Consider the following 42,046-nt stretch of genomic DNA (forward strand, 5'->3'; position numbering starts at 1 on the left):
AACCTGATGACTGGTTTGAACGGCCAACGCATCATAGCAGGCTTTATGTCCCATCAATCTTGCCAGCGAAAATCAGGCTACCTGAACATTTTCAGGTAGCCTGATTGACCATTCGTCACAATTGGCTGAAGCGGCTCAGTTTTTGCGGAACGCCGCCACAATCGATGCACTGCGGCCGCGCCAATTGACCGGCACCACAAAAGAGCGCTCTTTATCACGCGGCAACATGGTTTCATTGGGCGGGCCGCGCAAAATCAACGGCACGGAAATTTCAAAGTCTTCGCCGAATTCAACGCGCGCGTTACCGGCAATGGTGTTGGCCACTTCGCCCACCAAATCCACCATCATGGCTTCGCCGGTATCGGGCTCGCCCATCAACACCAGCAAACGCTCCAACAGATCTTTCGGTGCGGTGAAATACACCACGCCGTTGCGGCGGCCACTGATGCTGATCACGCCGGTGTAGTCTTTAGCAGAAGGCACGCGGTTTTCCACCAAGTAAGGAGTGCCAACCACCAGCTCGTCTTCATCCATGATTTGGCTGAAGTATTTTTGTACGCTATTGATAAACACTTGCAGTTTTTTTTCGCTCATTTCAGTCACTCCAAGTCATTTCTTCCAAGGCTTCAGACAGTTCGCTGTCTGTAAAAGGTTTGCAAATAAATCCGCGGGCACCCAATTCCAAAGCCCTGATGCCGGTGGCTTTGTCCGACAGGGCCGAAATCACCAAAATATTGGCATCTTCATCCAACTCGGTAATTGCGGCGATGCAGGCCAAACCATCCATTTTCGGCATGGTCAGATCCATGGTCACCAAGTCCGGTTGATGTTCCTTATAGAGGTCCAACGCTTCCAAACCGTTACTGGCCGTCGCGACCACCTGAAAGTCTGAGCCATTCGAACCCCGGCTGATGCGGTTGCGGATCACATTAGAATCATCCACGATCATGATCTTTTTCATGGCGTTACCAACTCCTTCATCACCCAGGGAATGTCTTTCGGAAACGAGAAACTGAATCGGGTATAGGCATTGGGCAAACTAGCAACATGGATTTTGCCGCCCAAACTGATCACGCGGTCTTTAATGATGTCCAAGCCCACGCCGCGACCGGCATCCGAAGTAGCCTCCTCCGCAGTACTGAATCCGGGATGGAAAATCAAACGCACCAACTGTTTTGAATCTAAGCCGGCCGCTTGCTCGGCATCATAAATCCCCAATTCCACGGCCTTGCGGCGGATGGCTTCATAATCGATGCCTTTGCCGTCGTCTTCCACATTCAATACCAGCATATCGTTTACCGATGTCACTTCCATGCGTACGTGGCCGGTAGCCAACTTACGCTGTGCCGTACGTTGTTCGGGCGTTTCGATACCGTGCACCACGGCATTGCGCAGCAGCTGTACCGAGATTTCACGCACGATATTACGCAAACCTTCGTTTTTCATGTTGTCTACGCCTTTACAGATGAAGTCCACCTGCTTGCGGTTCCGTTTGGCCAAGTCGGCAACCAATTTGCTGTAGTAATTGTCGCTTGAGTTGCCGGCCATATTCAGCTCTGGCGAATTGGAAGTACGTTCCACCAAACCTTCAATCAATTGGATCAAATGCAACATTTCTTCCAACGATACGGTGAGCCCCAAGAAATCCTCACCACTCAGCGAACGGTTGCTGCGGTGCTGCACCAGTTGTGACTCGATGTTTTCGGCCAAGGCGGTAAAGCCGTGCAATTTCAGCGCACCCGCTTCACCTTTCAGGCTGTGCACCGAGCGGAACATGGCATTGACTTTCTCGCGCAACGCTACCGAGCTGGAGCCGTCTTGGCGTTTGAGTACGGCATTGATGTCCCAAGCGTGCTGTCTGGCCCGCGCAATAAAGTCTTTGATGGTCTCGCTGTCGCTGCTCAAAATCGCACCCAGCATCTCCAGCTGCATATCGTTTTGCGCCCGCTCCTGCTCGCTGCGTTGGGCCAACAACACCGCACTGGTGATGTCGCTCACGTTGACCAATACCCGCGCAATTTCCTGATCTTGGTAAATGCGCTTGAAGCGGAAGCTCAAGTAACGGGTTTCGATGCTGCCCCGACGGCCGGCTACCTGCAAGGGCACGCAATCCAAAGGATTGAGGCTGAAAATCAAACGCTCTTTCACGCGAGGGTTGTACAACTGCCCGATGAATGCCTGGGTAGACTGCAAATCCTCTTCACAGACCATATCTTCCAACACATCCATCAAGTTCTGGCCCTGCAGGTCGCGACGTGCCAGCAGGTTTTCCAATTCCACGGAATAGGAATCACCGATGGTCAGGTTTCGGTCAAGCAGGAACAGGCCGATGTCCACGGTTTCCATGATTTCGCTGATCTCGCGGAAAGCCAAATCGATTTGCGCATCGGCTTTGCGCAGACGGCGCACAAAGTAGTAAACGAATACCAGCAAATAGGTAATGAAGGCCGCCAAGGTCGCAGCTTGCAAAATAGCGGCATAACGGGCCAAACGGTTGCTTTCCTCCACATTGCTCAGATAGGCGTCTTCAATATAGGCGCGGGTTTCACCGTGGTTGATCTGCACATATTGGGCCACCGAGCGGTTCAACAGGATATTGTGATAGGAAGACAGCAGGCTGATTTTGTCCTGATAGTCCATCCAGCGTGCACTGAAGCTTTGCAAGGCTTCATACTCCCCACCCGAATCCTTGGCGCTCAAATGGCTCACTTCACCACCCACATTGCCTTTAGGCAGATATTGGCCGCCGGCCTGCAACACGCCGAGCAAACTGTTCACTTCCAGTTGATAGCTTTGGATGCGGCCCAAAGTCTGATGGTAATTGGTGGTTTTGCGGTAAGCATCGCCACTGGCCTCGGAGATCAAAGCCAGCTTCTGCACTTCCGTCAGAATATTCTGCATGTTGTCGTCCAACCGATTGATCACTTCGATCCGGTTGGTATTGTCGGCAATCTGTCTGGTCAGATAGTAGTTGCCTGCCAGCACTCCGAACAGAATAACCAGCAATACCAGAAGCGAAAGTGTGATGCTTCGGTATTTTCCTCTCTGTGCCGAATGTGTCTTCTGCATACCCCTGCACTCCAATGATGAAGATGAAAATGAATCGAATCCGGTTATCACAAGCCACAGCGCCGTTACCTTTGTTCTGCAGTTGCTTGAGAAGGGCAACGGAAACCTAAGCACTGATGATTTATGTTTACCCGGTGCTTTTTACTTGGCCGCTAAAGGAACGAATGCAAGCAGTGTCTCGTAACAGCATCCTACCCGGTAGAGCCATATTACCAACATTAACAAAAATATACAAATGTAATTGTAGGATAATTTGACCGAACTCAATACATTTTTGAAAATAATCATCTTTTAGACTAAAAATACTATCATAAATAAGATATGTTCTCACTTGAAATTTATATCCACATTATGCAATCGATGCAACATAAAATTTTATAAATATATTTTTTAACTTCCTAAATACTCTTTTTTATATCAGAAACCGAGCTATCAATTCAGCTTCTCAACAAGTGGCAACATTTTGATTTCGTAAAATTTGCGCAATATTCAACCACCCCATAAAATTTGCACAAAGCACATATTGGCTCTAAAAACGCTATAAATACATACTTACATTAACACTCCCAAACTTCAACGATCGAGACCTTTCAACAGCAAAGTGATTCTGCAAACAATTTGAGCCAGGCCGCTTCTTAATAGAACAAAAAAACGGCAACTGTATATCAGCCGCCGTTTTGTGAAATTTTCAAAATTTATTTGATTTGAAAACCTTCCAGCAGTTTTTCGCGGAACATGGGAAAATCTTCCAAAGCCGTCAGCACCGCATGTTGGGCATCGTATTCACGTGCCAACTCTTTGATAAACTCTTCCACCTCCACGGTGCGATTGTTGCTCCAGTCGTATTTCTTGCTTACCTTGACTCTTGCCGCCCATTGCTGACGGGCGTTGTCTTCAATGATCATCACAATGCAATGCAATTCAAAATTGCCTTTGTCATCGTTACCGGAGTATTTGTCGGAAAAATTGCGCAGCATAAACAGACTCCCTTATTGTGTTGATTCAACGCAGTATGGGAACCATAGCACAATACCGGCATTTCCACTATCACCCGCAAGGGCCATTCGGCAAACGGCTTTACCGCCTGGCGGGCGGAATCTGACAACTGCCCTTATCACACACTTCGCCGTAGAGCAGGCGGATCAGCGGTTTGGGGATACGGTAGCGATTACGGGCCAAAACGGGATAAAAACGATCGCCCAACCACTTCACCGGGCCCCAACTCAAAAAACCGGCCAACGAATCCAGCCCCGCGCTGCGATAAAGCAGACGTACGGCATCCATATGGGTATGCCAGCCGCCGTTGCTGTCGCACACACAAAGATAAGTCATCGCTTGAACACGTGAAATGCCGGCTGCCGCCAATTCGGCCAAGGCATCATCCACTGCAACAATTCTGACTGTATCAGGCCGCCGCCTGTGCATTTTCAGCGCTTCAGTGTGGCAAAGCGGGCAATCGCTGTCGTAGTACATGGTAATGGACATCTCCCCATCCTTTCATATCATTATTTCTGTATATACAGAAATAATAGTATATATTAAATCATAGAACGCATGCAATGATGAGTGGTTTTAGATTTCATTACCCTCACACCTGATCTGGCATTCGAGCATAGCGCATTCTGAATACGGCGACAGCGAATCTGAGACCTTTGCAAAACCCCATCTGCGGCGCATTTCTGCGTTGTGCGTTTATGCCCTATGGGTACTACTCGCTCACTTGCCTATCCATAGGATATGTCTGTCCCACAGGGATTCCTGGCGTTCACGTTCGCTGCGCTGCTACGCCTTGAGCTGCATCCACATCTGAGGGTTTTGCAAAGGTCTCAGCCTAGGAAAGAGAACATCCCTGCTTAACTCATTCAGTCCTGCCAAAACAACAGTAATACGGTTATCCGCCTTAGAAGCCGTTTTCCATCATGATTTGGCCGGGGATGCGGTTGCGGTGCATGGTGAAGCCGAGATTAAGCAGGGCTTGGAAGGTGTCTTTCACCATGGCGGGGTTGCCGCAGATCATGAAGCGGCTGTGTTCGGCGGAGAAGGGTAGGCCGATGGCGCGGTTGAGCGAGCCGTTGGCGATGAGTTCGGGCAGGCGGCGGTTGAGCGGGGCGGCATCGGCTTCGCGGGTAAGCACGGGGATGAAGCGCAGTTTGTGGGCGTAGTCGCCGACCAAGAGGTGTTGGCTGAGCTTGTGTAAGGTTTCCCGAAAAATCAGTTCGTTTGCATAGGAGACGGAATGAACCAGCACCAGGTGCTCGAAGCGCTGCCAAATTTCGGGCTGTTGCAGGATGGAGAGGAAGGGGGCGATACCGGAACCGGTGCAGAGCATGATGAGGTCGCGGCCGTCGGGGAAGCGTTCGGGCAGGAAAAAGCCGGTGGCGGTTTTGTCGAGCAAGAGGGTGTCGCCGGCTTTCAATTCGGCCAGGCGGGCAGACATGGGCCCGTGTTCGATGAGGACGGCGAAGTATTCGAGGGTGTCGGCGTATTCGGCGGACACCACGGAGTAGGCGCGCCAGATGAAACCGCTGCCTTCAGGTAGCCCGAGGCGGGAGAATTGGCCGGCGCTGAAGCGGTATTCGGCGGGGCGGGTGAGGGCGAAGGTCATCAGTTTGGGGGTGTGGTGTTTGACCCAAAGCACGGTTTCTTCGGTGTATTTGGCGGCTGGAGCGGCAGTCATGGTCAGGGTGGTTGCGGGTTGGTGCGGGAATGTCGGAGTAAATGGGCGGTGCTGCGGTTTTTTCAAGCATTCAGGCCGGAGTTGGGCGCAGGCGGAGACAGCGATGGGATAGCTAGGCGAACGATAAAGTAGGAATACCGAGAAGAGGTGGTATGCGGATATGGTGTTCCGGGGAAAAGAAATGAAGGAGTGAGCGGATGCGTTTTTCAGGTAGCCTGGGAGCGGGTGTGTTCTTTGCCCGGACGGTATATTGGGTTTTCATCCACTTCAATGCTTGAACCAAGCAACAAAAAAGTTGTGATGCCAGGTTTTATCCATGGCAAAGTATTGTGCAATACGGACTCAGGCTGAGCAATGACCGGGGAGTCAACGGCTTTTGAGGTCGTCCAATTCTTTTTGCGCTGCGACAGCAGCGTCTTCTAAGCCTTTGATTCGCTCGAGGTAGCGCGCGTAGTTGCGCTCGTTGCCGTGGCGGACTTTACGGCCTTCTTCCAAATTGCGGCGCGCTTGGTTCAGGCGCTCTTCAGCGGCACGCAGGGCGGCGGCGGAAACGCTGGTGGTGTCGGTAGCCGGGCCGGCAACGGGTTCGGTTGTTTCATTTGGCACCCTGGTTTGAGTGGTGGAAGTGGTGATCGGGGCGGGAGTATAGATGCTGGGCTTTCCCAAGTTGGCGTCTTTGCAGTTGGGGCCGGGCGTGGCGGTGTAGGTGCGGCGGCCTTGGCTGTCGGTGCATTCGTAAGTGGCGGCAGCGGCGGGAACGGCGAGCAGGCAGCAGGCGGCCAACAGGCTGAGGAATTTCATGCAGGGTATCCTTTGCATCGCCGGATAGGCGGTTTGCGGGGTAAAAATGGAGAACAGGCTACCTGAAACGCCGGAAACGGTTTCAGGTAGCCTGAATCTTTATTTCCAATAACGCCACCAGGGGATGTTGTTGGGGCGCCATGCTTGTTCCAAATAAGGGCTTTGCGGGAAGTTTTGCGCCAGTACGCGGCGGGTGTCGTCGCGCAGTTGCGGTTTTTCCAGTTTGTCGTAAGCCTCGATCATCATGGCCAGCGCTTCTTCTACGTAGCGGGTGTTTTGGTATTGGCTGATCACCACTTGGGCGCGGTTGGCTGCTGCTAAGTAGGCGCCGCGTTCCATATAGTAGCGGGCAATGGCCATTTCGTTGCCACCCAAAGCATCGACTAACCGCGCCATTTTCTCGCGCGCGTCGGCGGCGTATTTGCTGTCGGGATAGCGGGTAACCAGCTCGTTGAAGGCGTGGTAGGCATCGCGGTTGGCTTTGGGGTCGCGGTCGGACCAGTCTTGCGAGGCCAGTTTGTTGAGGAAGGATTTGTCTTCGTTAAACAGAATCAGCGCCTTCAGATAGAGGGCGTAATCGGTGTTTTGATGGTGCGGGTGCAGGCGCAGGAAGCGCTCCACGTGGGCCAAGGCCTGAGTCTGCTGTTCGTCTTTGTAGTAGGCGTAGGTGGTATCGAGCTGGGCTTGGGCGGCGTAGCGGGTATTGGGGAAGCGCGATTGCAGGATTTCGTATAACTTGACGGCGCGGTTATAATTGCCGCTGTGCAATTCGTCGTTCGCTTCGGCATACAGACGTTCCACCGGCCAATCTTGTGTGGCCTGCGCCTCTTTGTCTACTGCGGAGGTGCTGGAGCAGGCAGACAGGGCCACGGCCAAACCGGTAACCAAAAGAAATTTTTTCATGCAGAACACTTCTTCCTATGTCAACAATGACGCCGATTATAACGATGATTTCGAGTTTTCGGCAGCCTCCGATACAGAAAATTGTTTAAATTTCACCGTGCCCGTCGCGCTGGCCGGCCTGCGTTTGGACGCGGCTTTGGCCAAGCTGATGCCCGATTATTCGCGCAGCCGCTTGAGCGCGTGGATCAAAGACGGCGCGGTGTTGTTGAACGGCGAAACGGCGCAGCCCAAGGCCAAGCTGATCGGCGGCGAAACGCTTCAGGTAGCCGTGCAGCAGAGCGAGGAGAACCTGGCCTTCACGCCGGAAGCCATGGATTTGGACATTGTTTACGAAGACGACAGCGTGATGGTGCTCAACAAGCCGGCCGGCTTGGTGGTGCATCCGGCGGCGGGCAACTGGAGCGGCACTTTGCTCAACGGCCTGCTGGCCCATTGTCCGGCACTGGCCGCGGTGCCGCGCGCGGGCATTGTGCACCGCTTGGACAAGGACACCAGCGGGCTGATGGTGGTGGCGAAAACGCTGCCGGCACAAACCCATCTGGTGCAGCAATTGCAGGCGCGTACGGTGAAACGGATTTACCGCGCGGTGGCCGACGGCGTGGTGCCGTTCGACGGCAAAATCGACACCCTGATCGGCCGCGACCCGCACAACCGTTTGAAAATGGCGGTGGTGAAATTCGGCGGCAAACCGGCCGTGACCCATGTGAAAGTATTGGAGCGCTATCGGGCGCACAGCTATATCGAATGTGCGCTCGAAACCGGCCGCACCCACCAAATCCGCGTGCACATGCGCGAGGCGCGCCATCCGCTGGCCGGCGATCCGGTGTACGGCAATCCGCGCCATCCGGCTTCCGACGAAGTCAAAGCGGTGGTGAAAGGTTTGGCGCGTCAGGCGCTGCATGCCTACCGCTTGAGTTTTGTCCATCCGCAAAGCGGCGAGGAAATGTCGTTTGAAGCGCCGCTGCCGGAGGATTTCTACCATCTGCTGTCGGTGTTGCGCTTGGAGGCGGGGCTGGACTCTTCTTTGAGTCATGCCGAGGAATGGCAGGCAAAATTTGCCGAAGATGAAGACGACTGGGATGAAGACGATTACGATGTGGAAATCGTGTATGTGAAAGAATAGCAATGACGGAGGCTACCTGAAAGCATGAAGCGGCTTTCAGGTAGCCTGAGACCTTTCAAAACCCCCATCTGCGGCGCATTTCTGCGTTGTGCGCTGCTCGCTCACTTGCCTATCTGTGATATGTCTGCGTTCGCTGCGCTGCTACGCCTTGAACTGCATCCACATCTGGAGGTTTTGCAAAGGTCTCAGCCTGTTTAAGATAGGGATGAGGATTGCTGGCCCTCAGGGCTGTTTGATTGTGTCAGTTTTTTTTTAAGGAAAAAATATGCAGTTTTCTGTTCAAACCGAATGCTTGGAAGCCGGTGCCGCTGCCCGGCTGTATGTGTGCACCGATGCCTGCCCGTGTACCGAACACGCCGCCGATGCCACGGTGGCTTTATTGTGCGGGGAGTTGTCGGACGATGAGCGTTTTGCTTCGGCGCGGGTGCCGGCGGCGGAAGGCTTTTGCGACGTGGCCGTCTTGCGTTTGAAAGACGGCACCCGCGCGGCCATGGAGAAAGCCGCCAAGGAAGCCGCCGCGTGGGCGCAGAAGCAGCCCCAGGTAGCGGTGTGTTTAGATGCCTTGTGCGAACGCGAAGCGCCGTTGGCCGCCGGCGTGCTGGCCTTGGCCTTTGGCGAGGCGGCGTACCGCTTCGATCATTTTAAGTCGGAAGCCAAGCCGGCCAAGCTGACGGCCGTCGTCTTCCGCCACAGCCGTCATGCCGATGCGGTGGAGTCGGCCCTGCGCCAAACCGAAGCCCTGCTTTACGGCATCAATTTGTGCAAAGATTTGGGCAATACCGCGCCGAATGTCTGTACACCCTATTATTTGGCCGAACAGGCGAAAAAAGAAGCCGAGCAGGCCGGCGCACAGGTGAATATTTTGGGCCGCGATTATATTGAAGCCAATATGGGCGCGTTTTGGTCGGTGGCCAAGGGCAGCGTACAGCAGCCGCAGCTGATCGAGTTGGGCTGGTTTGGCGCGGCCGACCGCGAGGCGGCGCCGATTGTGCTGGTGGGCAAGGGCATTACCTTCGATACCGGCGGCATTTCGCTGAAGCCCGGCGAGGCCATGGATGAAATGAAATACGATATGTGCGGCGCCGCCAGCGTGATCGGTGTATTTACTGCCGCCGCCCGCGCCAAACTGCCGATCAACCTGATTGCGGTGGTGCCGACTTGCGAGAATATGCCCGATGCCGGCGCCAGCAAGCCGGGCGACATCGTGACCGCCATGAACGGCACCACCATCGAAATTCTGAACACCGATGCCGAAGGCCGCCTGATTCTGTGCGATGCGCTCACCTATGCCGCCCGCTTCAAGCCGCGCGTGGTGATTGATGTGGCCACGCTCACCGGTGCCTGTATCATCGCCTTGGGCCATGCCGCCAGCGGCCTGTTGGCCAACAATCAGGAGCTGGCCGACACCTTGCTGGCCGCCGCCCGCGAAAGCAACGACAAGGCTTGGCAGTTGCCGCTGTTTGACGAATACAAAGAGCAGTTGAAGTCTAATTTTGCCGACTTGCAAAACATCGGCGGCCGGCCGGCCGGCACCATTACCGCAGCCGCCTTCCTAGCGCATTTTGCCCAAGATTACGCCTGGGCCCATTTGGACATTGCCGGTACGGCGTGGAAATCGGGCAAGGACAAAGGGGCAACCGGCCGGCCGGTGCCGCTGCTGTGGCAGTATTTGTGCGAGGAGGCGGGCATCTAATAGCGAGGCTAAACCGCTAACTGCCCGCCTGCCAAGCCTGGCGCCACATTTCGCGGATATCCTGCTGCAAGGTGGGTGCATAGCGGCCGAAAATCTCAGCGGCGGTGCTGCGGTGGGCTTGGCAATAGGCGCGCACATCGGCTTCGGTGCGCCGTGCCGGGTCGTCCAGGGCAAAGGCCGGATGGCGGCGCCACTGCGGGTGTTGCTCATCCATTTGCCCGCATTGCTGCCGCATCACGTGCATGCGCACCAAGCCCGCCGCCCGATAGGCTTGGGCCAATTCGCCGCTTTCGCACACTTCGCCCGCCGTCATCAGATGGGCGGTTTCATCCAGCCAGCCCAGACATTGCGCCGATACCGGCGCGGGCGCAGATGCCGCAGCCGGGGTTTGCGCGGCGGCGGATGCGGCGGCCAACAAAGCGGCGGTCAACAATACAGAACGCATGATGCTCTCCTTATTTTGAGGTGGATGGATACGCCAAGGGTTTGGCGGCTGCCTTGAAGATATCAAAACTGCCTCTTGCGCCAAACCGTAGGTCGGATACTCGTATCCGACAAGGCATTTGCGGCTACCGGAAAGATTTTTCTTTATGCCGTATGGCTTATGGGTCGGATTCCAGCCGTAGCTTGGGTTAGGCCGCAGGCCGTCACCCAACAACAATCATTCCATACAATCAAGCTTTTGCCCATGTTGGGTTTGCGCTGCGCTCCAACCCAACCTACTCGGTTTGAGCATCCGGCTGACACCATAAAGGCTACCTGAAAAACACGCAATCGGTTTTTCAGGTAGCCTGTTTGCTCTGTGCTTAACGGCGTTCTACCTGTGAAACGTCGCGCACCGCGCCGGTGTCGGCGGAAGTGGTCATGGCGGCGTAGGCACGCAGGGCGGCGGAAACGTGGCGGTCGCGGCTTTCGGGCTTCCATGCTTTGGCACCGCGGCTTTCCATTCCTTCGCGACGGTTGGCCAATTCTTCATCGGTAACGGCCAAGCGGATGCTGCGCTTGGGAATGTCGATTTCGATGGTGTCGCCTTCTTTCACTAAGCCGATGGCACCGCCTTCCGCCGCTTCGGGCGAAACGTGGCCGATGCTCAAGCCGGAAGTGCCGCCTGAAAAACGGCCGTCGGTCAGCAGGGCGCAGGCTTTGCCCAAGCCTTTGGATTTCAGGTAGCTGGTGGGATAGAGCATTTCCTGCATGCCCGGGCCGCCTTTCGGGCCCTCGTAGCGGATGATCACGATGTCGCCCGCAACGATTTGGTTGTCCAAAATGCCTGCCACGGCGGCATCTTGGCTTTCAAACACACGCGCGCGTCCGGTGAATGTGAGAATGCTGTCGTCTACACCGGCGGTTTTCACCACGCAGCCGCGCTCGGCGATGTTGCCGAACAGCACGGCCAAGCCGCCGTCTTGCGAATAAGCGTGTGCCTTGCTGCGGATACAGCCGTTTTCGCGGTCGAGGTCGAGCGAAGGCCATTGTCGGTTTTGCGAAAAGGCTTCGGTGGTGCGCACGCCGCCCGGTGCGGCTTTGTAACGCTGGTGTGCGGCTTCGTTGGCGGGGTTGGTGATGTCCCATTTCGCCAGTGCGTCTTTCAAGGTTTTTTCGTGAACGGTGGAAACGTCGGTTTTCAGGCAGCCGGCGCGGTCGAGTTCGGCCAAAATGCCCATCACGCCGCCGGCGCGGTGCACGTCTTCCATATGGTATTTCTGCGTGGCGGGGGCGACTTTGCACAAACACGGCACTTGGCGGCTGATGCGGTCGATGTCGGCCATTTTGAAATCCACTTGCGCTTCGCTGGCGGCGGCCAACAGATGCAGCACGGTATTGGTGGAACCGCCCATCGCCACGTCCAAACTCATGGCGTTTTCAAACGCGGCTTTGGTGGCGATGCTGCGCGGCAATACGCTCTCGTCGTCTTGTTCGTAATAGCGTTTGGTAATTTCCACAATCAGACGGCCTGCTTCCAAAAACAGTTCTTTACGGCCTGCGTGGGTGGCCAGCAGCGAGCCGTTGCCCGGTAGCGACAAGCCCAAGGCTTCAGTGAGGCAGTTCATGGAGTTGGCGGTAAACATGCCGGAGCAGGAGCCGCAGGTCGGGCAGGCGGAGCGTTCTACCGCCGCTACTTCTTCGTCGGATACGGCATCGTTGGCGGCATCCACCATCGCGTCCACCAAATCCAGCTTGCGGGTGTCGGTGATGTTGGCCACGCCGATCACCTTGCCCGCTTCCATCGGGCCGCCTGAAACGAACACGGTGGGAATGTTCAGGCGCATGGCGGCCATCAGCATGCCGGGGGTGATTTTGTCGCAGTTGGAAATGCACACCAGCGCGTCGGCACAATGCGCGTTCACCATGTATTCCACCGAATCGGCAATCAAATCGCGGCTGGGCAGGCTGTACAGCATACCGCTGTGGCCCATGGCAATGCCGTCGTCCACCGCGATGGTGTTGAATTCTTTCGCCAAACCGCCTGCTTTTTCGATTTCGCGCGCCACAAGCTGCCCCATATTGTGCAGATGCACATGGCCGGGCACGAACTGGGTGAACGAGTTGGCAATGGCGATAATCGGTTTGCCGAAATCTTCGTCGGCCACGCCGGTGGCACGCCATAAAGCGCGCGCGCCGGCCATATTGCGGCCGTGGGTGGAGGTTTTGGAGCGGTAGGCGGGCATGGTGGGTTCCTTATGTATGCGGATATTTAAATTCAAAAGCAACAGGCTGAGACCTTTGCAAAACCTCCAGATGTGGATGCAGTTCAAGGCGTAGCAACGCAGTGAGCGAAGACATATCACATAGATAGGCAAGCGAGCGAGCAGCGCACAACGCAGAAATGCGCCGCAGATGGGGTTTTGCAAAGGTCTCAGGCTACCTGAAAGGCTTTCAGGTAGCCTGATTCAAGCCGGCGTATTCTAGCCGATTCCGCCGGCACTTTCACTACGGCCCAGCGGCCGCTTCACCTGACGGCGAACGCAGCGGCTGCCCCGCCGCCAACCGCGCCAACAACACGCGGCAGCAGGCGGTGAGGATGTCGCGGGTTTGGTTGAAACGGCCGGTATACCAAGGGTCGGGCACATGGTCGTACGCGGCATCGGCCAGCAGGTCGGTGATGAGGAAAATTTTCTGCGGATGGCGGCCGAACAGGCGCTCCAGCTCGGCCAGATTGTCGGCATCCATGGCCAGCAGATAGTCGTAATCTTCAAAGTCGCTGCGGCGCACCTGGCGGCTGACAAAACCGTTGCCGGCTATGCCTGCCGATTCCAATACTTCGGCGGTGCCGCAATGCATGCCTTCGCCGTCGTGCCAGCCGGAGGTGCCGGCGCTGGCGGTGAGCAAGGGAATACCCTGCTCGGCCGCCATCTTGCGGCAAAGGTATTCGGCCATCGGCGAGCGGCAGATATTGCCGAGGCAGACGAAGAGAATACGGGTCATGGAAATACTCCTGAATAAAAGGAAACCAGATACCGATTAAACATAAACCATCAGGCTACCTGAAAGCGTTTCAGGTAGCCTGATTCGTGGCCGGAAGGCAAACGCCACCGGCTCAACGCCGGCGGGCCTGATCCACAGCGGCGGTAAACAGCACGTCGGTGGACGAATTCAAGGCCGTTTCGGCGGAATCCTGCACCACGCCGATGATGAAACCGACCGCCACCACCTGCATGGCAATGTCGTTTTCGATATTAAACAGGCTGCACGCCATCGGAATCAACAGCAGCGAGCCGCCGGCCACGCCGGAAGCACCGCAGGCGCCAAGCGAGGCCACCACGCTCAACAAGACCGCGGTCCAGAAATCGACTTCAATGCCCAAAGTGTGCACCGCCGCCAGCGTGAGCACGGTAATGGTAATGGCCGCACCGGCCATATTGATGGTGGCGCCCAGCGGAATCGACACCGAATAAGTGTCTTCATTGAGGCCGAGCTTTTTCGCCAAAGCCATGTTCACCGGGATATTGGCGGCGGAGGATCGGGTAAAGAAGGCCGTCATTCCGCTCTCGCGCAGGCAGGTGAACACCAGCGGATAAGGATTGCTGCGGGTTTGGGCAAACACAATCAAAGGGTTCACCACCAGCGCCACAAACAGCATGGCGCCCAGCAGCACCGCCAACAGGTGCACATAACGGCCGATGCCGCTGAAACCTTCCACGATAATGGTGGTCAGCACCAAACCGAAAATACCCAAGGGCGCGAAGCGGATCACCCAGCGCACCACCGTCGATACCGCAGCCGCCAAGTCGGCAATCAGCTCGCGGGTGCGCTCGCCGGCTTGGCGCAAAGCCGCGCCCAACACCAAGGCCCACGCCAAAATACCGATGTAGTTGGCATCGGCCAAGGCCTGTATCGGATTGGACACCAGCTTCATCAACAGATTGCGCATCACTTCGCCGATGCCGCCGGGCGCCTCGCGCGTGGCCGCTTCCACGCCGCTCAGGGTGAGCGTGGAGGGGAAAGCAAAGCTCGCACTCACGGCCACCAGCGCCGCGGCAAAAGTACCGAACAGATACAGCAGCAGAATCGGCCGCATATTGGTGGCCGTGCCGCTGCGGCTTTGCGAAATGGCCGCCGTCACCAACACGAAAATCAGAATCGGCGCCACCGCTTTGAGCGCGCCCACAAACAGGCCGCCCAAAATCTGACCCAATTCGCCGACCGCACCGCCCATGCCGGTGTCGCGCGACAGCCAGCCCACCAGCACGCCCAAAATCAGACCGATCACGATCTGCATCACCAAACCGATACGGTCTAAAGCAGCCGCCCAATTTTGTTTTGCCATAGATGAATTCCCTAACCGAGAAACCGGTAAAAAAGTATGCGATTTTAACGGCAGATGGCAGGAACAGACATTTTTTTACCTATATCCCCCCGTTTCGGCGACACGATTGTGCGCAAAGCGACACACTCGGCCGCTTTTGCGCCCGACTCTTTGATTTATATCAAATCTTATATGGGATCACACCCGCTTTCAGGTAGCCCGAGACCTTTGCAAAACCCTCAGATGTGGATGCAGTTCAAGGCGTAGCAGCGCAGCGAGCGTGAACGTCAGGAATCCCCGTGGGACAGACATATCATGAAGATAGGCAAGCGAGCGAGCAGCGCACAACGCAGAAATACGCCGCAGATGGGGGTTTTGCAAAGGTCTCAGCCCGATACCTCTGCCCGGCCCACCGTATGTGTTTGTCTTTCACCGCCTGACCGCACACAGCACAGACAATGCGCCGCAGAGGGAGACGGCAAAAGGTCTGCCCACCGGGAACAGGCAAAAAACAGGGCAGGAAACGGCTGCCCAGCCCTTCCTGCCCCATCGGCCGTTTCCTTTACGCCGGTTATGAAACCTGTTGCACCGGCTCGGCGGCCAGCTGCGGACGCTGTTGGTAAGACGGGTCGGCCGCCGCGGTAAACACCACATCGGTGGAAGAGTTCAACATCGTGCCGCACGGATCTTGCACCACCATAATGATCAGGCCCACCGCCACCATCTGCATGGCCACATCGTGATCGATATTGAACAGGCTGCACGCCATCGGCACCAGCGGGAGCGCGCCGCCCGGTACGCCGGATGCCCCGCAGGCACCCACCACCGCCACCAACACCAGCAGGAAGGCGGTCAGAAAGCCCACCGGAATACCCAATGTGTGCACCGCCGCCAGCGTGAGGACGGTAATCGTAATCGACGCGCCTTCCATATTCATGGTCGCCCCCAGCGGAATCGACACCGAATAGGTCTCCTCATCCAAGCCCAGCTTTTTGCACAAAGCCAGATTCACCGGAATATTGGCCACCGAACTGCGCACGAAAAAGGCAATCAAGCCGCTTTCTTTCAGGCAGGTCCACACCAAAGGATAAGGATTGCGGCGGATTTTCACCCACACAATCAGCGGATTCACCACCAAAGCGGTAAACACCATCGCCCCCACAATCACCGCCAAAACATGCAGATACGCTCCCAGGCTCTCCAAACCGGTGTTCAATACCGTGGTCAGCACCAAACCGAAGATGCCCAGCGGTGCCAAGCGGATGATCCAGCGCACCACGCGCGACACCGCCTCCGCCGCATCCGCCAGCATATCGCGGGTGGCTTCGCCGGCATGGCGCAAAGCCAAGCCGATCAACGCCGCCCACAACAAAATGCCTACATAGTTCGCTTCCGCCAGCGCCTGCACCGGATTGACCGCCAGTTTGCCCGCCAAATTGCGCAACACCTCGCCCACACCGGAAGGCACCGGCCGGCTGGCGGCTTCCACCCCGCTTAGGGGCACAAAAGACGGAAACAGAAAGCTGGCGCTCACCGCCACCAAAGCGGCCAACAGCATGCCCGCCACATACAGCACCAACACCGGACGGATACCGCTGCCGCTGCCCGTGCGGTGGCGGGCCAAAGCCGCCGCCACCAACACAAACACCAACACCGGCGCCACCGCCTTGAGCGCACCCACAAACAGCATGCCGAGCAAATCGCCCGCCACCGACAAATGCGCCCCCCAAGCCGCTCCGCGCGCAGGCAAAGCCAACACCACTGCGGCCAGCAAGGCCAAAGCCACTTGGCCACCCAGCCCTAATCGCTGGCCCAAACGGCCCCATCTGAAATCAGTCATCATCACTCCTTATCCAAGCGTTATCCTGCCCGCCGCCACCGCGGCCGCCCGGCATGTGCGCATCGCGGCACGCCAAACGGCCCTTTTTCGAATATCTTTCGGCAAACACGGGCAGAGACCTTTGCAAAACACCCAGATGTGGATGCAGTTCAAGGCGTAGCAGCGCAGCGAGCGAAGACATATCACATAGATAGGCAAGCGAGCGAGCAGCGCACAACGCAGAAATGCGCCGCAGATGGGGGTTTTGCAAAGGTCTCGGGGGCGGCATCATAAACATCGCCGCCGCCGCTTCAAAATACCGTTTTGCGCTGTCGATAGAAGCCACCGTTATATGAGGCGGCAGGCTACCTGAAAACTGGCTTTGCCCACCCGCCCGCCGAGAAGCAAGTTTATGTAAAACCGCCGTTTCCCTGCCGGATGCAAGACGCCGAAACCTTCAAAACAAGGCCTGAAAATGCTAATATTCGCGCCCTTTGGCCCGCACCGAATCCGCCGGTATGCCCGGCCGCCCGTCGCCCCTGAGCCACCCTAATCTTTATCTTGCCCGCCCACACCGAATTCATGAAGATCCGCCCGCTTCACGCCGCCGTCCTCTCCGTCCTGCTGGCCGGCCTGTCCGCCCATGCCGAGCCGACACCCGCCGGCGATGCACCCGCCGAAGCCGCCGCTCAAGCGGCGGCCGACATTCCCTCGCCCGACACCCCGGCCGAGCGGCTGCCCTTCCCCATCGAAATCGACGCCCCCGAGGACATCGCCGCCATGCTGCGCGAACACCTGTCGCTGATTACCCGCCAAACCGAGCCGGAAGCCGACATCGACCGCGAGCAGATGCAGTTTTTGGCCGAGGAAGCGCCCGACGAAGTGAAACAGATGGTGCGCTCACAAGGCTATTTCCGCGCCGAGATTCAGGTAGCCCCCAAAGGCGGCGGCTGGCTGGTGAGCGTGCGCCCCGGCCCGCGCACCACCATTGACGACGTGGAAGTCTCCATCATCGGCGGCGTGCTGCAGGAAAGCGACCTGGCCGCCTACTACAAACGCGCCATGGCCAACTGGTCGCTGCCCATCGACGACCCCTTCGTCAACAGCGAATGGAGCAGCAGCAAAGACGCCGTGCTCTCCGCGGTGCGCCGCCACAAATACCCACTGGCCACCCTCAGCGAAAGCCGCGCCACCATCAACCCCGAAACCAGCAAAGCCGTACTCTCGGTCAGCGTGGACAGCAAACAGCCGGTGTATTTCGGCGACATCCGTATCCAAGGCAACGAGCGCTATCCCGAATCCGTCATCACCGGCCTGGCCCAATTCAAAGCAGGCGAGCCCTACGACTTCGACAAAGTGCTCGACTACCAACAGGCTTTGGAACAAGACAGCCATTACAGCCGCGCCCAAGTGGAAGTGGACTTTGCCAAAATGGTGGAAAACCGCGTGCCGCTGGTGGTGTCGGTCACCGAAGTACCGCGGCAAAAGGTTGACCTCGGCCTGCGCTACGATTCGGCCGACGGCCCCGGCATCCGCCTGGGCTACGAACATTACAATGTGTTTGCCCGCGGCTATGTGTTTTCCGCCGCCGCCGACATCGGCCGTTACGAAAAAACCGCCGGCATCGGCCTGAGCCAACCGCGCAACAGCAACGGCCACTACTGGACCGCCAGCCTCAACTACGACAGTTCCACCACCCAAAAGCTGGATAAAGAAACCGCCCAAGCCGGCATTTGGCGCGTGCGCGACCGCAACGGCATCGAATCGCGCATCGGCCTCGAATACATTACCGAATCCCGCCGCATCACGGGCGGGCAAGATTTCGGCCGCAGCAACGCCCTGATGCTCACCGCTTCCTGGCGCCGCCAAAACATCGAAACCCTGCTGCGGCCCGAAAACGGCTACTATCTCGAAGGCAAAGTCGGCACCACCTTGGGCTCCCTGCTCTCTTCCGCCAGCACCCAACGCGTTTACGGCCGTGCCGGCTACTATTTCACTCCTGAAAACAAAAACATCGGCACCTTCATCGCCCGCGGCGAATTGGGCTACACCCGCTCCGGCCAAGACAAATCCGTGCCCTCCGTGCTGATGTACCGCACCGGCGGCGCCACCAGCGTGCGCGGTTACGAACTCGACAGCATCGGCCTCAACGGCCCCAACGGCTCGGTGCTGCCCGACCGCGTATTGGGCGTGGTGAGCTTGGAATACCAACGCCCGATCAGCAAAAACTTCTCGCTGGCCGTGTTCCATGACATGGGCGCCGTCAACCACGACTTCGCCCACCTCAACTGGCGGCACGGCAGCGGCCTGGGGGTGCGCTGGTTCAGCCCCATCGCCCCCTTCTCCTTCGACATCGCCTACGGCCACCACGACCGCAAACTGCGCTGGCACATCAGCCTGGGCACCCGTTTTTAAATCCACCGGCCTGTTCAGGTAGCCTGGCGCACCGTAGTCAGGCTACCTGAAACCCACCCGAACCCACCACACACCGCACCATGTCCGATACCGCCGTCCTCACCGCCGACACCCCAACCCCGCCGCCCGCCCCGAAACGCCGTTCGTGGTGGAAACGGCTGGCCGCCGCCGTCCTGCTGCTGTTGATGCTGACCGCCGGCCTGCTGGTCTGGCTGGGCGGCACTGAATCCGGCCTGCGCTTCGGCCTCACCCGCATTCCCTCATGGTTTGGCGTGGACATCCGCATCCAGCAGCTGCAAGGCACCTTGTGGCGCGGCTTTGAGGGCCAGGGGATTCAGGTAGCCACCGAAGGCGCCGATGTGGACATCAGCCGCCTCAGCCTAGACTGGCAGCCGCAAGCGCTCTGGCAGCGGCAGCTGCACATCCGCAAACTGGCCGCCGGCGACATCCACATTGCCGGCAAACCGGTGCCCCCGCGCGAAGAAAGCCCGCCGCCGCAACTGCCGCAAAGCATCAGCCTGCCCCTCGGCGTACAAATTGACGCGCTGGAAGTGGGCCGCATCAGCAGCGGCACCCCAGACAACACCGTGCTGCTGCCCTCCGTCCTCAGCTACCGCTACGACCACCAAGAGCACCGCCTGAACATCGAGGCTTTGCGCACACCGTGGCACGAATTCAAAGGCCAGGCCGCCATCGCCACCGCCTCTCCCTTCGCTTTAGAAGCCAGCATCGAAGGCCAGGGCGACTTACAGGGCGAAGCCGCCACCAGCGCCGCCTCCCTGAGCGGCAGCCTGGCCGAGCCCGATGTGCACGTGCAACTTAATGGCAGCGGCGACAGCGCCGCCCACTTCGTGCTGCGCGGCGGCCTGCGCCCCTTCGAACCGCAGCTGAACCGCAAAATCGTCAGCCTCAACCTCGAAGGCCGCCACCTCAACCCCGCCGATTTCGACGACGGCCTGCCCGAAGCCGAGCTGGTGTTCAATCTGGCCGTCGAACCGGCCGCCCAAGCCGACACCCTCAGCGGCGTCATCGAATTCCGCAACCACAGCCCGGCCGGTTTCGACCAAAACGGCATTCCTGTAGAGAGCCTCAACGGCGACCTCCACATCGGCACCGACGGCAAACTGCAGCTGCACAACGTAGCCGCTCTGCTGGCCGCCAAAGGCCGCCTCATCCTCAACGGCACCCTAGATACCGCCGCCGAAAACGACGCCCTCAACCTCACCGCCGCCGTGGAGCAGTTCAAAGTGCACGACGTGGTGCAGCAGCAGCTGCCCTTTCTCATCGACGGCACCATCACCGCCCGCGGCAGCTTCGACAACCCCGAAGCCCGCTGGGAACTGCGCGACCGCCAAACCGCCACCAGCGGCCTGTTCCGCCTGCTCACCGACCGCGAAAACCGCCAGCGCTCGCTGCGCTTCGAAAACGTGCGTATCGCCCCGGCCAACGGCGGCGAACTCACCGCCGAAGCCGATATCGGCCTGTTCCAACAACAGCCGATCACGCTTCAGGTAGCCTCACGCGCCTTCAACCCCGCCGCCGTGATGGCCGATCTACCCGCCGGCAGCGTGAACGGCAACATCGACTTAAGCGGCACCCTGGCCGACGGCAGCGACCTCAAACTCAACATGGTTTGGCGCGACAGCCGCCTCTCCGGCGCCCCGCTGGGCGGCAAAGCCGAGCTGGCCTACCGCGACGGCCACCTGCCCCAAGCCGACATCAACCTCACCCTCGGCCGCAACCGCATCCAAGCCAAAGGCAGCTTCGGCAAAGCCGGCGACAAACTCAACCTCGACATCGACGCCCCCAATCTCGACCTGTTCGGCTTCGGCCTGGCAGGCTACCTGAAAGCACAAGGCATACTGGCCGGCGAACCCAGCCAGCTCACCGCCGACCTGCGCGGCCACGCCGACGGCCTGGCCGTGCGCGACGCCGTGCGCATCCGCCGCCTCGATTTCAATCTCAAAGGCTCGCCCGATCTGGCCAAACCGCTCAACATCCAACTCGACGGCCGCCAAATCCAAATCGGCAGCACCCAAATCGACCTCGTCGATCTCAAAGCCGACGGCACCGGCCGCCAACACACCCTCGGCGGCAACGCCAGCCTGCTGCTCGACGGCAAACCCTACCGCCTCAACCTTGCCGCCGCCGGCGGCCTGAACGACCAGCACCAATGGCGCGGCCGCGTCGGCCAGCTCGATATCGGCGGCGCCTTCAACCTCAAGCTGCTCAACCCCATCCAGCTCGAAGCCGGCGCCGAGCGCGTGCAGATGACCAACGCCCGCTGGGCCGCCATGCGCGGCAGCCTCAACCTGCAAAACTTCGTCTGGGAAGCCCGCCGCGGCATCACCACCAAAGGCAGTGCCAGCGGCCTGCATCTGGAAGAACTCGACAACCTGCTGCAAACCGCCAACAACAGCCAACAGCCGCCCGCCTTCAAACAAAATCTGGTCATCGGCGGCGACTGGGACATCAACTACGGCCAAAACGCCACCGGCTACCTGAAACTGCGCCAGCAGTCGGGCGACGCCGTCATCGCCTACCGCCAACAAGCGCTCGGCCTGCAAAACATCGTGCTCGACACCCGCTTCCACAGCGGCCGCATCGACAACCGTCTCACCGGGCAAACCCGCTACGGCAATGTGGATGCCGCCGTGGCCATCAGCCAAACCTTCGGCAGCAGCATCGTGGCCGCCCCCATCAGCGGCTACCTGAAAATCGACGTGCCCGATCTCGACAACCTGCGCTACCTGATGCCCGCCGGCATGAGCGCCAAAGGCCGCCTCAACATCGACACCACCGTCAGCGGCACCGTGGGCGAGCCGCACCTCAACGGCACCGCCAAAGGCAGCAACCTCTACTACCGCGACCGCAACACCGGCGTCATCCTCGACAACGGCAGCCTGAACTCGCGCTTCCAAGGGCGCGACTGGCTGATCGACTCGCTGGCCTTCAAACGCAAAGACGGCAGCGTCGAACTCAAAGGCCGCGTCAACCTCACCGGCACCACGCCCGATGTGGACGTTACCGCCCTGTTCAACCGCTACCAGATTCTCGACACACCCAACCGCAAGCTCACCCTCAGCGGCGACGCCGCCCTGCTCTACACCCCACAGCGCGGCATCGCCCTGAGCGGCACCTTAAAAGCCGACAGCGGCCACTTCGGTTTCCAAAAATCCGGCATGCCCGGCCTGGACGACGACGTGGTGGTATTGGGCGAAGACAAACCCGAACAGGCCGCCGCCCCCACACCCATTGCGCTCAATTTGGAGCTCGACCTGAACGACAACTTCCGTTTCAGCGGCGAAGGGCTGGACGTGATGCTGGGCGGCAAACTCACCGTCACCGCCCAGCCGCGGGAAGACCTGCGCGCCGTCGGCAGCGTCAACATCGTGCGCGGCCAATACAAGGCCTACGGCCAGGATCTGGTGATCGAAAAAGGCACCATTTCCTTTGTCGGCCCGCTGTCCGACCCCAACCTCAACCTGCGTGCGGTGCGCAAACTCTCGCCCGTGGGCGCCGGCGTGGAAGTGTTGGGCAATTTGAGCAATCCGCGCGTGAGCCTGATTGCCAACGAGCCGATGAGCGACAAAGACAAACTCACCTGGCTGATTCTCGGCCGCGCCAGCAGCGGCAACGAGAGCGACGAAGCCGCCGTGGCCGCCGCCGCCGGCGCTTTCCTGGCCGGCAATGTGAACGACAAACTCGGCCTGGTTGACGACTTCGGCATGACCACCCGCCGCACGCGCAACACGCAAACCGGCGAGCTCAACCCCGCCGAACAAATCATCACCTTCGGCAAACGGCTCACCAACGAGCTGTATCTGGGCTACGAATACAGCGTCACCAGCGCCAACCAGGCCGTGAAGCTGATTTGGCAGGTCAACGCCTCGCTGCAAGCCATCGCCCGCGTCGGCACCGATTCCGTCGGCGGCGAAGCGCGCTACACCATCCGCTTCGACTAAACGGCTGAAACCTTTGCCCCCAGATGTGGAGGCAGTTCAAGGCGTAGCAGCACAGCGAGCGCAGACATATGATGAACCAGGCCACGCGGGCGGGCGGCGCACAAGGCAGAAATGCGCCGCAGATGGGGGGGGTTGCAAAGGTCTCAGGCTTTCAGGTAGCCCGAACCTTATAACTTAGCCCCGGCACGATCGCCCGGATTTGCCTGTGTTTCCACTTGCGGCCGCATTCACACCACAAACCGCTGTTGCGGCTCGACTTAGCGGGAACAAAATGTTAAAAACCGCAAACCGAGCGTTCATTCACTGCTCTAGAAAGCAAAGGAAAACCGGATGAAAACACCTTATCTCATCTCCGTATTGGTTGCCGCACTGCCTTTAAACGCTTGCAATACCCTTGCGGTCTACGACCATATCAACGGCCCGTCGTATAAAACCAGCCACCAAACCGACGCCATCACCGCATTCGGCCGCACTAAAGCCGACAGCCAGACCATGCCAAAAAACGAGTTGGTAATGCTGGGCGACAAATACATCTACGTCATCACCTCTTCGTATTTCGACATCCCGGGCCGCCAAAGTGCCGACAACAGCAAATTGCAAAATATTCTCAACGTAAAACTGTCCCAAGCCTTTGTGGTGTACGAACAAGGCTTAAAACCAGAGGCCGGTGGCGCTTTTCCCGTACGCTACCAGCGCAGCGACAATACCTTTAGCAGCAACTTCTGTTTGAACTACGCTGAAAACACCCGCTTGAGCGCCGCAGAACGCGCCCGAGAACAGCAAAAACTGGATGCGCTGCAATTTCGCAAAGCCGCCGACGGCCGCCGCTTTTTGTGCATGACCGTCAACGGGCAGGTTTATGCCAAACCGGAAAACATGGTCTACCAATACCGCTTTGAAACGCCGATTCCGGTCAAGCTCACGGTGCAAGAGCCTGCCCACGGCAGCAAAATCGCCACAGCTGCCCTGCTCATGCCGCTGGCGCTGGCCGCCGACATCGTAACCTTTCCGATACAGGCCTTGCTGATAGGCATATACAAACCTTGATGGCAGGAAGGGCTTCCCGGCAAGCGGCCGGCTCTGTGCCCGCTTTAGAAGCCGCTCATCATCTTCTTGCACCTTGGCTTGGCAAGCGTGAACCGCTTGCCGTCCGAAGTTTTGCAGCGGCCTGAATACGCCGATGATGCCCATCCCTAAACCGAGACCTGCACACAACGCAAAAATACGCCGCAGATGGGAGCAAAGGTCTCAAACTGTTTTTGTCTATGGAACCGATACCATGAATATACCTAGCCTATCCGCCTGTTGCGCCCTGCTGCTGGCGGCCGCAACTTGCCCCGCCCTAGCGGCGCCGGCCACCCGGCAAAGCGCAGAAGAACCCAAAGGCAGTTTTTCCTTCACGCGCGACTTCGCCCAAGCCAAAACCTACGGCCAAGGCCCGCACCGCTACCGCATGATATTGCGGCACCCCCAAAACGGCACGCCGCTGGCCAATCAGGACTACGCCCTAAGCCACAGCAGTGTGGATTTGAGCTTTGTGGCCGAGCCGAAAAAAGTATTCCAAGGCACCACCGATGCCCAAGGCCGCACCGCCGTCTTTGCCTTTGGCAAACCGGTGCCTGCCGCAGGGTGGAATTTGCGTCCGCGCACCGGCAGCGGCCCCTTGGGCGAACAAATGGTGGTTCGCGACGACGAGGGGCCGATGAAAGATTTTCACTACGCACTCTTGGTCTGCGAAGGAGATACGCCCTATATCTACCGCGGCATCACCGATGCTTCCGGGCAGACCGCTTATGTGGCCACCGTCAAACCGGCCAATATCACGCTGTATGCCGACGGCGACCAACCGATGGGCAGCAATGCCTGTACAGAAGAATAGATGGCCAAGCGCCGGTTCAACCTCTTCCAAGGCTACCTGAAGCCATGACCCCGCTGTTTTGCCTCTACCGCCTGCTTACCCGCGCCTTCGGCCGGCCGCTGGCGCGCCACCTGCTCCGAAAGCGCAGCCGCCGCTCGCCCGATTATCTGCTGCACCAAGGTGAGCGATTCGGTGAGCCGCCGGCCGATCCCTTGCAAAACGCCATCTGGATTCACGCCGTTTCCGTGGGCGAAACCCGCGCCGCCCAGCCCTTAGTGGCCGAATTGCAGCGGCACTTTCCCGATGCCCCGCTGCTGCTCACCCAAATGACCCCCACCGGCCGCGCCGCCGCCGAGCAGTTGTTTCCTCAGGCGCAGTGCCGCTATCTGCCCTACGACCATCCCGCATGGACGGCCGCCTTCCTCGCCCAACACCGTCCGCGCTTCGGCATTTTGATGGAAACCGAAATCTGGCCGAACCTCATCCACGCCTGCCGCCAAACCGACCTGCCACTGTTTTTGGCCAACGCCCGTCTGTCGGAAAAATCCGCCCGCGGCTACCGGCGCTGGCCCGGCCTGTTCCGCCCCGCCATGCAGGGCTTTTGCCGCGTGCTGGCGCAAAGCGAAGCCGATGCCCGCCGTTTGGCCGAGCTCGGCGCCGCCACACCCCTAGTGTGCGGCAACAGCAAATACGACCTCGCTCCGCCCGCAGCCATGCACGCTTTGGCCGCGCAATTCCGCCAGCGCATCGGCCCGCGGCCGGTGGTGGTGTGCGCCAGCACCCGCGAACACCAAGGCCAGGACGAAGCCGAGCTGCTGCTGCAACAATGGCGGGCCTATCGGGGCGACGCCCTGCTGGTGATCGTGCCGCGCCACCCCGAGCGTTTCCAAAACGCCTTCGACACCGCGCAAGCCTTGGGCCTGCGCGCCCAAAAACGCAGCGACGAAACCGCCGTGGCGGCAGACACCCAAGTCTGGATCGGCGACAGCATGGGCGAACTGTTCGCCTATTATCTGGCCGCCGATATGGCGTTTGTCGGCGGCAGCTTGGTGGATACCGGCTGCCAAAACATCATCGAGCCGATTGCCTGTGGCAAACCCGCCCTATTCGGCTACTCCACTTACAACTTTGCCGCCGCCTGCGCCGGCGCAGTGGCCGCCGGCGCCGCCCTTCAAGTCGCCACCCCGGCCGACTGGTATGCCGCCGTCTGCCGCTGGCTGGCCGATCCTGCCGAACGGCAACGCTATGCCGCCCAAGCCGCCGGTTTCATCCAAGCCCACCAAGGCGCCAGCCGCCGCATGGCCGAAGCCATCGCCGCCGCCCTGCCCGCCTGTGCCGCTAACCGTCAGGCTACCTGAAAAGGAAACCATATCCCCTCAAGCAGGCATTCCTGGCCGGGCAGCCTCTCCTGTTCAGGTAGCCTCCGACCATCCGGCAGCTGGGTTTGCGCCGCCCTTGCCGATTCAGTAAAATCAAGGCCTTTCCCCACTCCGCCCCGCCGCCATGAGCCTGATTACCCTTCTGCGCCCCGCCCAAGCGCAAGATTGCGAACACATCTACAACGCACACCAATACGCCGTGCGCTACACCTGCGCCCGCGCCTATGACGACACGGTGCTGCAGGCCTGGCTGCAACTGCTCTCCCCCGACAGCTACCTCGACACCCTGCACGACCAATGGAAAACCCTGTGGGTGATCGAATACAAAGGCCATATCCAGGGCTTTTTCCAGCTCAACCTGCAAGAAGCCCAGCTCGACGCCCTGTATGTGCACCCCTTCGTGCACAACCAAGGTTTGGGCACCGCCTTGCTCGGCCGCGCCGAATCGCTGGCCCACGAAGCCGGCTTGGGCATGCTCAAGCTCTACGCCTCGCTCAATTCCGAGCCCTTTTATCTGCTCAACGGCTACAGCGTATTGGGCGAAGCCGTGCTGCCGCTCAACCCCGAAGTCGGCATCGAATGCCGCCTGATGCGTAAATTCCTGGCCGACTGTTTATAAACCCGGCGCTGCGCCGGCATCCCGTTTTCAGGTAGCCTGCCATGAACCTCCGCCCCTCCTTCCCCGCCGCCTGCTTACTGCTGCTCACTGCCGGTTGTACCTATCTCGACACCCCGGACGGACGCTATCTCAACCTCAATCTGCCGGTGGAATCGCGCCACACCGTACACAAAACCGTCCACATCCACGCCCCGCCCGGCACCACCGTCATCTACGGCGAGCGCGGCCTCTATCCCGATGCCGCCTATCCGCACACCCTCCCCAGCCATACCACCCTGCGCAGCGCCGCCGACGGCGGCTGCCTCGATGCCGCCCATCCGGGCTACCTGAACACAGCGCCCTGCCACGGCCGCCACAGTCAACGCTTTACCTTCGACGGCTTTCTCCTGCGCAGCGCCGCCGGCCTGTGCGTGGATACCGAACACAGCCTGCTGCAAGCCGGCATCCGCGCCGTTACCTCACCCTGCCGCCACAGCCCGAGCCAACAATGGCACAGCGACGGCCACAGCATCCGCAGCCGCGCCTCACCACTCTGCCTCGACAACCTCCAGCCCGGCGGCCCGCTGGTCTTATCGCCCTGCAACGGCAGCCACAGCCAACGATTTGTCTTCGGCCGCCACCCGTATTAACAATCTTTGCCCCAGCCGCAGGCAACAGAAACGCCCTATCCGCGGCAGTTTGCGCCGCCCTCCCCTTATCCGCCCCCTGTCCGGCCGCCGCCGTCCGGCCACAGATGCTTTGTAAATCGTTGCAAAATATGTTTAAATCCGCTTCCTAGCGGCCTGTTTCCGGATGCCGACATGAAAACCCGACTGTTTGTTTCCCTGCTCGCCTTATCCGCAGCCAGCTACGGCAAAGAGTTTGTCGTGGCCGATCTGCCGCACGGTTGGCGGGCCGAAATAAGCGTTGAAAACTGCACCGCAACAGCCTGCAACGGCCCAGCCGTCATCCGCTTAAGCGGCAACGGTTTCCGGCAGCAGTTCGAGTCTGCGGATGCCGGCTTTGCCCCGCCGGCAGACGGCAGCCGCCTGCCCTATCTGCACAGCCCGCTGGCCATCGGCGATTTCAATTTCGACGGCCTTGCCGACGTGGCGGTGCAAAACGGCAATAAGGGGCTCTACCTCAGCCCCGGCTACGACGTGTATCTGCAAAACACCGCCAAGCGCTTTTTGTTCAGCCAAGACTTCAGCGATTTAACCCTGCTCGGCATGGGGCTGTTCCAAACCGATGCCGCGCGCAAAGTGCTGACCACCACCGCCCGCGTCGGCTGCTGCGTGCATCTGCAGGAAGAATGGGCGGTTCTGCCCGACGGCAAACTGCACAATATCCGCCGCACCACGCACGACACCACCACGCCGGGCCAACTTGAGATCACCGAAGAAATATGGGAAAACGGCCGCTGGCAAACCCGCACCCTACAAAAACCACAACAAAATAAGTAACACACTTACTTTTCCAGTCTGCAAACTTGTGTGAAACCGCCATGAAAACACTGATCCTGATCGCCTCTTTTTTCCTCACCCTCCAAGCCTACGGCCGCAGTTTCGAGCTCTCCGGCCTGCCTACCGGCTGGAAGGCCAGTGTCACCATCGACCGCTGCGACCAAAGAGTCTGCAGAGGCAACGGCCACATCATTCTGCATAAAGACGGCTTCCGCCAACGCATCGACTCCAAACACCTGCTGCTCAATACCGACAACCTGCCGGCGGCCGGTACCGTCCTGAGCGCTGAAAACAGCCAATCGCTGCTGGTGATGAAAGATTTCAACTTCGACGGCCAAATCGATGCCGCCGTGCGCAACGGCAACAACAGCCTCAACCGCAGCGCCAGCTACGACATCTACACCCAGCGGCCGGGCGGCCATTTCACTTTCGACGAAGACCTCAGCGAACTGGCGCTGTACGGCGTGGGCCTGTTTGAAGTGGACACCCGCCGCCAGATTTTGATCACCACCGCCCAAACCGGTTGCTGCTTCCGCACCTTCGAAGAATGGAAAATCTTCCCCGACGAAGGCTGGCAAGAAGTCGGCCGCAGCACGTGGGACGGCTTCCGCTCCGAAGACACCATCCTGGTTACCGAAGAAAAACTGGTCAAAGGCCGTTGGGAAGACAGCTCCCGCTACGTGCGCAAACCCTGATCATTAAAACAAACAGAACCTGAAACCTTTGCCAAACGCTTCCATACAAATGCCGTTCAAGGCGCGGCGGCAAAGGCTTCAGGCTAGCTGAAACACCTATTCACCTCACCACACACATCATGATCCGAGACATCTATCTGGCCGGCGGCTGCTTTTGGGGCGTGGAAGCCTATTTCCGCCGCATCGAAGGCATCGTATCCGCCGTTTCCGGCTATGCCAACGGCCGCACCGAACACCCCAGCTACGAGCAGGTATGCCGCGAAAACAGCGGCCACGCCGAAACCGTCCGCCTGCAATACGACGACTCGCGGCTGCCCCTGCCCCACCTGCTCGCCCACTACTTCCGCCTGATCGACCCCACCAGCCTCAACCGCCAAGGCAACGACGTCGGCGAACAATACCGCACTGGCATCTACTACACCGACGAGGCCGACCGCCCCGTTGCCGAAGCCGCCCTGCAACGGCTGCAACGACACTACCGCCGGCCTTTACAGGTAGCCTTGGAGCCGCTGCGCCAATTTTTCCCCGCCGAAGACCACCATCAGGACTATCTGGGCAAACATCCGCACGGCTATTGCCACATCAATCTCGCCGCCGCCAGCGTTCCCTTAAGTGCGGCAGAAAAACAGCCCGAGCTGCTCGACAGCCTGAGCCCCCTGTCTTTCGAAGTCACCCAAAACAGCGCCACCGAACGGCCGTTTTCCCATCCTTACGAACGCGAATTTTCACCCGGCGTGTATGTGGACATCGTGGACGGCACCCCGTTGTTTCTTTCCACCGACAAATTCGATGCCGGCTGCGGTTGGCCCAGCTTCAGCCGCCCCATCGGCGAGAACGCGCTGGACGAACTGCCCGACCACTCCCACGGCATGCAGCGCATCGAAGTGCGCAGCCGAGAAGCCGGCTCCCACCTCGGCCACGTTTTCCCCGACGGCCCGGCCGAACAAGGCGGCCTGCGCTACTGCATCAACGGCGCCAGCCTGCGCTTCATCCCGCTTGCCGACTTGGAAGCAGCAGGCTTGGGCTACCTGAAAGCCTGTTTTGACGTCGGCGGCGGCCCAAACGCCTCCGACTAAATAACCACCCTCCAGCCGGGGCGCCGTCCGCCGCCCCGTTTCCCATGCTGCCTTCCTGCCCGCGCCCTGCTTGACCAGCCGGCTTCCCCTACCCGCCGTTTTCCGTTCCATGACACCCACACAAACACTGTCCGACCGCCGCATGGCCCTGCTGCTGGCCGCCATGAGCGCCATCATGCCGTTTTCCATCGATGCCTACCTGCCGGCGGTAACCGAAATGGCCGCCACCCTATCGGTGGGCGAAGCCGATATCCAAACCAATTTAAGCCTGTTTCTGGTCGGGCAATCCTTGGGCGTGCTGATCGGTGGCGCTTGGTCGGACTGGTCCGGCCGGCGGACGGTGGCGCTCAGCGGCCTCTTGCTGTATTGCCTCGCTTCCTTGGGTTTGGCATTGTTGGGCAGCTTGGAACAATTCCTGCTGTTGCGGCTGGCGCAAGCCTTCGGCGCCGGCATGGTGGCGGTGATCAGCGGCGCGGTGGTGCGCGACCTGTATGAAGGACGGCAGGCGGCGCAAATGTTTGCCCTGATCGGCGTGATCATGATGGCCGCGCCGCTGTTGGCGCCGATTATCGGCTGGCTGATGCTGCAAATCGGCGGCTGGCGGGCGGTATTCGTTTTTCTGTTGCTGTATGCCGCTTCGGTGTGGTGGCTGCAATGGCGCTTCCTGCCTGCCGTCAAGCCGGCCTCGCCGCCGGCCGGCTCACCAACCGCCGTCATCGCCGGACGCTACCGCCGCGTGTTCGGCACCCCCGAAGCCTTGGGCTTTCTGTTTTTCCAAGCGTTCAGCTTTTCCTCCATGTTTGCGTTTCTCACCGAGTCGCCCTATGTGTATATGACGCTCTACGGCATGGGAAAAGGCATTTATGCGCTGGTTTTCGCCCTCAACATCATCACCATGACCGCCTTCAACCGCCTGACTGCCTTGCGTCTGCGCCGCGGCAGCGAGCCGGCGCGGATTTTGCTCATCGGCATCGGGGTGCAGTTTGCGGCCAACACCGCCTTGGTGGTGCTCACCCAATTGTCTGCCCTGCCTCCGGTGGCGCTTTTTGTGGGCTTGGTGATGTTATCGGTAGGTTCGCAAGGCTTGGTAACCGCCAATACTCAGGCCTGCTTTATGCAGCACTTCCAACAGGAAGGCGGCAGCGCCAACGGCGTCCTGCTTTCCAGCCAAGCCCTCATCGCCGCCAGCGCGGGCTTCATCACCACCCGCCTGCACGACGGCAGCGCCGAGACCATGCCGCTGATGATGTTATCGGCCACCTTATGCGGCATGGTGTTGTTGTTCGGCTTCTCCAAACAGGCTTTCAGGTAGCCTGAGGCCATGCTGACAAAGCGGAGACCTTCACCGCCTTGCGATGATGCAGCTTAAAGATGGCCGCGCAGCGAGCGCAGACATATCACACGATAGGCAAGCGAACGAGCAGCGCACAACGCAGAAATGCGCCGCAGATGGGGGTTTTGCAAAGGTCTCAGCTTGCCAAGGTCTCTCGGGCTACCTGAAAACTTTTTATCACCCTTCTCCATGCCTGCCTTATTGATTGTCCGCCCCGAAAACCGCCTGCGCGAAGATGCCGCGGTCTGTCTGGCCGCCGGCTGGCAGCCGCTGCCGCTGCCGCTGATCCGCATCGAAGCCGATGCCGTCGCACTGACTGCTTTACCGGCACGCATCGCCGATGCCGACGCCGTGTTCTGGGTCAGCCCCACCGCCGTAGAAACCGCCGCCGGCGCCCTGCCCGCACCCGGCCGCGCACTCCACGTAGCGGTCGGCGCCGGCACCGCCGCCGCTTTGAACCGCGCCGGCCTCAGCGGCATTGCCGCCCCGCCGCAAGGCAATGACAGCGAAGCCGTGCTCGCCCTGCCCCTGTGGCGACAGCTGCCGCCACAGGCCAAGATCCTGCTGGTGCGCGGCAGCGGCGGACGCGACTGGTTGCGCCAACAACTCACCGCCCGGGGTTTTCAGGTAGCCTGTGCCGACATCTACCGCCGTCTGCCCGCTGCTCCGCCGTGGCCGTTTTCTGCCGACAATCCGCCCGATGCGGCGTGGGTCACCTCGGCCGAACTGGTCGGCCTGCTGTTCGGCCAAGCCCCGCCGAATCTCGCCCAGGCGTTGAAAACCTTGTTATACTTCACCCATCATCCGCGCATCGCAGCCGCGCTGCGCCAACACGGCGCACAGCGCATACAATTATTGGCCTCTCCCTCGGAACTCAGCGCCGCCTTGGCCGCTCTTTCCGAACAACAAATGGAAGCCCCCGCCTGCGCCCGTCAGAATATTGAGAAAGGAACCGCATGAGCCAGCCTGAAAACGAAACCGTGCAGCCCACCCCCCAACCGGCCCTGCCGCCGGCCGCCACTGCGCCTGCCCCGCAAGCTGCGCCGGTGGTGGTCAAACAATCCGGCGGCAAAGGCATGGCCGCGTTGGCCCTGCTGCTCTCCCTCCTCGGCTTAGGTGCGGCCGGCTTTCTGTTTGTGCAGGGCCAAGACGTTTTGGCCCGCCAACAGATGCAGTTCGAACAAAAAATCGGCGAAGCCGCGTTGGGCGAATCCAAAAACGCCGCCCTCTTGGCCGATGCCGTGCGCAAACAGCAAAGCAGCGACAGCGCCCTGATGCAGCTGCAAGCGGAGCTGCGTCGCCAACAGGGCGATGCCGAACGCAACGGCCGTGTGTTACAAGAGCTGCTGAAAAGCCGCAGCGACTGGCTGGTGGACGAAGCCGAATTCAGCCTGAATTTGGCCGCCCAACAACTGGCGATTGCCGACAACGTGCCGGCCGCCGTTGCCGCCTTGGAAAGCATCGACAGCCGTTTGGCCCGCTTCGAGCAGCCGCAGCTGCTCTCTTTGAAGCAAGCCGTCAGCGCCGACCTGGCCGCCTTGAAACAGCGCCCTTATCTGGATGTTTCCAGTGGCGCATTGCGCCTAAACCGCTTGGAAGCTGCTGTCGGCGGCCTGCCGCTGATGCTCGACAGCACGCTGCGTCCGCCCCAAGCCGCCCCGCAAACCGCGGCCGACAGCAACGCCTCTTGGTGGCAGAATGCCTGGACGCGCACCGTCAACGGCCTCAAAAGCATGGTGGAAGTGCGCCATCTCGACAACCCCGATGTGATGCTGATGTCTCCGGAGCAGGTTTTCTACGTGCGTGAGAATTTGCGTCTGCGCCTCTTGAGCGCGCGCGTCTCCCTCATGCAGCACCAAAGCGAAACCTATCAAAGCGACTTGGCGGCCGCCGAACAAGCCGTTAAGCAATACTTCGACGTTTCCGCTCCCGCCGTGCAGGCTTGGCTGCGTGAAATCGAAGGCCTAAAAACCCTGCAAACCGGCAGCGGCAATTCGGCCAATCTGCTGGCCGCCAGCCTAAAAGCAGTAGATGATTACCGCAAGCAACGCGGCAGCGAGGGTTTGGTGTTGCCCGAACTGCCTGAAGCCGCCGCCTCCGATACTGCCGCATCAACGGCTTCGGCACCGGCCGCCGCTTCGGCGCCGGCTGCCACCGAAACCACGCCCAATACCGCACCGCAAACACCGGCCGCCGCGCCTGCTGATGCCGCTTCCGCCGTTCAGGGAGGGGTGAAATCATGAAAGGCCTGATTTGGATCATCGTGCTGTTCGCTGCGGCCGTCGGCTTGGTTTTGGCTGCGCAAACCTATAGCGGCAATGTGTATCTGGTGATTGACCAAACCCAAACCATGGTCGCCATGTCGCTGCATCTGTTTGTCGGCGCCCTGATTGTTTCCGTTGCCGTGCTCTATCTGCTGCTGCGCCTGATTGACGGCGTCACCGCCGTACCCGGCCGCCTGCGCCGCTTCGGCAGCAAGCGCAGCGCCCGCCATGCCGCCGAGTCGCTGAACAAAGCCGGCTTGGCCTTTTTCGAAGGCAAATTCCAACAAGCCGAACGCGAAGCGGCCAAAGTGCTCGACAACAAACAAGCCGGCGACAACCGCGTACTGGCCTTGATGCTGGCCGCCCACAGTGCCGATCAGGCCGGCGACGAAGAGAAACGCGAAGGCTACCTGAAAGACATTGCCGGGCTGCCCGACAAAAACCAACTCTCGCGTCATCTGCTGTTGGCCGAATCCGCACTCAACCGCCGCGACTACCCCGCCGCCGAAGCCGCCTTAAACGCCGCTGCGGCCGTCAACCCCAAACTGACCCGCTTGGTACGCCTTCAACTGCGCTACATGTTCGAACAAAACAATCCGCTGGAAGTACTCGACCGCGTGGCCAAACTGGAAAAAGCCGCTGCCCTCAACAGCGCAGAAGCCGCCCAATACCGCGAATGGGCCTACCGCGAACTGTTGGCGCTGGCACAAGACTACCCTGCCATGAAAGCCTGTCTGGCCCGCATCCCCGAAGACCTCAAGCGTGGCGACTTATGCGCCGACATTGCCGCCAAATTCGTACAAACCGGCCAATACCCCCGTGCCGTCAAATGGGTCAAACACCATTACCCCGAAACCCACAACAACCAACTGCTTCCGCATATGATTGAAGCAGCCCGCTATTTAAGCGAAAAAGAGCAGCAAAAAGTGATGGATACCGCCGAATCCTGGCTCACCCAAACCCCGGATAACGCCCATCTGCTGTTTAATCTCGGCCAAATGGCCTATGCCAAAAAACTGTGGGGCAAAGCACAAAGCTACCTGGAGGCCAGCCTCAATGCCCAAGCCACCCCGCAGGCGCGTTTGGTGTTGGCCAAAGTGTTCGACGAAATGGGCCAGCCCCAACAAGCGGAGGCACAACGCAAACTCGTTTTGGCCGAAATCACACCGGACGAAGACGAAACCGCCACAGTCGCTCCAGAGCGCGTTGCCATTTAGCCGGCAACCCGATACTCGGGAAAATAGATAATTATTCACTCAATCATATGGTTATTTATCGACTTCCGTTTATAGCCTATAGTTAAAGCATCCCGGCATACAGTGAGCACTCACGGATAGATGCAGCTGGATATTTAGCCACGTTGCATCTCCTGACTTGTTGCCAACCAGCGCCCAATAATGGCAGAAGATGGACTGAGAACTTTATAAACCTTTATCTGTGGCGTATTTCTGCGTTCTGCATCCATGCTTTGGGGCGTATAGCCCCAGGCTTTAAGGCTTACTTGGTGTTAGTGAGGTGAAAAGCGGGATGAGACCTTTGCAAAACCCCCAGATGTGGATGCAGTTCAAGGCGTAGCAGCACAGCGAACGTGAACGTCAGGAATCCCCGTGGGACAGACATATCAGATAGATAGGCAAGCGAGCGAGCAGCGCACAACGCAGAAATGCGCCGCAGATGGGGGTTTTGCAGAGGTCTCGAGATGTTTATTATGCTCTATATGATATGCGGTACATCTCTTCAATACCGCCAACAATACAATGAATTGCTACACTAAGGACTACCTGAAAACGTGAACTGAAACCATAAAGCTGGACAGTTTATTTTACCGCCTTCAAGGCCTGAATCCTGTATCACACGGGCTTCAGGCCTTTTAATTTGGGTTTGATCCTGTCGTGATAGTGTCCACAATGTATTCATAAAGGCGGCTTTGTGCTGGAGCCTTGAGTGCTTTGCTTGCCGTGCAAAACCTTAGCTCCCACTCATTTGCTTACCAAAATGTGATGAAGCTTGCAAAGCGTATCCGGGCTTCTGAGATCATCATCGGCCAAGTAAAAGCGGATGACCTTGAACTTGAAAGTGTCCGCGTATTTTTGGTCACGGAAAATGCCCCCTCAAAGTTGTTTGGCTGTCCAACTTTTTGGGGGCCTATAAATTCAGGTAGCCTGTTTCGCACTTGCGGCTCATGCGGCCAGAATTTTCTCAACGATTTCGCGCGTGTCTTTCGACAAATCGGGCGCTTGCGCCAGCGCCTGCAACTCTTGGCGCATCAGGTTTTGGCGCCCGGCTTCAAGGCGGCGGCACAGATTGAATGCCTGCACCAAACGGGCGGCCACTTGCGGGTTGAAGGCGTCGATTCGGCGCACCTGTTCCGCAATAAAGGCATAGCCCGAGCCGTCTGCGGCATGGAAATGCGGCACGTTGCGGCTGAATGCGCCGAGCAGGGCGCGCGCTTTGTTTGGATTTTCCAGGCTGAACTGCGGATGCTGCAGGGCGGCCCGCACCTGTGCCGGCGTATCGGCGCGGCGGCTGGCGGCAATCAGGGTGAAGTATTTGTCCATCACCAGCGCCTGATCGCTGAATTTTTCGGCAAAGCGGTTCAACAGCGCATCGCGTTGCGGGCCGGGATGGTGGTTGGCCGCGCTCAACAGCCCCCATTCGTGGGTCATATTGCCGGCCAGTTCGGCGTAGCGTTCGGCCACGGTGTCGATGTGTTGCGGCTCGGCCCGCAGAATCAAGGCGCGGCAGACGTTGCGCAGGCTGCGCCAAGTCGCCAGCTCGGGCATGTATTCGTAGCGCACCGCTGCATCGGCCTGCGCTTCCTGCTGCGCCGCTTCTTGCTCCAGCGCGTGAAGCTGCGGCAGGAAACGCACGGCCAGCGCGTCCAACAGCGCTTCGCGGGCGCGGTGTACCAGCAGGGGATCGATGTTTTCGCGCTCCGCCCACAATTCGGCTTCGGGCGGCACCTGCAACAGCAGGGCGCGGAAGCCGGCCGCCAAATCGGCCGCCAACACTTCTGCCAAGGCCTGCATCAGCACTTCGTGCGCCGGCAGCGGGCTACCTGAAAGCAGCGCCGCTTCGTTGGCGGCCACCGCACGGCGGTACAGGGTTTGGCCGGCTTCCCAGCGGGCGAACGCATCGCTGTCGTAAGCCAAGAGCAGGCTCAAATCGGCATCGCTGTAAGGGTAGTCCAGCTGCACGGGAGCGGAAAAGCCGCGCAGCAGGGAAGGCACCACGGCCCGGCCCACGCCCTGCAAGACAAATTCCTGCTCGGCTTGATGCAACACCAGCACGGCCTCGCGGCAGGCTTCGCTGCTTTCAGGTAGCCTGAATTCGGTTTGCTCGCCCAGAGTGTCGTTTTCCGCGCTGAACAAGGCCACTTTCAGCGGCATCATCATCGGCTGTTTGTCGGCCATGTCGGGCGTGGGCGGAATGCTTTGTTTGACGGTCAGCACATAGTCGCCGTTGTCTTTCAGGTAGCCTGACGCCTGCAGCACGGGCGTGCCGGCCTGGCTGTACCACAGGGCGAACTGCCCGAAATCGCGGCCGTTGGCATCGGCCATGGCGGCGCGGAAATCGTCGCAGGTTACGGCTTGGCCGTCGTGGCGTTCAAAATACCGCCGCATCCCGCGTTGGAAGCCTGCTTCGCCCAGAAAGCTGTGGTACATGCGCACCACTTCGGCGCCTTTTTCATACACGGTCATGGTGTAGAAATTGTTCATTTCCACATAGCTGGCGGGGCGCACCGGATGGGCGGTGGGGCCGGCGTCTTCGGGAAACTGGTGTTGGCGCAGCAGCGACACGTTTTCGATGCGGGTAAGCGCGCCGGCGCGGTCGGCGGAAAATTCCTGATCGCGGAACACGGTCAGCCCTTCTTTCAGCGAGAGCTGAAACCAGTCGCGGCAGGTCACGCGGTTGCCCGTCCAATTGTGGAAATATTCGTGGGCGATCACGCTTTCCACGCCGGCAAAATCGGCGTCGGTGGCGGTGCGGCTGTCGGCCAGCACGTATTTGGTGTTGAAAATGTTCAAGCCCTTGTTTTCCATCGCGCCCATATTAAAGTCGCCGACGGCCACCACCATATAGATGTCCAAATCGTATTCCAGGCCGAAGCGCGTTTCGTCCCACGCCATCGCGTGTTTGAGCGACTGCACGGCGAAATCCACCTTGTCGGCGTCTTCGGCACGGGTGTAAAACTCAATCGCCACTTCGCGCCCGCTCAGGGTGGTGAAAGTGTCGCGCGTGCACTGCAAATCGCCGGCCACCAGCGCAAACAGGTAGCTGGGCTTGGCAAATGGGTCGGCCCATTTCGCCCAATGGCGGCCGTTTTCGAGCAGGCCGCCGTCTGTCTTATTGCCGTTGGACAGCAGCACGGGATAGCGGGCGGCGTCGGCGCTCAGGGTGGTGGTGAAGCGGCCCATCACATCGGGGCGGTCGGGATGGAAGGTGATTTTGCGGAAGCCTTCCGGCTCGCACTGGGTATAGAGGTTGCCGCCGCTGGCGTACAGCCCCATCAGCGTTTTATTATCCTGCGGATACAGGCGGGTGCGCACTTCCAGCACAAACGGTTCGGCCGGCGCGTCGAGCAGGGTCAGCGTTTCGCCGTCCAGCGTATAGCGACCCTCGGCCAGCGGCTCGCCGTTGAGACGCAGCGAAAGCAGCTCGGCCGACCCCTGCAGCACCAAGTCGGCCCGCCCCTGCTGCGGCTCGATGTGTAAGCAGGCGGTGACATCGGTGTGGCTGTCGAAAATATCGAACGCCAAATCCAGTTGCGGCACTTGGTGCGCGGGCGCTCGGTAATCTTTCAGATAGTGGACGGTTTGCGGCACGGCGGGCTACTTTCATCAAAAAAACAAAAGCCGCATTCTAGCGGCTTTCAGCGGGGCATGAAATAAGGCAACAGGCTACCTGAAAGCCTTTCAGGTAGCCTCTTTGCGATGGGTGCCCGATCAATCCAGATTGCCCAACACGATGCGCAACATGCGGCGCAGCGGCTCGGCGGCACCCCACAGCAGCTGGTCGCCCACGGTGAAGGCGCTGATGTATTCGCCGCCCATGGCCAGCTTGCGGACGCGGCCGACCGGAGTGGTTAGCGTGCCGGTCACCGCGGCGGGGGTGAGCTCGCGCATGCTGGCTTCCTTGGTATTGGGCACCACTTTCACCCAATCGTTGGCGCCGGCGAGCAGGTTTTCGATTTCGGCCAGCGGCAAATCCTGTTTCAGCTTCAGGGTCAACGCTTGGCTGTGGCAGCGCATGGCGCCGATGCGCACGCACAGGCCTTCCACCACCACGCCGTCGGCCTGGCCGAGGATTTTGTTGGTTTCCACGCCGCCCTTCCACTCTTCTTTCGACTGGCCGTTGCCCAAGTCGGCATCGATCCACGGAATCAGGCTGCCGGCCAGCGGCACGCCGAAGTTTTCTTTCGGATAGGCGTCGCTGCGCAGAAAGTCGGACACTTTGCGGTCGATGTCCAAAATCGCGCTGGCCGGATCGGCCAATTCGCTGTGTACTTGGTCGCGGATGGCGCCCATGCCGCTGATCAGCTCGCGCATATTTTTGGCGCCGGCGCCGGAAGCGGCCTGGTAAGTCATGCTGGAGGCCCACTCCACCAAACCGTTTTGAAAGAGGCCGCCCAAGGCCATCAGCATCAGCGAAACGGTGCAGTTGCCGCCGATGTAGTTTTTCACGCCGTTTTGCAGGCCGGCATCGATCACGCCGCGGTTGACCGGATCGAGCACAATGATGGACTCGGCATCCATGCGCAGGATGGAAGCCGCGTCAATCCAATAGCCGTGCCAGCCGCTCTCGCGCAGGGGCTGGAACACCGATTTGGTGTAATCGCCGCCCTGGCAGGTCACGATGATGTCCATCTCGGCCAACTGGGCAAGGTTGTTGGCATCCAGCAGGGTTTTCGCCGCCTGACCGAAGTCGGGCGCCGCGCCGCCGGGGTTGGAAGTGGTGAAGAAATACGCTTCGGGAATGTGGGCGAAGTCGTTTTCTTCGCGCATGCGCTGCATCAAAACCGAGCCGACCATGCCGCGCCAGCCGATAAAGCCTACTTTTTTCATACTGTGTTGTGCTCCTAAATCAATCATCTTTCTTGCCGGCCTCAGGCTACCTGAAAGCCGTCTGCCGCCCGTACTCGGGCGCCTGCCTCGGCGGCCGCTTTCCTTATATCAACGGTTTGCCGTCTCTTGAGGGCAAAAGCCACTCTCCGGCAGGCCGCAGAGGACGCCCTAAAAACCGGTTCCGTTTTAACGCTGCGCCGCACAAAAGTAAAGTATTTTCTCCGCCGAAACGGAGCGCAATTTGCCGACTAAGTGGCTAAAAATAATAAGTAACTGATATTTATGATTTTATAGTGAGAAAATTTCGCCCGCAGCACCGAAGATTCCACTATGCGAAATAAACCTTCTGATTTTCAAATGCTTGCATTGATATTTTTTCTAAAAATATGCTAATGAAGATTTACAAACCGCGGAAAGCAGGGTAAAAGCCTGTTTATCCCCTGCCGCCTCACTCCAACGGCCGGCAGGGGCATCGAGCGGGCTGCACCGGGCAGCGGTGGCACCGCCCGGCAAGTTTACAATTTGAGGATTGAAAAATGAGTAACCATCATTTAGCCAAAGTTCTTGGCAAAAAAGAGGCGTTCATGCTGGCCTTCGGCGCCATGATCGGCTGGGGCTGGATTGTTCTGTCCGGCGGCTGGGTGCAGGAAGCCGGCAGCATCGGTGCGCCGCTGGCCTTGGCGCTGGGCGCAGGCATCATCATGGTCATCGGCCTGTGTTACGCAGAACTCTGTTCCGCCATGCCCTATGAAGGCGGCGAGCACGTATTCAGCTACCGCGCCATGGGCCATGCCGCATCTTTTCTGTGCACTTGGGCCATGATTTTGGGCTATGTATCGGTGGTGGCCTTCGAAGCCGTTGCCCTGCCTACGGTGCTCGACAACCTGATTCCCGGTTACCAAGTGGGCTACCTGTGGAACCTGATGGGCCAAGAGCAAAACACGGAAGACCTCGTGGCCGGCATCCGCGGCGGCGATGTGTATTTCACTTGGGCGTTGGTGGGCATGGCCGGCACCGTGGTGGTGACTTGGCTCAACTACATCGGCATCAAAACCGCTGCCCGTTTCCAAACCTTTGTGACCTATCTGATTTTGCTGGTCGGCTTAGTGTTCATCATCGCCGCGCCCATCAGCGGCGACGCAGCCAATCTGCAGCCGCTGTTTAACGAAACCCCGGTGGAAGACAGCGCATTTTCGCCGATGATGGCCGGTATGCTGGCTGTCTTGCTGATTGTGCCCTTTATGTTTGTGGGCTTTGACGTGATCCCGCAGGCGGCGGCGGAAATCAATCTGCCGCAAAAAGACATCGGCAAAATGTTGCTGTTGTCTGTGGCTGCCGCCACCATCTTCTACTGCGCCATTACCTTCGGCGTGGGCATCGCCCTGAATGAGCAACAGTTGAACGATGCCTCTTTGCCCACCGCCACCGCGATGGAAGTGGTGTTCAACAGCCCGCTGGCTGCCAAAATCATGATTCTGGCGGGTGTCGCCGGCATCATCACCAGCTGGAACGCCTTCTTCATCGGCGGCAGCCGTGCCATCTATGCCATGGCGCATGCCAAAATGCTGCCCGCTTTCTTGGCGAAAACCCATCCGAAATACAAAACCCCGCACAATGCGGTGTTGCTGATCGGCGCGGCCACCCTGTTTGCTCCCTTCTTGGGCCGCAAAGCACTGGTGTGGTTTGTCGATGCCGGCAGCCTCTCCATTGTGATTGCTTATTTCATGGTGTGTATGTCGCTGCTGGTGCTGCGCCGCCGCGCCCCCAATATGCCCCGTCCCTTCCGTCTCAAAAAAGGCATTTTCATCGGTGCGGCCGGCTGCTGCTTGAGCCTGTTCTTGGGCTATATGTACCTGCCTTTCAGCCCCGCCGCGCTGACCAAAGAAGAATGGTGGATTTTCGGCGGCTGGATGGTATTCGGCTTCATCCTCTACTCCATCGCCCGCAGCAAATACGGCACAGAGGAATCCGACCGCATCATGGAAGCGGAGTGGGCCAACGAACATGAAATGGCTGCCGCACAAGCCAAGCAAAACGCCCAATAATCCGGCTGCACAAAGCAAACAGGCTACCTGAAAGTTTCAGGTAGCCTGAGACCTTTGC

The 42,046-nt window shown here is 59.2% G+C and carries 34 protein-coding genes and 3 pseudogenes; 18 read left to right on the plus strand and 19 right to left on the minus strand.

Annotated features, from left to right (window positions below; all coding sequences use genetic code 11):
* Window positions 1-135 precede the first annotated feature (135 nt).
* The 8 genes from HMPREF9371_RS04815 to HMPREF9371_RS04850 all read right to left on the minus strand — a co-directional run bounded on the left by HMPREF9371_RS04815 (window position 136) and on the right by HMPREF9371_RS04850 (window position 7,450).
* Entirely contained in the window at window positions 136-594 is a 459-nt protein-coding gene (locus HMPREF9371_RS04815) for a chemotaxis protein CheX (RefSeq protein WP_009118821.1), read from the minus strand.
* Window position 595: 1 nt separating this feature from the next.
* Window positions 596-961, minus strand: a complete 366-nt coding sequence (locus HMPREF9371_RS04820; protein WP_009118822.1) for a response regulator — start codon at window positions 959-961, stop codon at window positions 596-598.
* Window positions 958-3,069 (minus strand): ATP-binding protein, encoded by a 2,112-nt coding sequence (locus HMPREF9371_RS04825; protein ID WP_009118823.1) that lies wholly within the window; start codon window positions 3,067-3,069, stop codon window positions 958-960. The genes HMPREF9371_RS04820 and HMPREF9371_RS04825 overlap by 4 nt, the downstream gene beginning before the upstream one ends.
* A gap of 695 nt (window positions 3,070-3,764) precedes the next feature.
* Entirely contained in the window at window positions 3,765-4,046 is a 282-nt protein-coding gene (locus tag HMPREF9371_RS04830) for a hypothetical protein (protein ID WP_009118824.1), read from the minus strand.
* 100 nt (window positions 4,047-4,146) lie between these two features.
* On the minus strand, window positions 4,147-4,554 hold the full coding sequence (locus HMPREF9371_RS04835) for a thiol-disulfide oxidoreductase DCC family protein (protein WP_009118825.1): 408 nt from the start codon (window positions 4,552-4,554) through the stop codon (window positions 4,147-4,149).
* A gap of 415 nt (window positions 4,555-4,969) precedes the next feature.
* On the minus strand, window positions 4,970-5,746 hold the full coding sequence (locus HMPREF9371_RS04840) for a ferredoxin--NADP reductase (RefSeq protein ID WP_040660181.1): 777 nt from the start codon (window positions 5,744-5,746) through the stop codon (window positions 4,970-4,972).
* A 366-nt stretch (window positions 5,747-6,112) separates the two neighbouring features.
* Window positions 6,113-6,547 carry a DUF4124 domain-containing protein gene (locus HMPREF9371_RS04845; protein WP_009118828.1) on the minus strand — a complete coding sequence of 145 codons (435 nt, stop codon included), beginning with the start codon at window positions 6,545-6,547 and terminating at the stop codon, window positions 6,113-6,115.
* A 99-nt stretch (window positions 6,548-6,646) separates the two neighbouring features.
* Complete coding sequence (locus HMPREF9371_RS04850) at window positions 6,647-7,450, minus strand: outer membrane protein assembly factor BamD (RefSeq protein WP_009118829.1); 804 nt, start codon at window positions 7,448-7,450, stop codon at window positions 6,647-6,649.
* Here HMPREF9371_RS04850 and rluD point away from each other — a divergent pair.
* From rluD to HMPREF9371_RS04860, 3 genes and pseudogenes are all read left to right on the plus strand, one after another.
* On the plus strand, window positions 7,449-8,573 hold the full coding sequence (rluD, locus tag HMPREF9371_RS04855) for a 23S rRNA pseudouridine(1911/1915/1917) synthase RluD (protein WP_009118830.1): 1,125 nt from the start codon (window positions 7,449-7,451) through the stop codon (window positions 8,571-8,573). The genes HMPREF9371_RS04850 and rluD overlap by 2 nt on opposite strands.
* A 68-nt stretch (window positions 8,574-8,641) precedes the next feature.
* A pseudogene (locus HMPREF9371_RS12740) lies at window positions 8,642-8,771 on the plus strand (lipoprotein signal peptidase).
* Window positions 8,772-8,838: 67 nt separating this feature from the next.
* Complete coding sequence (locus HMPREF9371_RS04860) at window positions 8,839-10,266, plus strand: leucyl aminopeptidase (protein WP_009118832.1); 1,428 nt, start codon at window positions 8,839-8,841, stop codon at window positions 10,264-10,266.
* Between the two features lie 16 nt (window positions 10,267-10,282).
* Here the strand turns inward: HMPREF9371_RS04860 and HMPREF9371_RS04865 are convergent, their stop codons facing one another.
* From HMPREF9371_RS04865 to sstT (HMPREF9371_RS04885), 6 genes are all read right to left on the minus strand, one after another.
* Window positions 10,283-10,711 carry a hypothetical protein gene (locus HMPREF9371_RS04865; RefSeq protein WP_009118833.1) on the minus strand — a complete coding sequence of 143 codons (429 nt, stop codon included), beginning with the start codon at window positions 10,709-10,711 and terminating at the stop codon, window positions 10,283-10,285.
* A gap of 361 nt (window positions 10,712-11,072) precedes the next feature.
* Window positions 11,073-12,935, minus strand: a complete 1,863-nt coding sequence (ilvD, locus tag HMPREF9371_RS04870) for a dihydroxy-acid dehydratase (protein WP_009118834.1) — start codon at window positions 12,933-12,935, stop codon at window positions 11,073-11,075.
* A 262-nt stretch (window positions 12,936-13,197) separates the two neighbouring features.
* On the minus strand, window positions 13,198-13,692 hold the full coding sequence (locus HMPREF9371_RS04875) for a low molecular weight protein-tyrosine-phosphatase (RefSeq protein ID WP_009118835.1): 495 nt from the start codon (window positions 13,690-13,692) through the stop codon (window positions 13,198-13,200).
* Window positions 13,693-13,804: 112 nt separating this feature from the next.
* Window positions 13,805-15,034 (minus strand): serine/threonine transporter SstT, encoded by a 1,230-nt coding sequence (gene sstT, locus HMPREF9371_RS04880; protein WP_009118836.1) that lies wholly within the window; start codon window positions 15,032-15,034, stop codon window positions 13,805-13,807.
* Window positions 15,035-15,223: 189 nt separating this feature from the next.
* Entirely contained in the window at window positions 15,224-15,409 is a 186-nt protein-coding gene (locus HMPREF9371_RS13255; RefSeq protein ID WP_232203124.1) for an ATP-dependent exonuclease, read from the minus strand.
* Window positions 15,410-15,584: 175 nt separating this feature from the next.
* Window positions 15,585-16,856, minus strand: coding sequence for a serine/threonine transporter SstT (gene sstT / locus HMPREF9371_RS04885; protein WP_009118838.1), 1,272 nt, complete (start codon window positions 16,854-16,856; stop codon window positions 15,585-15,587).
* A 558-nt stretch (window positions 16,857-17,414) separates the two neighbouring features.
* Between sstT (HMPREF9371_RS04885) and HMPREF9371_RS04890 the strand changes: the two genes are divergently transcribed.
* Window positions 17,415-19,247 (plus strand): autotransporter assembly complex protein TamA, encoded by a 1,833-nt coding sequence (locus tag HMPREF9371_RS04890; RefSeq protein ID WP_040660184.1) that lies wholly within the window; start codon window positions 17,415-17,417, stop codon window positions 19,245-19,247.
* An 80-nt stretch (window positions 19,248-19,327) separates the two neighbouring features.
* Window positions 19,328-23,212: a translocation/assembly module TamB domain-containing protein gene (locus tag HMPREF9371_RS04895; protein WP_009118841.1), complete on the plus strand. Its 3,885-nt coding sequence runs from the start codon at window positions 19,328-19,330 to the stop codon at window positions 23,210-23,212.
* Here the strand turns inward: HMPREF9371_RS04895 and HMPREF9371_RS13260 are convergent.
* Entirely contained in the window at window positions 23,209-23,334 is a 126-nt protein-coding gene (locus HMPREF9371_RS13260; RefSeq protein WP_083813983.1) for a lipoprotein signal peptidase, read from the minus strand. The genes HMPREF9371_RS04895 and HMPREF9371_RS13260 overlap by 4 nt on opposite strands.
* A 208-nt stretch (window positions 23,335-23,542) precedes the next feature.
* Here HMPREF9371_RS13260 and HMPREF9371_RS04900 point away from each other — a divergent pair, with 208 nt between their 5' ends.
* The 9 genes and pseudogenes from HMPREF9371_RS04900 to HMPREF9371_RS04940 all read left to right on the plus strand — a co-directional run bounded on the left by HMPREF9371_RS04900 (window position 23,543) and on the right by HMPREF9371_RS04940 (window position 31,593).
* Window positions 23,543-24,259 (plus strand): YidX family protein, encoded by a 717-nt coding sequence (locus HMPREF9371_RS04900; RefSeq protein WP_009118842.1) that lies wholly within the window; start codon window positions 23,543-23,545, stop codon window positions 24,257-24,259.
* A gap of 232 nt (window positions 24,260-24,491) precedes the next feature.
* Window positions 24,492-25,091, plus strand: a complete 600-nt coding sequence (locus HMPREF9371_RS04905; RefSeq protein ID WP_009118843.1) for a hypothetical protein — start codon at window positions 24,492-24,494, stop codon at window positions 25,089-25,091.
* 44 nt (window positions 25,092-25,135) lie between these two features.
* Entirely contained in the window at window positions 25,136-26,428 is a 1,293-nt protein-coding gene (waaA, locus tag HMPREF9371_RS04910; protein WP_009118844.1) for a lipid IV(A) 3-deoxy-D-manno-octulosonic acid transferase, read from the plus strand.
* A gap of 145 nt (window positions 26,429-26,573) precedes the next feature.
* On the plus strand, window positions 26,574-27,068 hold the full coding sequence (locus HMPREF9371_RS04915) for a GNAT family N-acetyltransferase (protein ID WP_009118846.1): 495 nt from the start codon (window positions 26,574-26,576) through the stop codon (window positions 27,066-27,068).
* A gap of 41 nt (window positions 27,069-27,109) precedes the next feature.
* Entirely contained in the window at window positions 27,110-27,697 is a 588-nt protein-coding gene (locus HMPREF9371_RS12745) for a ricin-type beta-trefoil lectin domain protein (protein ID WP_009118847.1), read from the plus strand.
* 171 nt (window positions 27,698-27,868) lie between these two features.
* The gene (locus tag HMPREF9371_RS11025; RefSeq protein WP_009118848.1) at window positions 27,869-28,510 is read left to right on the plus strand and encodes an XAC2610-related protein; all 642 of its coding nucleotides are present in this window, start codon (window positions 27,869-27,871) and stop codon (window positions 28,508-28,510) included.
* 41 nt (window positions 28,511-28,551) lie between these two features.
* On the plus strand, window positions 28,552-29,205 hold the full coding sequence (locus HMPREF9371_RS04930) for an XAC2610-related protein (RefSeq protein ID WP_009118849.1): 654 nt from the start codon (window positions 28,552-28,554) through the stop codon (window positions 29,203-29,205).
* Window positions 29,206-29,330: 125 nt separating this feature from the next.
* Window positions 29,331-30,281 (plus strand): annotated as a pseudogene (msrB, locus tag HMPREF9371_RS04935) (peptide-methionine (R)-S-oxide reductase MsrB); the annotation flags it as partial.
* A gap of 109 nt (window positions 30,282-30,390) precedes the next feature.
* Window positions 30,391-31,593, plus strand: a complete 1,203-nt coding sequence (locus HMPREF9371_RS04940) for a multidrug effflux MFS transporter (protein ID WP_009118851.1) — start codon at window positions 30,391-30,393, stop codon at window positions 31,591-31,593.
* Between the two features lie 30 nt (window positions 31,594-31,623).
* On the opposite strand, the pseudogene HMPREF9371_RS13265 reads toward HMPREF9371_RS04940, so the two are convergent.
* Window positions 31,624-31,805, minus strand: a pseudogene (locus tag HMPREF9371_RS13265) (hypothetical protein).
* Between HMPREF9371_RS13265 and HMPREF9371_RS04945 the strand changes: the two are divergent.
* From HMPREF9371_RS04945 to HMPREF9371_RS04955, 3 genes are read left to right on the plus strand one after another with little or no spacing between them, the layout of a single operon-like run.
* Window positions 31,804-32,574: a uroporphyrinogen-III synthase gene (locus HMPREF9371_RS04945; RefSeq protein WP_050797909.1), complete on the plus strand. Its 771-nt coding sequence runs from the start codon at window positions 31,804-31,806 to the stop codon at window positions 32,572-32,574. The pseudogene HMPREF9371_RS13265 and the gene HMPREF9371_RS04945 sit on opposite strands and share 2 nt — an antisense overlap.
* Window positions 32,571-33,857, plus strand: coding sequence for a uroporphyrinogen-III C-methyltransferase (locus HMPREF9371_RS04950; RefSeq protein WP_009118853.1), 1,287 nt, complete (start codon window positions 32,571-32,573; stop codon window positions 33,855-33,857). The genes HMPREF9371_RS04945 and HMPREF9371_RS04950 overlap by 4 nt, the downstream gene beginning before the upstream one ends.
* A complete protein-coding gene (locus HMPREF9371_RS04955; protein ID WP_009118854.1) occupies window positions 33,854-35,095 on the plus strand; it encodes a heme biosynthesis HemY N-terminal domain-containing protein in 1,242 nt (413 codons plus the stop codon). The genes HMPREF9371_RS04950 and HMPREF9371_RS04955 overlap by 4 nt, the downstream gene beginning before the upstream one ends.
* A gap of 280 nt (window positions 35,096-35,375) precedes the next feature.
* Here HMPREF9371_RS04955 and HMPREF9371_RS14020 read toward each other — a convergent pair whose 3' ends face one another.
* From HMPREF9371_RS14020 to asd, 3 genes are all read right to left on the minus strand, one after another.
* On the minus strand, window positions 35,376-35,579 hold the full coding sequence (locus tag HMPREF9371_RS14020) for an ATP-dependent exonuclease (RefSeq protein ID WP_415752588.1): 204 nt from the start codon (window positions 35,577-35,579) through the stop codon (window positions 35,376-35,378).
* Window positions 35,580-36,058: 479 nt separating this feature from the next.
* Window positions 36,059-38,704 carry an aminopeptidase N gene (gene pepN / locus HMPREF9371_RS04960; protein ID WP_009118855.1) on the minus strand — a complete coding sequence of 882 codons (2,646 nt, stop codon included), beginning with the start codon at window positions 38,702-38,704 and terminating at the stop codon, window positions 36,059-36,061.
* 120 nt (window positions 38,705-38,824) lie between these two features.
* Complete coding sequence (gene asd / locus HMPREF9371_RS04965) at window positions 38,825-39,943, minus strand: aspartate-semialdehyde dehydrogenase (RefSeq protein WP_040660186.1); 1,119 nt, start codon at window positions 39,941-39,943, stop codon at window positions 38,825-38,827.
* A gap of 536 nt (window positions 39,944-40,479) precedes the next feature.
* On the opposite strand from asd, the gene HMPREF9371_RS04970 reads away from it, so the two are divergent.
* Window positions 40,480-41,988, plus strand: a complete 1,509-nt coding sequence (locus HMPREF9371_RS04970) for an APC family permease (RefSeq protein WP_009118858.1) — start codon at window positions 40,480-40,482, stop codon at window positions 41,986-41,988.
* The last annotated feature ends 58 nt before the right edge of the window (window positions 41,989-42,046 follow it).

The organism is Neisseria shayeganii 871 (genome assembly GCF_000226875.1).
Lineage (GTDB): Bacteria > Pseudomonadota > Gammaproteobacteria > Burkholderiales > Neisseriaceae > Eikenella > Eikenella shayeganii.

Coding starts and splice junctions, on each gene's coding strand:
- HMPREF9371_RS04815 (WP_009118821.1), bottom strand. CDS start 594: ATGAGCGAAAAAAAACTGCAAGTGTTTATCAATAGCGTACAAAAATAC.
- HMPREF9371_RS04820 (WP_009118822.1), bottom strand. CDS start 961: ATGAAAAAGATCATGATCGTGGATGATTCTAATGTGATCCGCAACCGC.
- HMPREF9371_RS04825 (WP_009118823.1), bottom strand. CDS start 3,069: ATGCAGAAGACACATTCGGCACAGAGAGGAAAATACCGAAGCATCACA.
- HMPREF9371_RS04830 (WP_009118824.1), bottom strand. CDS start 4,046: ATGCTGCGCAATTTTTCCGACAAATACTCCGGTAACGATGACAAAGGC.
- HMPREF9371_RS04835 (WP_009118825.1), bottom strand. CDS start 4,554: ATGTCCATTACCATGTACTACGACAGCGATTGCCCGCTTTGCCACACT.
- HMPREF9371_RS04840 (WP_040660181.1), bottom strand. CDS start 5,746: ATGACTGCCGCTCCAGCCGCCAAATACACCGAAGAAACCGTGCTTTGG.
- HMPREF9371_RS04845 (WP_009118828.1), bottom strand. CDS start 6,547: ATGAAATTCCTCAGCCTGTTGGCCGCCTGCTGCCTGCTCGCCGTTCCC.
- rluD (WP_009118830.1), top strand. CDS start 7,449: ATGCAGAACACTTCTTCCTATGTCAACAATGACGCCGATTATAACGAT.
- HMPREF9371_RS04850 (WP_009118829.1), bottom strand. CDS start 7,450: ATGAAAAAATTTCTTTTGGTTACCGGTTTGGCCGTGGCCCTGTCTGCC.
- HMPREF9371_RS04860 (WP_009118832.1), top strand. CDS start 8,839: ATGCAGTTTTCTGTTCAAACCGAATGCTTGGAAGCCGGTGCCGCTGCC.
- HMPREF9371_RS04865 (WP_009118833.1), bottom strand. CDS start 10,711: ATGCGTTCTGTATTGTTGACCGCCGCTTTGTTGGCCGCCGCATCCGCC.
- ilvD (WP_009118834.1), bottom strand. CDS start 12,935: ATGCCCGCCTACCGCTCCAAAACCTCCACCCACGGCCGCAATATGGCC.
- HMPREF9371_RS04875 (WP_009118835.1), bottom strand. CDS start 13,692: ATGACCCGTATTCTCTTCGTCTGCCTCGGCAATATCTGCCGCTCGCCG.
- sstT (WP_009118836.1), bottom strand. CDS start 15,034: ATGGCAAAACAAAATTGGGCGGCTGCTTTAGACCGTATCGGTTTGGTG.
- sstT (WP_009118838.1), bottom strand. CDS start 16,856: ATGATGACTGATTTCAGATGGGGCCGTTTGGGCCAGCGATTAGGGCTG.
- HMPREF9371_RS04890 (WP_040660184.1), top strand. CDS start 17,415: ATGAAGATCCGCCCGCTTCACGCCGCCGTCCTCTCCGTCCTGCTGGCC.
- HMPREF9371_RS04895 (WP_009118841.1), top strand. CDS start 19,328: ATGTCCGATACCGCCGTCCTCACCGCCGACACCCCAACCCCGCCGCCC.
- HMPREF9371_RS04900 (WP_009118842.1), top strand. CDS start 23,543: ATGAAAACACCTTATCTCATCTCCGTATTGGTTGCCGCACTGCCTTTA.
- HMPREF9371_RS04905 (WP_009118843.1), top strand. CDS start 24,492: ATGAATATACCTAGCCTATCCGCCTGTTGCGCCCTGCTGCTGGCGGCC.
- waaA (WP_009118844.1), top strand. CDS start 25,136: ATGACCCCGCTGTTTTGCCTCTACCGCCTGCTTACCCGCGCCTTCGGC.
- HMPREF9371_RS04915 (WP_009118846.1), top strand. CDS start 26,574: ATGAGCCTGATTACCCTTCTGCGCCCCGCCCAAGCGCAAGATTGCGAA.
- HMPREF9371_RS12745 (WP_009118847.1), top strand. CDS start 27,110: ATGAACCTCCGCCCCTCCTTCCCCGCCGCCTGCTTACTGCTGCTCACT.
- HMPREF9371_RS11025 (WP_009118848.1), top strand. CDS start 27,869: ATGAAAACCCGACTGTTTGTTTCCCTGCTCGCCTTATCCGCAGCCAGC.
- HMPREF9371_RS04930 (WP_009118849.1), top strand. CDS start 28,552: ATGAAAACACTGATCCTGATCGCCTCTTTTTTCCTCACCCTCCAAGCC.
- HMPREF9371_RS04940 (WP_009118851.1), top strand. CDS start 30,391: ATGACACCCACACAAACACTGTCCGACCGCCGCATGGCCCTGCTGCTG.
- HMPREF9371_RS04945 (WP_050797909.1), top strand. CDS start 31,804: ATGCCTGCCTTATTGATTGTCCGCCCCGAAAACCGCCTGCGCGAAGAT.
- HMPREF9371_RS04950 (WP_009118853.1), top strand. CDS start 32,571: ATGAGCCAGCCTGAAAACGAAACCGTGCAGCCCACCCCCCAACCGGCC.
- HMPREF9371_RS04955 (WP_009118854.1), top strand. CDS start 33,854: ATGAAAGGCCTGATTTGGATCATCGTGCTGTTCGCTGCGGCCGTCGGC.
- asd (WP_040660186.1), bottom strand. CDS start 39,943: ATGAAAAAAGTAGGCTTTATCGGCTGGCGCGGCATGGTCGGCTCGGTT.
- HMPREF9371_RS04970 (WP_009118858.1), top strand. CDS start 40,480: ATGAGTAACCATCATTTAGCCAAAGTTCTTGGCAAAAAAGAGGCGTTC.